This window comes from Kitasatospora sp. NE20-6, from assembly GCF_045862635.1.
On record NZ_BPRL01000068.1, the window covers coordinates 1 to 55,529 of the forward strand.

Annotated in this window: 56 protein-coding genes; 16 read left to right on the forward strand and 40 right to left on the reverse strand. The window is 74.2% G+C overall.

The features are described 5' to 3' along the window. Positions 1-373, reverse strand: a 373-nt coding sequence (locus SNE206_RS33325) for an aldehyde dehydrogenase family protein (protein ID WP_407917282.1), incomplete at its 3' end; no start/stop codon positions are given. Positions 374-780: 407 nt separating this feature from the next. On the opposite strand from SNE206_RS33325, the gene SNE206_RS33330 reads away from it, so the two are divergent. Both SNE206_RS33330 and SNE206_RS33335 read left to right on the forward strand, forming a co-directional pair. Next, complete coding sequence (locus tag SNE206_RS33330; protein WP_407917283.1) at positions 781-1,689, forward strand: RNA polymerase sigma factor; 909 nt, start codon at positions 781-783, stop codon at positions 1,687-1,689. A gap of 113 nt (positions 1,690-1,802) precedes the next feature. Then, positions 1,803-2,699, forward strand: coding sequence for an alpha/beta fold hydrolase (locus SNE206_RS33335; protein ID WP_407917284.1), 897 nt, complete (start codon positions 1,803-1,805; stop codon positions 2,697-2,699). A 143-nt stretch (positions 2,700-2,842) separates the two neighbouring features. On the opposite strand, the gene SNE206_RS33340 is transcribed toward SNE206_RS33335, so the two are convergent. After that, complete coding sequence (locus SNE206_RS33340; protein WP_407917285.1) at positions 2,843-3,316, reverse strand: SsgA family sporulation/cell division regulator; 474 nt, start codon at positions 3,314-3,316, stop codon at positions 2,843-2,845. 360 nt (positions 3,317-3,676) lie between these two features. Between SNE206_RS33340 and SNE206_RS33345 the strand changes: the two genes are divergently transcribed. Further along, positions 3,677-4,165 carry a TetR family transcriptional regulator gene (locus tag SNE206_RS33345; RefSeq protein WP_407917343.1) on the forward strand — a complete coding sequence of 163 codons (489 nt, stop codon included), beginning with the start codon at positions 3,677-3,679 and terminating at the stop codon, positions 4,163-4,165. 162 nt (positions 4,166-4,327) lie between these two features. Here the strand turns inward: SNE206_RS33345 and SNE206_RS33350 are convergent, their stop codons facing one another. Continuing rightward, positions 4,328-5,128: an alpha/beta hydrolase gene (locus tag SNE206_RS33350; RefSeq protein WP_407917286.1), complete on the reverse strand. Its 801-nt coding sequence runs from the start codon at positions 5,126-5,128 to the stop codon at positions 4,328-4,330. A gap of 317 nt (positions 5,129-5,445) precedes the next feature. Between SNE206_RS33350 and SNE206_RS33355 the strand changes: the two genes are divergently transcribed. Then, positions 5,446-5,910 carry an SsgA family sporulation/cell division regulator gene (locus tag SNE206_RS33355; protein WP_407917287.1) on the forward strand — a complete coding sequence of 155 codons (465 nt, stop codon included), beginning with the start codon at positions 5,446-5,448 and terminating at the stop codon, positions 5,908-5,910. A 279-nt stretch (positions 5,911-6,189) separates the two neighbouring features. Next, positions 6,190-6,753, forward strand: coding sequence for a hypothetical protein (locus SNE206_RS33360; protein ID WP_407917288.1), 564 nt, complete (start codon positions 6,190-6,192; stop codon positions 6,751-6,753). Between the two features lie 71 nt (positions 6,754-6,824). Here SNE206_RS33360 and SNE206_RS33365 read toward each other — a convergent pair whose 3' ends face one another. The 4 genes from SNE206_RS33365 to SNE206_RS33380 all read right to left on the reverse strand — a co-directional run bounded on the left by SNE206_RS33365 (position 6,825) and on the right by SNE206_RS33380 (position 11,510). After that, positions 6,825-8,423 carry a LuxR C-terminal-related transcriptional regulator gene (locus SNE206_RS33365; RefSeq protein WP_407917289.1) on the reverse strand — a complete coding sequence of 533 codons (1,599 nt, stop codon included), beginning with the start codon at positions 8,421-8,423 and terminating at the stop codon, positions 6,825-6,827. Then, positions 8,420-9,595, reverse strand: coding sequence for an AAA family ATPase (locus SNE206_RS33370; RefSeq protein ID WP_407917290.1), 1,176 nt, complete (start codon positions 9,593-9,595; stop codon positions 8,420-8,422). Before SNE206_RS33370 ends, SNE206_RS33365 begins: the two co-directional genes overlap by 4 nt. 466 nt (positions 9,596-10,061) lie before the next feature. Further along, positions 10,062-10,490, reverse strand: a complete 429-nt coding sequence (locus tag SNE206_RS33375; RefSeq protein WP_407917291.1) for a hypothetical protein — start codon at positions 10,488-10,490, stop codon at positions 10,062-10,064. Positions 10,491-10,640: 150 nt separating this feature from the next. Beyond that, positions 10,641-11,510 (reverse strand): Bax inhibitor-1/YccA family protein, encoded by an 870-nt coding sequence (locus SNE206_RS33380; RefSeq protein WP_407917292.1) that lies wholly within the window; start codon positions 11,508-11,510, stop codon positions 10,641-10,643. A 778-nt stretch (positions 11,511-12,288) separates the two neighbouring features. Here SNE206_RS33380 and SNE206_RS33385 point away from each other — a divergent pair. Beyond that, entirely contained in the window at positions 12,289-13,137 is an 849-nt protein-coding gene (locus SNE206_RS33385; protein WP_407917293.1) for an alpha/beta fold hydrolase, read from the forward strand. Between the two features lie 254 nt (positions 13,138-13,391). Beyond that, on the forward strand, positions 13,392-14,228 hold the full coding sequence (locus tag SNE206_RS33390) for an alpha/beta fold hydrolase (RefSeq protein WP_407917294.1): 837 nt from the start codon (positions 13,392-13,394) through the stop codon (positions 14,226-14,228). 199 nt (positions 14,229-14,427) lie between these two features. Here SNE206_RS33390 and SNE206_RS33395 read toward each other — a convergent pair whose 3' ends face one another. Then, the gene (locus tag SNE206_RS33395; protein ID WP_407917295.1) at positions 14,428-15,228 is read right to left on the reverse strand and encodes an SDR family NAD(P)-dependent oxidoreductase; all 801 of its coding nucleotides are present in this window, start codon (positions 15,226-15,228) and stop codon (positions 14,428-14,430) included. Between the two features lie 551 nt (positions 15,229-15,779). Further along, positions 15,780-16,394: a TetR/AcrR family transcriptional regulator gene (locus SNE206_RS33400; protein ID WP_407917296.1), complete on the reverse strand. Its 615-nt coding sequence runs from the start codon at positions 16,392-16,394 to the stop codon at positions 15,780-15,782. A gap of 503 nt (positions 16,395-16,897) precedes the next feature. Here SNE206_RS33400 and SNE206_RS33405 point away from each other — a divergent pair. Beyond that, on the forward strand, positions 16,898-17,287 hold the full coding sequence (locus tag SNE206_RS33405; RefSeq protein WP_407917297.1) for an ATP-binding protein: 390 nt from the start codon (positions 16,898-16,900) through the stop codon (positions 17,285-17,287). Between the two features lie 24 nt (positions 17,288-17,311). Continuing rightward, complete coding sequence (locus tag SNE206_RS33410; RefSeq protein ID WP_407917298.1) at positions 17,312-17,653, forward strand: STAS domain-containing protein; 342 nt, start codon at positions 17,312-17,314, stop codon at positions 17,651-17,653. A gap of 109 nt (positions 17,654-17,762) precedes the next feature. On the opposite strand, the gene SNE206_RS33415 is transcribed toward SNE206_RS33410, so the two are convergent. Then, positions 17,763-18,485 carry a flavodoxin family protein gene (locus SNE206_RS33415; RefSeq protein ID WP_407917299.1) on the reverse strand — a complete coding sequence of 241 codons (723 nt, stop codon included), beginning with the start codon at positions 18,483-18,485 and terminating at the stop codon, positions 17,763-17,765. Positions 18,486-18,711: 226 nt separating this feature from the next. Between SNE206_RS33415 and SNE206_RS33420 the strand changes: the two genes are divergently transcribed. Further along, positions 18,712-19,200, forward strand: coding sequence for a glutathione peroxidase (locus tag SNE206_RS33420; protein WP_407917300.1), 489 nt, complete (start codon positions 18,712-18,714; stop codon positions 19,198-19,200). Between the two features lie 72 nt (positions 19,201-19,272). Here the strand turns inward: SNE206_RS33420 and SNE206_RS33425 are convergent, their stop codons facing one another. The 15 genes from SNE206_RS33425 to SNE206_RS33495 all read right to left on the reverse strand — a co-directional run bounded on the left by SNE206_RS33425 (position 19,273) and on the right by SNE206_RS33495 (position 33,895). Next, positions 19,273-20,001, reverse strand: coding sequence for a hypothetical protein (locus SNE206_RS33425; protein WP_407917301.1), 729 nt, complete (start codon positions 19,999-20,001; stop codon positions 19,273-19,275). 25 nt (positions 20,002-20,026) lie between these two features. Beyond that, positions 20,027-20,632 (reverse strand): hypothetical protein, encoded by a 606-nt coding sequence (locus tag SNE206_RS33430; RefSeq protein ID WP_407917302.1) that lies wholly within the window; start codon positions 20,630-20,632, stop codon positions 20,027-20,029. A gap of 21 nt (positions 20,633-20,653) precedes the next feature. Then, on the reverse strand, positions 20,654-21,166 hold the full coding sequence (locus SNE206_RS33435) for a hypothetical protein (protein ID WP_407917303.1): 513 nt from the start codon (positions 21,164-21,166) through the stop codon (positions 20,654-20,656). Then, positions 21,163-21,657 carry a hypothetical protein gene (locus SNE206_RS33440; RefSeq protein ID WP_407917304.1) on the reverse strand — a complete coding sequence of 165 codons (495 nt, stop codon included), beginning with the start codon at positions 21,655-21,657 and terminating at the stop codon, positions 21,163-21,165. The genes SNE206_RS33435 and SNE206_RS33440 overlap by 4 nt, the downstream gene beginning before the upstream one ends. Beyond that, complete coding sequence (locus SNE206_RS33445; protein WP_407917305.1) at positions 21,654-22,814, reverse strand: MCE family protein; 1,161 nt, start codon at positions 22,812-22,814, stop codon at positions 21,654-21,656. Before SNE206_RS33445 ends, SNE206_RS33440 begins: the two co-directional genes overlap by 4 nt. Further along, positions 22,814-24,034: an MCE family protein gene (locus tag SNE206_RS33450; protein WP_407917306.1), complete on the reverse strand. Its 1,221-nt coding sequence runs from the start codon at positions 24,032-24,034 to the stop codon at positions 22,814-22,816. Before SNE206_RS33450 ends, SNE206_RS33445 begins: the two co-directional genes overlap by 1 nt. Further along, positions 24,031-25,062, reverse strand: a complete 1,032-nt coding sequence (locus SNE206_RS33455) for an MCE family protein (RefSeq protein ID WP_407917307.1) — start codon at positions 25,060-25,062, stop codon at positions 24,031-24,033. The genes SNE206_RS33450 and SNE206_RS33455 overlap by 4 nt, the downstream gene beginning before the upstream one ends. Further along, positions 25,059-26,165 carry an MCE family protein gene (locus SNE206_RS33460; RefSeq protein WP_407917308.1) on the reverse strand — a complete coding sequence of 369 codons (1,107 nt, stop codon included), beginning with the start codon at positions 26,163-26,165 and terminating at the stop codon, positions 25,059-25,061. The genes SNE206_RS33455 and SNE206_RS33460 overlap by 4 nt, the downstream gene beginning before the upstream one ends. Next, a complete protein-coding gene (locus SNE206_RS33465) occupies positions 26,162-27,193 on the reverse strand; it encodes an MCE family protein (RefSeq protein WP_407917309.1) in 1,032 nt (343 codons plus the stop codon). Before SNE206_RS33465 ends, SNE206_RS33460 begins: the two co-directional genes overlap by 4 nt. Then, on the reverse strand, positions 27,190-28,467 hold the full coding sequence (locus SNE206_RS33470) for an MCE family protein (RefSeq protein WP_407917310.1): 1,278 nt from the start codon (positions 28,465-28,467) through the stop codon (positions 27,190-27,192). Before SNE206_RS33470 ends, SNE206_RS33465 begins: the two co-directional genes overlap by 4 nt. Next, entirely contained in the window at positions 28,464-29,306 is an 843-nt protein-coding gene (locus tag SNE206_RS33475) for an MlaE family ABC transporter permease (RefSeq protein WP_407917344.1), read from the reverse strand. The genes SNE206_RS33470 and SNE206_RS33475 overlap by 4 nt, the downstream gene beginning before the upstream one ends. Positions 29,307-29,360: 54 nt before the next feature. Further along, positions 29,361-30,134 carry an MlaE family ABC transporter permease gene (locus SNE206_RS33480; protein ID WP_407917311.1) on the reverse strand — a complete coding sequence of 258 codons (774 nt, stop codon included), beginning with the start codon at positions 30,132-30,134 and terminating at the stop codon, positions 29,361-29,363. Beyond that, entirely contained in the window at positions 30,131-31,051 is a 921-nt protein-coding gene (locus tag SNE206_RS33485) for an ABC transporter ATP-binding protein (protein WP_407917312.1), read from the reverse strand. Before SNE206_RS33485 ends, SNE206_RS33480 begins: the two co-directional genes overlap by 4 nt. A gap of 32 nt (positions 31,052-31,083) precedes the next feature. Further along, positions 31,084-32,820, reverse strand: coding sequence for a DUF6801 domain-containing protein (locus SNE206_RS33490; protein WP_407917313.1), 1,737 nt, complete (start codon positions 32,818-32,820; stop codon positions 31,084-31,086). A 445-nt stretch (positions 32,821-33,265) separates the two neighbouring features. Next, complete coding sequence (locus SNE206_RS33495; protein WP_407917314.1) at positions 33,266-33,895, reverse strand: hypothetical protein; 630 nt, start codon at positions 33,893-33,895, stop codon at positions 33,266-33,268. 501 nt (positions 33,896-34,396) lie between these two features. On the opposite strand from SNE206_RS33495, the gene SNE206_RS33500 reads away from it, so the two are divergent. Continuing rightward, a complete protein-coding gene (locus SNE206_RS33500; protein ID WP_407917315.1) occupies positions 34,397-35,716 on the forward strand; it encodes a helix-turn-helix domain-containing protein in 1,320 nt (439 codons plus the stop codon). A gap of 170 nt (positions 35,717-35,886) precedes the next feature. Then, positions 35,887-36,960: an NAD(P)H-dependent flavin oxidoreductase gene (locus SNE206_RS33505; RefSeq protein ID WP_407917316.1), complete on the forward strand. Its 1,074-nt coding sequence runs from the start codon at positions 35,887-35,889 to the stop codon at positions 36,958-36,960. Between the two features lie 109 nt (positions 36,961-37,069). On the opposite strand, the gene SNE206_RS33510 is transcribed toward SNE206_RS33505, so the two are convergent. Continuing rightward, a complete protein-coding gene (locus SNE206_RS33510) occupies positions 37,070-37,300 on the reverse strand; it encodes a hypothetical protein (RefSeq protein WP_407917317.1) in 231 nt (76 codons plus the stop codon). Between the two features lie 154 nt (positions 37,301-37,454). Here SNE206_RS33510 and SNE206_RS33515 point away from each other — a divergent pair, with 154 nt between their 5' ends. Together SNE206_RS33515 and SNE206_RS33520 are read left to right on the forward strand one after the other, a co-directional pair. Then, on the forward strand, positions 37,455-38,024 hold the full coding sequence (locus SNE206_RS33515) for a hypothetical protein (RefSeq protein ID WP_407917318.1): 570 nt from the start codon (positions 37,455-37,457) through the stop codon (positions 38,022-38,024). Between the two features lie 66 nt (positions 38,025-38,090). Continuing rightward, positions 38,091-38,459: a YkvA family protein gene (locus SNE206_RS33520; protein ID WP_407917319.1), complete on the forward strand. Its 369-nt coding sequence runs from the start codon at positions 38,091-38,093 to the stop codon at positions 38,457-38,459. Between the two features lie 52 nt (positions 38,460-38,511). Here SNE206_RS33520 and SNE206_RS33525 read toward each other — a convergent pair whose 3' ends face one another. The 6 genes from SNE206_RS33525 to SNE206_RS33550 form a co-directional block, all read right to left on the reverse strand. Then, positions 38,512-39,039, reverse strand: a complete 528-nt coding sequence (locus SNE206_RS33525; protein WP_407917320.1) for a GNAT family N-acetyltransferase — start codon at positions 39,037-39,039, stop codon at positions 38,512-38,514. A gap of 170 nt (positions 39,040-39,209) precedes the next feature. Further along, positions 39,210-40,103: a Gfo/Idh/MocA family protein gene (locus SNE206_RS33530; RefSeq protein ID WP_407917321.1), complete on the reverse strand. Its 894-nt coding sequence runs from the start codon at positions 40,101-40,103 to the stop codon at positions 39,210-39,212. A gap of 71 nt (positions 40,104-40,174) precedes the next feature. Then, positions 40,175-40,843 carry an O-methyltransferase gene (locus SNE206_RS33535; RefSeq protein ID WP_407917322.1) on the reverse strand — a complete coding sequence of 223 codons (669 nt, stop codon included), beginning with the start codon at positions 40,841-40,843 and terminating at the stop codon, positions 40,175-40,177. A 77-nt stretch (positions 40,844-40,920) separates the two neighbouring features. Then, positions 40,921-41,658: a DedA family protein gene (locus SNE206_RS33540; RefSeq protein ID WP_407917323.1), complete on the reverse strand. Its 738-nt coding sequence runs from the start codon at positions 41,656-41,658 to the stop codon at positions 40,921-40,923. 153 nt (positions 41,659-41,811) lie between these two features. Beyond that, positions 41,812-42,702, reverse strand: a complete 891-nt coding sequence (locus SNE206_RS33545; RefSeq protein ID WP_407917324.1) for a class I SAM-dependent methyltransferase — start codon at positions 42,700-42,702, stop codon at positions 41,812-41,814. A gap of 86 nt (positions 42,703-42,788) precedes the next feature. Further along, on the reverse strand, positions 42,789-43,679 hold the full coding sequence (locus tag SNE206_RS33550; RefSeq protein WP_407917345.1) for a spermidine synthase: 891 nt from the start codon (positions 43,677-43,679) through the stop codon (positions 42,789-42,791). A 232-nt stretch (positions 43,680-43,911) separates the two neighbouring features. On the opposite strand from SNE206_RS33550, the gene SNE206_RS33555 reads away from it, so the two are divergent. Both SNE206_RS33555 and SNE206_RS33560 read left to right on the forward strand, forming a co-directional pair. Then, positions 43,912-44,871: an alpha/beta hydrolase gene (locus SNE206_RS33555; protein ID WP_407917325.1), complete on the forward strand. Its 960-nt coding sequence runs from the start codon at positions 43,912-43,914 to the stop codon at positions 44,869-44,871. A gap of 48 nt (positions 44,872-44,919) precedes the next feature. Further along, the gene (locus SNE206_RS33560) at positions 44,920-45,375 is read left to right on the forward strand and encodes a hypothetical protein (protein ID WP_407917326.1); all 456 of its coding nucleotides are present in this window, start codon (positions 44,920-44,922) and stop codon (positions 45,373-45,375) included. On the opposite strand, the gene SNE206_RS33565 is transcribed toward SNE206_RS33560, so the two are convergent. From SNE206_RS33565 to SNE206_RS33600, 8 genes are all read right to left on the reverse strand, one after another. After that, positions 45,372-46,598, reverse strand: coding sequence for an ATP-grasp domain-containing protein (locus tag SNE206_RS33565; RefSeq protein ID WP_407917327.1), 1,227 nt, complete (start codon positions 46,596-46,598; stop codon positions 45,372-45,374). The genes SNE206_RS33560 and SNE206_RS33565 overlap by 4 nt on opposite strands. Positions 46,599-46,633: 35 nt before the next feature. Further along, positions 46,634-47,887, reverse strand: coding sequence for an MFS transporter (locus SNE206_RS33570; protein WP_407917328.1), 1,254 nt, complete (start codon positions 47,885-47,887; stop codon positions 46,634-46,636). Further along, positions 47,884-49,089 (reverse strand): ATP-grasp domain-containing protein, encoded by a 1,206-nt coding sequence (locus SNE206_RS33575; protein ID WP_407917329.1) that lies wholly within the window; start codon positions 49,087-49,089, stop codon positions 47,884-47,886. Before SNE206_RS33575 ends, SNE206_RS33570 begins: the two co-directional genes overlap by 4 nt. 52 nt (positions 49,090-49,141) lie before the next feature. Then, a complete protein-coding gene (locus tag SNE206_RS33580; protein ID WP_407917330.1) occupies positions 49,142-50,098 on the reverse strand; it encodes a cupin-like domain-containing protein in 957 nt (318 codons plus the stop codon). A 5-nt stretch (positions 50,099-50,103) separates the two neighbouring features. Then, positions 50,104-50,913 carry an alpha/beta hydrolase gene (locus SNE206_RS33585; protein WP_407917331.1) on the reverse strand — a complete coding sequence of 270 codons (810 nt, stop codon included), beginning with the start codon at positions 50,911-50,913 and terminating at the stop codon, positions 50,104-50,106. Positions 50,914-50,956: 43 nt separating this feature from the next. Beyond that, the gene (locus SNE206_RS33590) at positions 50,957-51,628 is read right to left on the reverse strand and encodes a GNAT family N-acetyltransferase (RefSeq protein ID WP_407917332.1); all 672 of its coding nucleotides are present in this window, start codon (positions 51,626-51,628) and stop codon (positions 50,957-50,959) included. Continuing rightward, positions 51,625-53,328, reverse strand: a complete 1,704-nt coding sequence (locus tag SNE206_RS33595) for an AMP-binding protein (RefSeq protein ID WP_407917333.1) — start codon at positions 53,326-53,328, stop codon at positions 51,625-51,627. Before SNE206_RS33595 ends, SNE206_RS33590 begins: the two co-directional genes overlap by 4 nt. 149 nt (positions 53,329-53,477) lie before the next feature. Continuing rightward, a complete protein-coding gene (locus SNE206_RS33600; RefSeq protein WP_407917334.1) occupies positions 53,478-55,247 on the reverse strand; it encodes a hypothetical protein in 1,770 nt (589 codons plus the stop codon). Positions 55,248-55,529: the final 282 nt, after the last annotated feature.

Below are 55,529 nucleotides of genomic sequence, written 5' to 3' on the forward strand. Positions count from 1 at the left end.
CCCACCCGAACTCCTCCGCCGCCTTCAGATAGGCCTCCGCCTGCCGGGTCAGACCCGACTGCCCGGCCCGGGTGAACCAGCCCGCCGAACCGTTCTCCGCCGCGATCAGACCGGCGATCCGCTCCGCCCCCTCCTCCCGCAGGGCATTGAAGCGCCGCAGCACCGCCACCCGCTCCAGCGGCGGCGTCCCACGCCAGACACCCTCCTCGAAAACCGCCCGGGCCGCGGCCACCGCCCGGTCGACATCCGCCGGCAGAGCCTGCGCAGCCCGGCCGATCACCACCCCGTCGTGCGGGGACCGGATCTCCAGCAACCCCGCCCCACTCGGCTCGCTCCAGACACCCGCAATGAAGAGCCGGTCGTACGTGATCATGTCTCGCTCCCACAGCCTCTCGATTACTGTCACATCAATGTAGCACTTAAATCGACAGCTCTGACATTGCTGCCAGTTTTAAGCAGCTTGTCGCCATCGTCGAGGTACATCTGGCGGCGCGACGCAACCCCGCCCGGGAGCCGTCGCGACGGAGCGGCCCGCACCGCCGTTCCCGTGGGCGGTACGCGACGCCGCGCGGAGGCAGATCCGTTCCGGTGCCGCCGGAACCGCCGCCCCGGTCGTCGACACCCTCCCGCCGGGGTCCAGGGCGGCACGGCGCCGGCCCGGCGGCGGCACGGCGGCGGCCCGTCCGGTCACACGTGTCCGGGTCCGGGCGACACACATGTGCCTTTCGGCACGTCTACGCTGAGCGGGTGAAAAGTGTGTCATCTGAGAATCCGTCCGACGTGGAACTCGTGCTGGACACGCGCAACGGCGAGGCCGCCGCACTCGGCGCGCTGCTCGAACGGCACCGGGCCGGGATGCGCGCCGTGGCGATGAGCCTCCTGGGCAACCCGCCCGACGCGGACGACGCCGTCCAGGACGCGTCGCTGATCGCCCTGCGACGTATCGGCGACCTCCGGCAACCCGAGTCCGTCGGCCCGTGGTTGCGGGCTATCGTCCGCAACGTCTGCAGAACGCGGCTGCGTTCGGCCCCTCCCCCGGCGCCGCTGCCCGACCTTCCCGACCTGGCCGGGCTCACGGCGGGAGCCGGCCCCGAGCAGACCATCGACCGGCACGCGATGCAGGACTGGCTGTGGTGTGCGATCGACGAGCTGTCCCCGGTGCTGCGCACGACGGTGCTGCTGCGGCACTTCAGTCCGCGCACCCCCTCCTACGACGAGATGGCCACGCTGTACGGAGTGCCCGTGGGCACGGTCCGCAGCAGGCTCAACGAGGCCAGGAGCAGGCTGGCGGCGGCGATGACGGCGACCGCGGACGCGGTGCACGCCGACGTCCGCGCCCTGTCCCGGGAGAGCGCCGAGGCGGCGGCGGAGACCCTGGCCGCGGCGGAGCAGGGTCGTCTCGCCGAGCTCGCGGCCGAGCGGTGGACGGCGGATGTCGGCTACTACGCGGGCCGGCACAGGGTGGGCGACCGGGACTTCCTGATCCGGGGCATGGCCGCCGACCTGGAGGCGGGAGTGCGACAGCGTTTCGTGAGCGCCGTCGCCGGCCGGGACACCGTCATCTGGGAGATGGACCTGGTGAACCCCCCGGACGACCCTGACCACTGCCCGCCGGCCGTCGCGTGGCTGATGTCCATGAAGGGCGCCCGGATGCACCAGCTGCGGCTCTTCCATGCGCCGCGCCCGTGACGGCGGCAGGTGTGCCCGCAGCGTGACACGTATCACTTCCTCCCGGTCGAACTCCGCCCGAGGCCAAGCGTCTTGCAGGTGTTCGGAGAAGCGCGCACCCCTGGAGGAACCCGATGACGAACCGACCGCCCGGCCCGCTGTCCCCCGGAGCCCACGAGGTCCTGCTGGACGGCCTGACGCAGCGCTACCACGTGTACGGGTCGGGGCCGGTCTGCCTGGCCGTGCCCGGCGGACCGGGAGTGACCTGGGACTACCTCCGGGCACCCGCCCTGGAGGAGTTCCTGACCATGGTGTACGTCGAGCCGCTGGGCACCGGCGGCTCGCAGCGGCTGCCCTCGCACCCGGACGGCTACACCCGCGAGCGCTCCGCACGCAGCCTGATCGGCCTGCTCGACCGGTTGGCGCTGCCGCCGGTGTTCCTGCTGGGGCACTCCCACGGGGGCTTCGTCGCACAGTACTTCGCGCTGCACCACCCCGACCGGCTGCGCGGCCTGGTGCTGTACGAGAGCGCGCCGGTGACGGGCGCGGAGCACATGGCCGAGGCCGGTGCCCGGGTCCAGGAGTTCGCGGCCCGGAACGAGGGCCGGCCCGGACTCCCCGCGGCCCTGGCCGGACTCCGGACGGTCGGAAGCCTCACCGACGACGAGAGGACCACCGATGCGCTGCGGGCGTTGATGCCGGTCTACTTCGCCCGCTACTGGGACCGGGAGGACGAGTTCCGCGACCTTCGCGCCGGGGTGGCCTGCAGCTACATCTCCTCCCTGGACGAGAACGGGGAACCCGACGTCATCGACGACCGGGAGCGGCTCACCACGCTCGGCGTTCCCACCCTGGTCCTGGTCGGCCGGCACGACGTCATCTGCGGACCGCGGTGGGCGGAGGAACTCCACGCGCTGGTCCCGCAGTCCCGGTTGACGGTACTGGAGGACAGCGGGCACTTCGGCCACCTGGAGCAGCCGGACGCGTTCGCGGCCGCGGTGCGGGCGTTCGTCCGGTCGACGTCCGCGTAGGCGGGTGGCCGGTCCGCACACCCGCGGGGCCCGTCGCCACCCGTCGAACGACGTGCGCCCCGCGCGGGACGTGCGGCGAGAGCGCAGGAGGGACGGCGATGCGCAGGTCGGTCACGCCCGCACCGGTCCGTCCACGGCGGTCGTCAGTTCTCCGCCCGCCGACGGGGTTCGTCGAGCAACCCGGAGATGAACCCGTCCCAGTCCAGGGACTCGCCCTCGGTCTGCGCCGGCACGATCTCGTAGGTTCCTTCGAGCCACTCCGCCAGGGCCGGCACGGGCAGCTCCAGCACGGCGCTGGACTGCCGCGACGCCAGCAGGAGAAAGGCGATCCCGCCCTCCTGGCCCGGAGCCGGCCGCACCTGCACGTGGCCTTCGCCGCTCTCCTCGAAGAGCCCCTGGTGGAGCAGCTCCCGGCCGATCCGCCACAGGACGCTCGGCCCGCGGGCCGGTGCGAGGGTCACGGACACGATCATGGGGGCGGCCGGGTCGAAGCGGAACTCCGCCCGGACGGGCCGCCAGGCGCAGCCGTCCAGCACCCGCTTGACGAGCAGGGTCAGCACCGGCACGTCGCGGGGCCCCGTGCGGCGCTCCCGGAGGCCGTACTGTTCGCCGTCCATGGCGGGTTCCCCTTCTGCAGAGCGACTTCGTCAGCCACGACTGTCGCCCACGGGGGCGGCACGCGACATCAGTCACGTGACCGTGAGGCGGAGTAGGTCATGCCGGCGGCGGCTCGTCCGGGCGCGGATCGGCACACCGCGGGGATCGGCGGAACAGGTGAGGCCGACGGCCGACGGCCGGCAGGCGCGGGGCGGCTGTCGCCCGCGGGCCTACTGCCACAGGCCTGACACGTCTGTATCTGCTGGTGCCTCCTCTCCGAGGTGGTTGCGGCCGGAGGCTGCACACCAGCGGGTAGACTTCCCGCTGTGAGAGCTGATGCCGCGCGGAACATCCAGGCTGTGCTGACCACCGGGGCGCGGATGCTGGCCGCCGACCCGGGTGCCAGCATCTCCGCCATCGCCGCGCAGGCGGGGGTGGACCGGCGCACCGTGTACCGGCGGTTCGCCTCGCGCGAGGAACTCCTCGCGGCCGTCTACGCGGCCCGCCTGGAGGCCGTCGAGCACGCCATCGCCGACGCCCGCCTGCGCGAGGCCCCCGTCGCCGTCGCCCTGCACCGCTACGTGGAGAACATCATCGAGGTCAACCGGACCTGGCCGGTGGACCTCACCCGCATGCTCGCCGACCAGGAAAGCCGTGAACGCCGGGACGTCGCCGTCGCCAAGGTCGACGCCTTCCTGCGCCGCGCCACCGACGAAGGCATGCTCCGCGCCTCCCTGCCGGCAGGCTGGGCCGCGGCCCTGCTGCCGGAGCTCATGCACCTGGCGGCCCGGCAGGAACCGGAGCTCGCGGCCGGACCGGCAGCCGACCTGGTCGTCGCCACCCTGCTGCGGGGGGTCGGCGCACCGTGACCCGGGGCCGGGGCACGGCCGGTCCCGGCATCACGACCCGCGCGGCGGCGCTGCGCGACGCGCCGGGCACCGCCGCCGAGGGGAGCGACGGTCAGGGCCTGGGGACGCCGCCGGGGCCCCGGCGGTCCGCACCACCGGGCCGGTCCGCACCACCGGGCCCGGTCAGCGGCGGCCGGGGCCGGGGCCGGTGGGCCGGACGCCTCGTCGGTCGAGCCAGCCGAGCACGTGGTCGGCGACGAACCGCCAGCCGCTGTCCACGACCAGCGAATGGCCCCGGTCGGCGAACTGCTTGAGGTCCGTCAGGGCCGTGGAGTCGCCGTACTCCTTGTACGCGGTCCGGGTCACGGCATCGGGGACCAGCAGGTCCTCCTGGCCCGAGACCAGCAGCAGCGGGCCGCGCCCGGTGTTGCCGGTGTCCACGAGGGCGCTCGGGCTGCGGGGACGGCCGTCGCACCTGAGGTCGTCGAGCAGGCGGCGCGGGACGGGCACCGCGTACCTCTCGTACAGCCGCTCGGACTCGTCGGCGCCGACGGCGTTGGCGAACACGTCGCGGAAGCGTTCGGAGGAGAGCAGGACCGGGGCCCGGGACCGCTCGGCGGCGGCCCCGGGGCGGGTGTGCACCGCGATGTCGTTGATCGGCGCGGGGGCGATGGCGACCGCCGCCTGCCCCAGCCGGGCCCCGATCAGGTGCTGGGCGACCAGTCCGCCGACCGAGTGCCCGACGATCACCGGGGGGACGTCGAAGGAGCGTACGACCTCGGCGAAGTGCTCGGTCAGGTCGTCCAGACCGAGGTCGGGAACGGCGTCCGGACGTTCGCGCGCCTCGCGCGCGGTGGGCGCTTCGCCGGGCCATCCCGGCGCGCAGGTGGCGTAGCCGTGTCCGGCGAAGCACGCCGTCCAGGACTCCCACGACCGTGCGTGCAGCCACGCGCCGTGGATGAACACGACGGGAGTACGGATCACCACTGGTCCTCCGATCCTGATGGCGGCCTGCACCGATGCGGCCGCCACCCCAGCTTGCTGGAGGGTGCTTCGTGGGGGATCAGTCGAATGACTGAAAGCGACCGGGTTCGGACGCGCCCTGCCTGCGGCCCGTCCGGCGGGCGCATCCGGCAGGGCGCACGCGGCGGGCCCGGGCGGCCCCGGAGCCGGACCCCGACGTGTGTCACCGGTGCCGGGCGGTACGGGTGGAACTGACCGTCAACTTACGGATGTGTGCCGCGGCGGGGGCGTCGAGAGTAGGCGTCGCCAGCCACCGTCATTCGAGAGGACCATGCGGCATGAGCGACGACCAGCCCGGAGCGAGCGGGTACCCGGCGGCCCCTCCCGGCCCGCTGTCCCTGGACATCCACCAGCTCGTGGGCTTCTGCGGACAGCGGCGATCGCTGCGGGCGGAGTTCCGGTTCGACCCGGCCGCCGCGCTGGTCGTCACGGTGACCTTCGTGGCGCCGGAGGGCCGCATCCCCTGGGTGCTGGGGCGGGATCTGCTGGACCAGGGCCTGTCCGTGCTCGGCGGCCTGGGGGACGTGCAGATCTGGCCGGTCGGCCCGGAGGGGGCACGGACCGTGCGCCTGCAGCTCAACCACCGCAACGGGATGGCCCTGTTCGAACTCCCCCTCCCCCCGCTGGTCCGGTGGCTGGCGGGCACCTACCGGCAGGTGCCCGCCGGTGCCGAGCTGCGGGACGTGGACTGGGACTCCTGGGCCGCCGCCCTGCACGAGTCGCCCGAGGTCCGCTCCGACTGACGGCCGTCAGGCCGGTGCGGAGCCGGTGGCCGGTCCGCGAGGGGACCGGCCCGGGATCCCGCGCACCGGCACGGGTGGTCGGGAGATGTGCCAGGATGGTCGCCGCCGACGATTCACCGACACACGTCGGGGCATGTTCCCCGGTGGGCGGTGCCCGGGGCGGTACGGTGGCGGACCACGTTTCCCGACGTGCTCACCGCCTCGACACCCGTCCAGGTGTCCTGGACCCCGGCGTGGAGACATGCGCAGCCCATCCAATGTACGGAGGAGTGACCGGTTGTGACCAGCCAGTCAACCGCCACGCTCCGATCGCGGTACGTCGCACAGGCCGCGTCGGATCTGGAGGAGAACCGCCGCCGGCAGCAGGACCTGACCGGGCAGCTCAAGTCGCTGCAGCAGGAGGAGGCGCTCCTGATCGACATCATGACGCTGGCCGAGCACTACCAGGACGGTGCGGAGCCCTCCCCCCTCCCGGAGCAGGCCCAGGACGAGCCGGTGCCCGCCCGGCCGCAGCGGCGCGCGAAGTCCGCACCCGGCGCGGCGGCATCACGTACGGGTGCCGCGCGGGCCGACCGGAAGGGGCAGGCGCAGCGGCCGTTGCTGGGGGACATCCTCCTGGAGCTGCTCGCCGGGTACGGCGAGCCGCGCCTGGCGAAGGACCTGCGCGACGAACTCATGGCGAAGCACCCGGCCCGGGAGCCGACCCCGCAGGTCGTGCGGAACACCCTGGAGTCGCTGGTCGCGAAGGGCCGGGTGCAGCGTCACAAGGAGGAGCGGTCGGTGATGTACACCCTGGACGGCGGTGCCCGCCGGCCCGGGGCTTCCGGCGGTTCGGCCGGATAGCACCTCCGGGGGCCCGGAGCGCGCCGGGCCGCGGAGCGCACCGGGCCGCGGGGGCTCCCCCCGGAACCCGTCTACGATCCCGCTCCGGCGTCGCCCGGGACGGCCGCCAGGGCGTCGCGCAGGGCCGCCCGCGTGGTGATCCCCAGCTTCGGGAACACCCGGTACAGATGGGAACTGACGGTGCGCGGGGACAGGTGTGTCCGTTCCCCGATCTCCTTGTTGGTCAGACCGCGGGCGGCGAGGTCGGCGATCCGGTGCTCCTGCCAGGTCAGCGTCGCCGGGTTGGTGGAACGGTGCTGGGCGGGCGCCCCGCAGGCGCGCAGTTCGGCGTGGGCCCGTTCGGCCCAGGTACGGGCGCCGAGCTGTTCGAAGGCTTCGGCGGCCTGGCCCAGCAGCTGCCGTGCGGCCCTGGGGCCCTGGCTGTGGCGCAGGCGGCCGCCGTGCGCGAGGCGGATGCGTGCCCGTTCGAAGGGGAAGTCGGCGGCGCCGGGATGCGTCTCGGCCCGCTGGAACAGTTCGGCCGCCCGGTCGTCGTCCTCGGCCGTCATCGCGAGCGCCCCGAAGGTGACCAGGGCGAGGCGGGGTGAGACGTCCGGCAGGTGTGCCACCTGCGCCGCCAGGGCGTGTTCGCGGGCCTCCCCGGCCCGGCCGGTGTGCAGGGCGGCTTCGACCAGGTCGAGCAGGGTGCGCGAGGCCTGATGGGCACCGGGCTCGAAGGTGCCGGGCCGGGTGATACCGGTCGCGCAGAGGTAGGCGCTCTCGTAGTCCCCTTCGCTCAGGGCGACCGCTGTTGCCACGGCGTCGGCGATCTGGGTGAGGAAGCCGATCCTGCGGGGGCGGGCCCAGCGGTCGACGGCGGACTGCAGCTCGCGGGCCCGGCCGAGGTCGCCGCGCAGGGCGGCGAGGAGCGCCAGGTAGGCCCGGCTGTGGTGGGCGAACAGCACGTTGCCGTGCGCGGTGGTCAGTTCCAGCACACGCTGTCCCGTCTCCTCGCCCGCTTCCCAGTCGCCCGAGGCGATCTGGTCGAGCATGATCAGGTGCAGCATGGTCATGCCGTTCACCACGGCTCCGGTCAGCAGTTCGCGCTCCACGCTGCGGGCGAGATGCGTGCGGTGGTCGCCCAGGGTGTCGACGTGGTACGCGGCGACGCCGAGCCGGGTGATGTCCCACGGGTCCAGGTGCGGGAAGGCGGCGTACGCCGCGGCGACGCGCTCCTGGACGCCGTGGCCCCGGCGGACCACATCGCTCCAGGCGTCCTGGTAGATCCGCGACGTCGGAGGGACGAGGTCGCCCAGCGAGTCCAGCAGTCGGTGGGTCCGCTGCCAGGCGTCGCGGTCGCCGGCGTACTGGCTGATGGCCAGCAGGAGGTTGACGAGCCTGGTGAGTTCCTCGTCCGGCCCGGCCGTCCCGCTGCCGCACCTGCGTTCGACGGCCGCCGTCAGCTGCCGGTGCGAGGACCGCACGTCGCCGTCCTCGTAGAGCGCCGTGTAGGCGGAGACCAGGACCGAAGCCGCCGATTCGCTCTCGCTCGGCCCGCGGTCGGTGTCGAGGAGCCGCTGGGCCCGGTCGAGCAGTCCGGCGTGCCCGGCCACGAACGCGGCGTTCGCCAGTCGGCGGGACCGGTCCTCGCGGGTCTCGCTCAGCTCCGCCGCGCGGGTCAGCCAGGTCACCGCGGCAGCGGCACCGCCTCGCCGGGTCGCTGACGCGGCCGCCTCCTCCAGGGCTGCGGCCACGCCCTCGTCCGGGTCGACCGTCGCGGCGGCCAGGTGCGTGGCCCGCGTTCGATGTCGTTGCGGTGCACCTGCGCCAGGGTGCCGTGGGCGGCACGGCGGGCGTTCGGGGCGGCCGACCGGACGACCGCCGACCGCACCAGGGGGTGCCGGAACACGAACTCCCCGCTGCCCGGGTCGAGGTCGAGCAGGCCGGCCGCCACCGCCTCGTCGACGTCCCGCATGCGGTACCGCGCGGACCCCGGCAGGCCGGTGACCGCCCCGGCGTCGACACCGTCCAGCGCTCCGAGCAGGAGCTCCGCCCGCAGGGCCGGTCCGAGCGCCGCGATGCGCGCCCCGTACACCTGCTGGAACCGGTCGAGAAGGGGGACGAGCCCGTACCCGGACAGCATGCCGAAGGTGTGCTCGACGGCGTCGGCGCCGAGGTAGGACGGGAGTTCCAGCAGCGCCAGGGGGTTTCCCCGGGCCTCCTCCAGGACCCGGCGGCGGACCTTCGGGTCCAGACCCGGATGACGTGTGTCCAGCAGGCGGGTCGCGGCGGGCTCGGACAGCGGTGGCACCGGGAGGACCGGCAGGGCGGCCGACTCGAAGCCCGAGGACGCCTCGGGGCGCATGGCGACGAGCAGCTTCACGGTGCTGCCGGCGAGACGACGGCCCACGAAGCCGCAGACCGCGGTGCTGGCCGCGTCGAACCACTGGCCGTCGTCGAGGACCAGCAGCAGGCGCGACTGCGCGGCCGCGACCGTGATCAGGTCCAGGACCGCGGTGCCCAGTGTCATGACGGACGGGGCCTCCGCCCGGCTTCGCCCGAACACCACGTCGAAGGCGACCCGGTGGACGCCGTCCAGCTGCTCGGCGTGCGTGAGCAGCGGATGGAGCAGCTGGTGCAGGCCGGCGAAGGGCAGGTTCGACTCCGCCTCGACACCGACCGCCCGGACCACCCGGAACCCCGCTCCCGCCGCCTGCTCGGCGACGTGCTTCAGCAACGCGCTCTTCCCCACGCCCGTCTCGCCCCTGACCACGAGGGCCTGGCCCCCGGGCGAGGTGACGAACGAGGAGAGAACCGATTCCTCCGCTTCCCGGCCCACGATGGGCGACGCGAGCGACTCCACCACCTGCTCCCTTCCCCGGACGGGCCGGGGTGCGCCCCGGGCCTTCGGATACTGCGACCGCCTGCTGCGGGACGCCCGGTCGGGGCGCGTCCCGCACTCCCCGGCTCCCGGCGGGACGGGCCCGCGGGCCGGCTCCGCCCGGCACCGTACGGACGTGTGCAGGGTGTCCGCGTTCCTACCGGCACAACCCTCCTCCACGCCGCCGCACCGGGACCAGGCAGCAGGCAGGCGGTTGGCAGGCAGTTTCCCTTCCTGCCGGACAACCTACCCGGCACACGTGTGAGCTGACCAGCCCGGCGCCCCGGACGGACATGTGCCTGCCCGGCCGCTCGGTCCGGCCATCCGCCGGCTCCCGGGGGCGACAGCACTCCCCGGACCACTCACATGTGCGTCAGGATGTGCTGCACACCGGACGGTCGGCGGATGCCGGCCGGCCACCGCACCGCCGACCGTGCGGCCGGCCCCCTCACCTAGCCTGCAGCGGCCCGGCCAGGGACTTGCGCAGGGCCGCGGGGGCGACGACGGGGAGCAGCGAGGCGAGGATCTTTCCCTTGAGCGCGCGGGGGCGTCGTGTCAGCTCCACGTCGACACGGGTGCCGTCGCCCTCGGGGGTCATCCGGAAGACCCAGCCGCCGCCGGCGCCGAAGAGCTTCGAGTCGAGCGTCGTGACGGTGACGGTGTCGCCGTCGGGGGCCCACTCGTAGCGGGCGCGCTCCCAGGCCGCGGCGGTCCCCTCGGTCACCTCGGCCCAGTGGGCGCCCAGGTCGTGGACCGTGAAGTGTTCGGCGTCGATCGTGGACCAGGCCTGCGGGCGGGAGGGGCCGAAGTCGGTGAGCACCTCCCGTACGGCCGACGGGCTCAGCGCGGAGACGAGGTGGATGCGGACGACTGGCATGGTGGACGTTCCTTCAAGTAAGTAACCGCTTTGACAGGTGACGACTTTTCCATGGACTGCCGTCACCTGTCAAGGCGGTTACTACGCGCGGGCGGTCGCCCTCGTCCGGGACACCGGGGCGCAGCCAGCAGGGCGCCGGTGGCAGACCCGTCAGTCGTCACCCCGCAGCAGCGTCAGCACGCGGAGCGCCTCCAGGTAGATCCACACCAGGGTCAGGGTGAGCCCGAAGGCGGCCAGCCACGCTTCCTCGCGCGGGGCGCCCTCCGCCACGGCGTCCTCCACCTGCCGGAAGTCCAGGGCCAGGAAGCAGGCACCGAGGACGATCCCGACGACGCCGAAGGCGATGCCGGGGCCGCCGCTGTCGAAGCCGAGCCCGTTCCCGCCGCCGAAGGCCGAGAACAGCAGGTCGGCGAAGGTCAGCAGGACGAATCCCGTCGCCGCGGCCAGGACGAAGCCGGAGAACCGGGCGGTGACGCGGATCCAGCGCATCCGGTAGGCGATCAGTACGCCGGCCGAGACCGTCAGGGTGCCGAGCACCGCCTGGACGACGACCCCGGGGGCGATGTACGTCGAGGTGACATCGGACAGGACACCGACGAAGACGCCCTCGAAGGCCGCGTAGCCGAGGATCAGCGCCGGTGACGGCGTGCGCCTGAACGTCTGCAGGAGCGACAGGACGAACGCCACCAGCGCGCAGCCGACGGCGATGGCGTACGAGCGGGCCACGCCGGTCTCGTCCACGGGCAGCAGGGTCCAGGAGAGCACCGCCGCCAGCGCCACCGTGCCCAGGCTCGCGGCGGTACGGACCACCACGTCGTCCAGCGTCATGGGCGTGCCGCCGGCGGAGGCCTCCTCGGCGGGGCCCGGGTCGTCGAACCCTGCGTAGGGGCTCCCGGGCCGGTCGCCGGGCCGCCGTGCGCCCGCGGACAGGCCGACCGTCCGGGGCCGCGCGACCCCCGTCCCCGGGGCGTCGATGCGGCTGAACGCCCGCCTGGACAGGATCGGGTTGCTGGTTCTCACGGCGTTCTCCTTCTGGTGGTCATGCCGTCGCGGGGGCGTTCGTGCCACAGGTCCCTCGGCCGATGACGGCGAACGGGGTGGGACGGGACGGGACAGGCCTCAGGACGGGATGCGGTGGTCCGGCCGGGTCAACGGTGCGTCAGGACGGCGCGACAGCACGGCGGGACCGCTGTGCCGGTGAGCAGGGGCACGCTGTCCGGGGCCGGCGTATTCGTGGCAGCCGCTGTCGTCCGGTGCCCCCGGCGGGAGAGCAGCGCGTGCTCCCCGCGAGCGGGCGACGAGCCCGGCGTCACCTACTCTCGGCCGCCCGCCTCCCCGGCGCATCAGTCAGTTGACGGTCGGGCAGGACCGGGACCACCACGGCGCTCCGAAGCCCTGACGTCCCCGGCCGGCGCCCGGGGCCCTCGCGGCCGTGGGCGCCGAGGCAGGGGAGCTGCAGCAGCGGCGGCGGCCCACAGCCGCACGACCCGTACCCCGCCGGACCCGACAAGCGGCGACCGGACGCCGACGCACCCGCTGGAGTGCCCGCCGATGCGCAGCCCACGGCGCCGCACGGCTCAGGTGGTTCGCGTGACGTCGTGACGTAAGGGAGCCGGCGACGCGGGCCCCGGCAACCGACCGTCATGTGACGGATCCCCGGTCCCCGGCCCGGCGACGAGGGTGGAGCCCGTCAGACCCCCTCGAGCACCGCCCCGCAGCGGAGCGGTGGGCCGTGCGACGCACGGCACGAGGCGGTTTCTCTCCCCACATGTCGATCCGACCCGGAAGGGGTTCTCCCATGGCAGGTAGCAGCAATCGGCACAAGCGGTGGTTTCCGACGGCCGTCGTCCCGGCGGTCGCGGCCGGTGTCGTCCTGGGCTCGGTCGCCATCGGCGGCTCGGCGAACGCCACCACTCCCACGGTGACCGTCGAGCGGGCCAGGCCCACCATCGTCCTGGAGCACGGCGCGTTCGCCGACGGCTCCAGCTGGAGCAGCGTCATCACACGGCTGCGGGCGGACGGATACCCGGTGGTCGCCCCCGCCGACCCGCTGCGCGGGCCGGCCGCCGACGCCGCGGTGCTGCGCAGCGTCCTGGACAGCATCAAGGGGCCCAAGGTCCTCGTGGGGCACTCCTACGGAGGCTCCGTCATCAGCGCCGCCGGCGCGAACGACCCACAGGTCAAGGCCCTGGTCTACGTGGCCGCGTTCCTCCCGGCCCCGGGCGAGACGGCGCTGGAACTCACCGGCAAGTTCCCCGGCTCCACACTCCCGGACGCCCTGAACCCGGTCACCTACACCCCGGCCGGCGGCACCGCCACCACCGACCTGTACATCCGGGCGGACAAGTTCCGCCACCAGTTCGCCGCCGATGTGCCGGCCGCCCAGGCCGCCGTCATGGCCGCCGCCCAACGGCCCATCGCCCAGAACGCCCTGACGGAGGAGGCCACCGTCGCCGCCTGGCAGGAGAAGCCGAGCTGGGACATCGTCACCACCCAGGACCTCAACATCCCCGCGGCCGCGCAGCTGTACATGGCCCGCCGCGCGCACTCCCACGTCACCGAGGTGGCCGCCTCGCACTCCGTCGCGGTCTCCCACCCTGCCCTGGTCGCCCGGGTCATCGAGGAAGCGGCCAAGGCCGGCCGCTGACCCGGGCGGCACGCAGGGCGGCCGCGCGCCGGCCTGCGGCAAGGCCACCCACGACGGCCGGCCTCCTGCCGCCGGCCGTCGTCGAGCCCCCGAGGCGGCGGCCGTTCCCCGGCCGCCGCCTCGGGACCACCGGACGACCTGCGGCGGCCACGCTGTGCCCCGCAGCCGGTCGGCCACCGCATCACCCACCCCGACCGCCCAACCGCCCAACCGCCCGGCACGGTCCGGGATCCGTCCACCGAAGGAACGCACCCATGCCGTACATCACGGTCGGCCGCCAGAACTCCGCCGACATCGACCTGTACTACGAGGACCACGGCGCCGGTAGGCCCGTCGTGCTGATCCACGGCTACCCGCTCAGCGGCCGCTCCTGGGAGAAGCAGGCCGCGGCGCTGCTGGAGGCCGGCCACCGCGTCATCACCTACGACCGCCGGGGCATCGGCCGCTCGTCCCAGCCCACCACCGGCTACGACTACGACACCTTCGCCGCCGACCTGCACACGGTCCTGGAGACGCTGGAACTGGACGACGCGGTGCTGGTCGGCTTCTCCATGGGCACCGGCGAGGTCGCCCGCTACGTGGGCACCTACGGCACCGCCCGCCTCGCCCGGGTGGCCTTCCTCGCCTCGCTGGAGCCCTGGCTCCTGCTGACCGAGGAGAACCCCGGCGGCGCGGCACCCGCCGAGTTCTTCCGGAGTGTCTCGCAGGCGGCGGCCGCCGACCGGTACGCCTACTACACCTCGTTCTTCCGGGACTTCTACAACCTGGACGACCACCTCGGAACCCGGATCAGCGAGGAGGCCCTGCGCGCCAGTTGGGACACCGCCGCGAGCGGCGGCGCGCACGCGGCCGCCGCCGCACCGCTGACCTGGCCGACCGACTTCCGCGCCGACATCGCGAAGATCGACGTGCCGGCCCTCATCCTGCACGGCACAGCCGACCGCATCCTGCCCGTCGAAGCCACCGCCCGGCCGTTCCACAGGGCTCTGCCCGCCGCCACCTACGTCGAGGTCGAGGGCGGCCCGCACGGTCTTCTGTGGACGCACGCCGAGGAGGTCAACCAGGCCCTGCTGGCCTTCCTCGCCACCTGAGCGGGCCACTTGGGTGAGCCGCCGGAGCAGGGCCTCCGGCTCGACGGTCGTCCGGGCCGGCTGCACCGCGTGGACGGTGACGAAGCCCGGTTCGGCCGCGGGCGGCGGACAGGATTCCGTGTCGTCGGCGAAGACGCACTCCCCGGCCGGCAGGTCGAACAGGTCGAGCAGGGGTCCAGGTGGAAGGACGATGCCCGGTTCAGAAGGCGGAGCGGATGAGCCCGCCGTCCACCCGGATCGTTGCTCCACTGATGTACTGGGCGTAGGTGCTGCACAGGTACGCCACCGCGGCCGCGATCTCGTCGGGCTCACCGAACCGTCCCTGGTCGTTGGGGATGAGGGCCTCGACCGCGTTCGGCCGGATCTCCTCCCAGGTCCGGCCCCAGCCGCGGGCGGGCCCGATCTGCGTGACGAGTTCCTTCGTGGCTTCGACGAGGATCGCGCCGGGCGACACGACGTTCGACGTGACGCCCGTGCCCTTGAGGTCGCGGGCCAGCGACACCGCGAGGTTGTGGCGGGCCGCCAGGGTGGCGTTGTACTGGGGGTGGGTGTTCATCGGCTGGGAGGCCAGGCCGCCGCCGATGGTGACGACCCGGCCCCACCCGCGTTCGCGCATCGCGGGAACCAGGTGCTGGATCATCCGCACCCCCGAGACGACGTTGACGTTGTAGGTGTCGTTCCACTCCGCCGGTGTCGCCTCCGCCCACGACACGTGACGGTAGAAGCCGGCGTTGTTCACGAGGATGTCCACAGGGCCGTCCGCAGTCGCCGCCCTGGCGACATCGGCGGCGCCCTCGTCGGTGGCCAGGTCGCCGAGCGCGGTGTCGGCCGTTCCGCCGGCCTCACGGATCGATGCCGCGACCGCTTCCACCCGGTCCTTGTCGCGCCCGTGGATCACCACAGCCGCCCCCTCCGCTGCCAGCAGCCTGGCAGTGGCCTCGCCGAGGCCGGCGCTCGAACCGGTGACCAACGCCCGCTTGCGGAGGAGATCGAGGTTCATCTGATGCTTCCCTTCCACGACCGGCCCCGCACCCTGGTGATCCGGTGGAACGGCCGCTGCACCACCAAGTCTACACCTGTATACATGGATGCCTCCGGCCTGGCCGGGACTGCTCGAACCGGTCGACGGTGCACTGCCCCGCGTCCGCCGGCACCCGGCGGCAGTCGTCCCTGTCGACACCGACCGGCTGCGGCACGTACGCGGGGACGGCCCTGGCGGGTTCGCGGGCGCCCTTGCAGACGAGACGGTCCGGGCCTGCTCACCCGCGATGCCCGACTTCACCGAGGCCGGCTCACCGCCCTGCCCGGTCACCACGGGCATCGCCTTCCCGGCGTCTCCGTGGCCGACCTCCTTGAGGGGGAGAGGCTGCCGCCCCGGCATCCCGCAGCCCGCTCCGCAGCCCGGGGACACCCGCCGGCGACCCTCCTGAGTCCTGAGTGCACATGCTGATGCGGGCCCCGACGAACCGGTCGGCGACCGGGGCCGAGCGGCGGGAGCCCCCCGAACCCGGCAGACGACCCGGACCGGACGGACCACGGCGTCGCGTCCGGCTACCCCGCAGCAGCGCCGGAGCCCGGAGCGGGCCGGGAAACGGCTTCCTCGGTGATGGGCTCCAGCATGGCCGCCAGGAGTTCCGCGAGCCGGTCGTTGTCGACCCCCGCCAGCGCCCGGGTACCGACGACGGAACGCAACAGCCAGGTCCCAGCCGTGAGGGCGAGCCCGAGCTGGGCACGGAGCTCCGCCTCGGAGCCGCCGATCAGCCCCGCAAGGCGAGCACCCACGTGGGCCTCGATACCCTGCCGGACGATGTCCGCCGCTTCGGGGTCGGACGCGGACCGCAGTGCGAGGAGGAACGGGTCGAGGCGTTCGGTGCCGTGCGCCGTGTTCTCGGCAAGTGCCTGCGCCATGGTGCGCGTCAGGCCGTGGCGTTCGGTCCCGACAACGGTCGGCGGCCCGAAGGACCGGTCCACCGCTTCGGCGAACAGGCCCTGCTTGGAACCGAAGTAGCGGTTGATCATCATCGCCGACACGCCCGCCCGCTCGGCGATCTGCCGAACACCGGCCCCGGCGTACCCGTTCTCGGTGAACTCCACGACGGCGGCGGCGAGAATCGCTTCACGCGTCACTGCGGCATCGCGCCGACGAGCTGGTTGTGCGGCACTCATGAGACCGAGCATACGGTCCGGCACCCACGGCCGTGGACGAGCGTCCGGCAGCGGCGCGGAACCCGGAGCCGAAGGCACCCGCGCCTTCTGCGAGAAACGCCCCGCGCACTGGACCGTCCGAGCCCCCGGCCGGGGGCGGGCCGGGCCGGGACCGGGCGACAGCACGGCACAGCCCCGAGGGGGCAGAGCGAGCTCCGGTGCGCTGCCGCCCCCGGAGAGTGCCGCGAACGGGACCGGGCCGCGCAGTTGGGTGCGGAACGCGGCAGAGCGCAGGGATGACATCGGGTAGCGAGCCGAGCCGGTCCGGCGGGCCGGGAGAGGAATACGGGCCGGGAACGGGGTGCGGGCCTGACGGGGCCGTGCCCGGTGCGGGCGGTCCCCTGACGTCACTCGTTCGAATGATGGGCGGGGTGCCGTTCGGAGAATCTTCGTACACCGCCCGTAGGCTCGCCGGGGTTGTCGACGACGTACGGGTGACCGGGAGTCAAGTGGAGCCGCAGCAGGTGGAGTTGCCGTCCGAGGTGGCGAGCGTGGATGTCGCCGAGGCGTGGTCCGGGCAGGTCGGCGAGGCGTGCGGGCTCGGCGAGGACGGCCGGTACCGGCTCGGGCTGGCCGTCCGGGAGGCCACCGCCAACGCCGTCCTGCACGGCAACCGGCGGGACGGGGCCAAGCGCGTGCGGCTCGGCTGGAAGGTGGAAGGCGGCCGGCTGACCGTCACGGTCGGGGACGAGGGCGAGGGCTTCACCCCGCCACCGCCCCCGCGGACGCCCAACCTCACGCCCTCCGGTCGCGGCCTCGCCCTGATCGGCCATTTCACCGACGGCCACAGCATCGTGCGCCGCGACGACCCGCCAGGCACCGACGTGGTCCTGGTGCTCGACATCACCACGTAGCGAACGCGCAGAAGGCAGGCATCCATGGCCCAGTTCACCACCCGTCAGCAGGACGGCGTCAGCATCGTCGACGTCAAGGGCAAGATCGTCATCGGCGTCGGGGACGTCCAGCTCCGCGAGGCGGTCCGCGACCTGCTGTCCGACGGGACGCGGAAGATCGTCCTCAACCTGGCCGACGTCACCGGCATCGACAGCAGCGGTATCGGCGAGCTGGTCTCCGCCTACACCGCCACCAGCCGTGATGGCGGGCAGCTCAAACTGGCCAACCTGCCCCCCAAGGTCAGGGACATCCTGCACATCACCCAGCTGATCACCGTCTTCGAGGTCTTCGACAACGAGGACGAGGCCGTCGCCAGCTTCCGCTGACCGTCCTGCCGGCGGAGGGCGGGCCGTGGCGGCGCCGCCACGGCCCGCCCTCCGCCGGGGCTCGGCCCGTCAGGGCTCCCGATGGACCTGCAGGGGGTGTGCAAGCCTCTCAGCGGTGTTCGGGGTTCTCGAAGTCGAAGCGGCAGCCGGCGTCCCATTCGGAGCGCTGGTTGCCGTGGGCGGGGATGCCGCCGGCGTCCTTGAGCATCCGGGCCAGGTGGAGGAGGTTCCAGGTCATGAAGGTGGTGTTGCGGTTGGTGAAGTCGTTCTCCGGCCCGCCGGAGCCCTCGTCGAGGTACGACGGCCCGGGACCGGCCGGACCGACCCAGCCCGCGTCCGCCTGCGGCGGGATCACGTACCCCAGGTGCTGCAGGCTGTAGATCACGTTCATCGCGCAGTGCTTCGCGCCGTCCTCGTTGCCCGTGATCAGACAGCCGCCGACCCGGCCGTAGTAGGCGTACTGCCCATCGGAGTTGAGGACGGACGAGCAGGCGTACAGCCGCTCGATCGCCGTCTTCATGACCGAGGAGTTGTCCCCCAGCCAGACCGGGCCGGCGAGGACGAGGATGTCGGCGGCCATCACCTGCGAGTAGAGGACCGGCCACTCGTCGGTCTCCCAGCCGTGCTCCGTCATGTCGGGCCAGACTCCGGTGGCGATGTCGTGGTCGACCGCGCGGACGACGTCGACGGCGACGCCCTGGCGCTCCAGGATGCCCCGGCTGATGTCGATCAGGCCCTGGGTGTGGCTGCGCTCGGGCGAGCGCTTGAGGGTGCAGTTGAGGAAGAGGGCGCGCAGGTCGCCGTAGGAGGCGGCGCCGTCGGGGGTGGTCATGGCGGTCAGCAGAGCACACGGGTGCGGCCGCGGCGAGCATCGTGGGCCGTCCGGGTGGCGGCGGCGGGTCGTCGCCGATGGGGCGTCGGGCGGCGGGTCGTCGGGGCCGGGTCCTGCCAGGTCAGCGGGTCCGGAGGAGGCCACGGGAACAGACCGGGGGCGTTTTCCGTTGTCCGGTGCGGCGCTCCGGCGCCGTGACCCGACGTCCCCCGAAGGGAACCCTCCGTTGAGCCTGTACGACATCCCGCTGCACACCCTCGCGGGCGAGCCCGCCTCGCTCGCCGACCACAAGGGCAAGGCCGTGCTGGTGGTGAACGTCGCCTCGAAGTGCGGCCTGACCCCGCAGTACGCCGGTCTGGAGCGCCTGCAGCAGCAGTACGCGGCTCGCGGCTTCACCGTGGTCGGCTTCCCCTGCAACCAGTTCATGGGCCAGGAGCCCGGCAGTGCCGAGGAGATCCAGACCTTCTGTTCGACCACGTACGGCGTGTCCTTCCCGCTGTTCGAGAAGGTCGACGTGAACGGTGACGACCGTCACCCCGTGTACGCGCAGCTGACCGAGGCGGCGGACGCCGAGGGTGCGGCCGGCGACGTGCAGTGGAACTTCGAGAAGTTCCTGCTGTCGCCCGACGGCACGGTCGTGGGCCGCTTCCGCCCGCGGACGGAGCCGGAGGCCCCCGAGGTGATCGCCGCGATCGAGGCGCAGCTGCCGGCCTGAGCACCGGCTCGCTCGCCGGTCCCCGCCCCGGCCGTCCTCCCCTGCGCGGGAAGACGGCCGGGGCGGTGTGCGTCAGCGGCCGAAGGTGTCGATGCCCTCGATCATCCAGCGGCCGTCGCGGTGCACGGCGTCGACCGCGAACATCGCCGCCGCGTAGGTGGCCCCGGTCCCGGCGCCCTGGGCGGTGCTGGTGTTGCGCTGGTCGGCGAAGACGACGACGCGGGCCCGGTCACCGGTGAGCAGCTCGACACCACTGTCGGTGACGGTGGTGGTGAGGACCAGTTTGCGCGCCGCGGCCTGCGCCCTGACCTCGGCGAGCATCGCGGTGTGCTGTTCGACGGCCTTGCCGGTGAGCAGTTCCCCGGCAGCACGTTCGGTGCGGGCGGGGTCGGCGAAGCTGTACGAGAAGAGTGAGCCGACCGCCTCGGAGACGGCGGCGCGCACCTCCCCCGTGCGGACGGGGTCGGTGAGGGCGTGGTTGCGCGTGGCCGATCCGGCGCCGAGGTCGGCGGTGCGGACGGCGGCCAGCGCGGCGAACGCCCCCAGCAGCAGGGCGGGCAGCAGGAGCGCGGCCCAGAGGCGCAGCCGGAGGCGGGAGCGCCGTCCGGCGGTGGCGGGGCCGTTCTCGTCGCGGACGGTCTCGGGCGGCGTGCGGGAGCCGCGGGCGGGTGTCCGGGGCGCGGCCGACAGGGCGGGCGCCGTGGTCGCGGTCGCGGTGCCGGAGGTCGTGGCGGAGCCGGTGGTGGCGCCGACCGCGGCGAGGCGGCGGTGGCGGTTGATCAGGTGACGGGTGGTCGACACGTCGGCCGTCCTCTCGCTGGTCGGTTCAGTGGCCGGGGGTGGCGGAGGCCGGGGGGCCGGAGGTGGTGGCGGTCGGGGCCGGCGTGTCGGCGGTGGTGCCCATCGGGGCCTGTCCGAGGGCGCTGAGTTTCCAGGTTTCGCCGGTGCGGGTGAGTTCGCCGAGCAGGCGGCTGTCCTTGGTGGAGGCGGCAGGGGTGGCGGCCTGCGGCGTGCGGACGGTGATCCGCACGGCGACCATGACGGTGGCGCGGCCGGCCCGGTCGTCGAGCTCGGTGACGGCGCCGGAGAGGACCTGGGCGCTGGTGACGGTCTTCGCCTGCTGCACCTGGGCGGCGAACGCGGCCCGGCCCTGTACGAGTTGGTCGTGCAGGGTGCCGGTGGTGGAGGACTCCCAGAGGGCGAGACCGCGGTCGAGGTCGGCGGCGTCGAGGGTGTTCATGTTCTGCACGGCTTGTTCCCCTGCGGCGAGCACCTGGTCGCGGGTGCGGGCGAACGCGGCGGAGTCGTCGTGCGCGGCGGCGTACCAGCCGTAGCCGGACCAGGCCGCGAGGACGGCGGCGGCCAGGGCGAGGCAGGCGGCGGCCCGGGTGCGGTGCGCGGCGGTGACGGCGGTCGGGCGTCGTCGCGTCATCTGGTCTCTCCCGTGGTGCGGTTACAGGGCGGTGAGGTCGGTGATCCGCCAGCGGCCGTCGCGCAGACGGGCGGTGACGGTGAGCTGGGCCGCGGTGGTGACGGCTTCGGTGCCCGGGCGGGCGGTCCGCTGGTCGAGGAGGACGAGCAGGTCGGCCCGGTCGGCGGTGAGGCGGTCGACGCCGATGCGGGTGACCGTGGCAATGACGGTGAGGTGCTGGCCGGCGGCCAGGTCGCGGAGCCGGGCGACGAGGGCCGTGTACTGCTGCGCGGCGCCGTCGTCGAGGTCGGCGGGGGTGGCGGCCGGGGTGCTGCCGAGGGTGTCGGTGGAGTACGAGAACGCCCGGGTGAGTGCCTGTCCGATCTCGGCGGTGACCTGCGCGGTGGCAGCCCGGTCGGTGAGCGGGCGGGCCGCCGCGGTGCGGCTGTCGACGTGTCGGGCGGCGGCGAGCAGTCCGGCGCCGGTGAGCAGCAGGGCCGCGACCAGGGCGGCGGTGGCGGCCGTGGCGCGGCGGCCCGCCGGGGCTGCGGTCACCGGCCGCCCTCCCCGACGGGGACGGCCGTCAGGCCGGTGACCTTCCAGCCCGCGCCGGTGCGCAGCATGGTGGCTTCGACGCGGCGCCGTTCGGTACCGCCGGGGTTCTGCTCGGGCCGGGTCGGGTCGACGCTGAGCACGGCGATGAGGCGGGCGGTGCCGGCGTGCGCGTCGAGGTCGGTGACGGCGGCGGCGGTGACGGTGGCGGCGGCCGCGGGCTGGCCCTGGAGCGGGGGCAGGCGGGTGAGGCGGGTGTGGAGCTCGCCGGTGGTGGCGTCGAGCCAGGCCGCCGGGACGGCGGAGCCGGTGCCCGGGTCGAGGGAGCCGAGGCGGGCGACGGCACGGCTGCCGTCGGCGAGGGCCTGGTCCCGGGCGGTGGCCTCCTGGCGGACGGGGTCGGAGAGCGCCTGGGCGTACTGCTGCGCTCCGAGGGCGCAGCAGAGGGCCGCGGCGGTCAGGGCGGCGGCCCGGACGCGGCGGGCGCGGGTCACCGTCCGCCGTCCGGGCGCGGGGTGGCGGGGGTGACGGGGGTGGGCACGCCGCCGGTGGGGGCGTTGGCGGAGCCGCGGACGCCGGTGCCGGAGCCGGCGGGGGCCGTGCAGCGGGCGCCGGTGTTGAAGGCGGGTGCGGGGCCGGTGTCGAGGCCGTTGCGGCGCCGGGTGTCCTGGTAGCCGCTGGTGCAGGGCAGGGGGGAGAAGAAGGTGACGGCCATGCCGAGGTGGGCGCCGCGGTCGTCAACGGCGGTGGAGCCTGCGGCGGCCACCGCCGGGAGCCGGACGAGGAGTTCCTCGATGCCGTGCTGCCGGGTGACGCCGAGTTCGGAGGTGGTGAGGAGGTTGGCGAGGACGACGCTGAGGCCGGGGTCGATGTCGTGGACGAGTGCGGTGACCTGGAGGGCGGTCTGCGGGGCGGCGGCGATGACCTGGCGCAGGTCGGAGTCGGACTCGGCGAGCCGGCGGGCGAGTTGGGACGCCCCGGTGGCGAACGTGCGGATGGCGTCGGCCTCCTGGGCCTGGGTGGTGAGGACGGTCCGGCCGTCCACGACGAGGCGGGTGGTGGCGGGCAGGTCGGCGTCGGCGGCCTCGACGAACCGGCCGCTGCTGTCGAGCAGCACCTGCAGGTTGTCGCCCTGTCCGCCGAAGGCGTCGCCGAGTTCGTCGACGACGGTGCGCAGCGACTGCAGGGGTACGGAGGAGACGAGGCCGTCGACCTTGCCGAGCATGTCGGTGACGGGGGCGGGGGTGGTGGTGTCGGCGAGGGCGATCTGCGAGCCGTCGGTGAGGTAGGGCCCGGTGTCGGCGGTCGGGCGGAGGTCGATGTACTGCTCGCCGACGGCGGACAGGTTGGCGACGACGGCCTGCAGCCGGTCGGGGATGCGGGGGGCGGAACCGCGGATGTCGAGTTCGGCGTCGACGCCGTCGGCGGTGAGGCGCAGGGCGCCGACGCGGCCGACGGAGACGCCGCGGTAGGTGACGTCGGCGTGCTCGAACAGTCCGCCGGTCCGGTCGAGGCGGACGTGGACGGTGTAGTGGTCGCGGAGTCCGATGTGGCGGCCGAGGTCGGCCTGGTGGACGGCGATCCAGCCGAGGACGAGGACGGAGAGCAGGAGGAAGGCGATGTTCTTGAGCCGGACGGCGGGGGTGAGCATCACCGGCTCCTCGTGGTCGTGGCGGTCGTGGTGGTGGGCAGCGGCAGGGGCAGGGGGGCGGGGCTCCGGCCGGCGGGTTCCGTGCCCGGGTCGGTGCTCGGGTCGGTGCTCGGGTCGGTGCCCTGGCCGGGCTCGGATCCGGGTTCCGGCTCGGGTTCCGGTGCCGGCTCGTCCGGGGGCGGGTCGGGCGGGAAGGAGCTGTCGGCGGAGGTGAGTTCGGGGATGATCCGGGTGCCGGGGGTGGCGGTGAGGCTGAGGTAGACGTTGAGGTAGTCGCCCTTGACGCCGTTGAGCACCTCGTCGGTGAAGGGGTAGGTGAGCAGCACCTGCAGGGAGTCGGGCAGGGCCTGGCCGGCGTCGGCGAGCCGTTGCAGGGTGGGGGCGATGGCGCGCAGGTCGGCGACCATGTCGTCCTTGCTGCGGTGGACGGTGTCGGTGGCGACGGTCGACAGTGCGTCGAGGGAGCGCAGCATGGTGACGAGGGAGTCCCGCTGGTCGGAGAGGACGTGCAGGCCCGGCGCGAGGTCGGTGAGCACGGTGCCGATCTGCCGGTCGCGGGTGGCGAGGGTGGCGGAGAGCCGGTCGACGGCATCGAGGGCGGCGGTGATGTCCTGCCGGTGGGCGTCGAGTTCGCCGACGAGGGTGTCGAGCCGGGTGAGGACGGAGCGCACCTCGGTCTCGTTGCCGGTGAGGGCGCGGTCGAGTTCGGTGGTGATGGTGCGGAGCTGGTCGATGCCGCCGCCGTTGAGCAGCATCGAGAGGGCGCCGAAGACCTCCTCGACCTCGACGTTGCGGTCGGTGTGCTCGACGGGGATGACCGCTCCCCCGGCGAGGGTGCCGGTGGCGGCCCCTCCGGCGGGCGGGGGCGACAGCTGCACGTACTTCTCGCCGAGCAGGCCGGCCTGTTCGAGGTGGGCGTAGCTGTTGCCGGGCAGTTCGACGTCGCCGTTGACCTGCATGGTGACGACGGCCGACCAGTCGTCCTCGGCGAGGGTGATGCGGGTGACGCGTCCGACGGCGACGTCGTTGACCTTGACGGAGGCCTGCGGGACGAGGCTGAGGACGTCCTGGAAGCGTGCGGTGATCTCGTACGGGTGGCTGCCGAGGTCGGCGCCGCCGGGCAGGGGGACGTCCTGGAGGCTGTGGACGCCGGCCGTGCAGCCGGAGGCGAGGAGGACGCCGAGGAGGGTGGCGGCGGCGGTGGCGGTGCGGCGGTTCATCGGCCGGTCCCCTTCCCGGTGGCGCTGCCGGTGGCGGGCAGGGGCAGCGGGAGGGCCTGCGCCGCGGCGGCGTCGGTGAGTTCGGTGAGGTTGGCGCGGCCGTCGAGGGTGCCGTGGGCGGGGTCGTAGGCGCTCAGGATGTTGCCGGCGGCCAGCGGTGCGGTGTCGAGGAGTTCGGCGAGGGAGGCGCGCTGGTCCACCAGGGTCCGGGTGAGCGGGGCGAGTTGGTCGACGGCGTTCTTGAGGCGGCCCCGGTTGTCCTCGATGAAGGTCTTCACCTGCTGCAGGGCGGTGGCGAGTTGGGCGAGGGCCTCGCCGAGGGCGTCCTTGTCCTGGGCGAGGAAGTCGGTGACGGTGGCGAGTTTGCCGGTGGCGTCGCGCACCTTCGTGTCGTTGTCCTTCAGCATGGTGGTGAAGCTCTGCAACTGGTCGAGGGTGGCGAACAGGTCGCCGCTGTGGCTGTCGAGGGTGCCGGCGGCCTCGCCGAGACGGCGGATGCTGTCGCCGATGGCGCGGCCGTTGCCGTCGAGGTTGCGGGCGCCGGTGTCGAGGAGGGCGGACAGCGCGCCGTCGGTGTTGGCGCCGTCGGGGCCGAGGGCCGCCCCGAGGTCGCCGAGCGACTGGTAGAGCTGGTCGATCTCGACGGGCACGGCGGTGCGGTCGGCCGGGATGACGGCCCGGTCGGCGAGGCGTTCGCCGCCGCTGTAGGCGGGGGTGAGCTGCACGTAGCGGTCGGCGACGACGCTGGGGGCGACGACCACGGCGGACGCCCCGGCGGGCACGGCGATGCCGGGGTCGAGCCGGAGGGTGACCCGCACCTGCCGCCCCTCGGGGTGCACCTCGCCGACCCGGCCGACCCGCACGCCGAGGATGCGCAGGTCGGAGCCGGGGTGCACGCCGACGGCGCGGTCGAACCAGGCGGTGATCCGCAGGCCGTCGTCGTCGAGGGCGGGGACGGCGACGAGGCCGGCGGCCAGGGCGGCGAGCGCGGCGGAGCCCGCGATCAGGGCACGGGTGGTCCTCTTCATCGCTGGCCGCCTCGGGCTCCGGACGGCATGCAGCCGTCGGTGGGTGTGGTGCCCTCGGGCAGGTACTCCTTCGGCACGACGCCGCACAGGTAGCTGTCGAACCAGCGGCCGTTGCCGAGGGTGTTGCCCATCAGCCGGTAGTAGGGGCCGAGCAGGGCGAGGGTGCGGTCGAGGCCGTCCTGGTTGGCGCGCAGCACGGTGGTGACGCGGTCGAGGGCGTCGAGGGTGGGGGCGAGCTGCCGCTGGTTGTCGGCGACGAGGCCGCTGAGCTGGGTGGAGAGGTCGCGGGTGCCGGTGAGGAGGCGGTGGACGGCGTCGCGGCGGCGTTCGATCTCGCCGAGCAGCAGGTCGCCGTCGTCGACGAGGGTCTGGATGCGGCCGTTCTGGTCGCTGAGGGTGCGGGTCAGTCTGCGGCTGCCCTCCAGGAGGCGGGCGAGTTCGGCGTCGCGGCTCGCGATGGTGCGGGAGAGGGCGGAGAGGCCTTCGGCGGCGCCGCGGACGGAGCCGGGGGTGTCGGCGAAGGTCTCGGAGACGGTGCGGAAGCTCTCCGCCAGCTTCTCCGTGTCGATGGCGCCGACGGTCTTCCCGAGCCCGTCGAGGGCCTGGGTGACGTCGTACGGGGAGGTGGTGCGGGCGGTCGGGATGGTGCGGGAGGGGTCCTGGCGGGCGGCGCCGAGCGGGACGAGCGCGAGGTACTTCTCGCCGAGGAAGGTGCGGATGCCGATGGAGACGGTGCTGGCGTCGCCGACCCACGTGTCGTGGACGCGGAAGCCGACCCGGACGCGGTCGCCGTCGAGGGCGACGGAGGTGACCTTGCCGACCTTGGCCCCGGCGACCCGCACCTCGTCGCCGGTCCGCAGCCCGGCCGCCTCGGTGAAGTGCGCGCTGTAGCCGGTGGATCCGCCGGTGAGGGGCAGGTCGTCGGACCGGTACGCGACGACGACCAGGAGGAGGAGCAGCACGAGCCCGACGGCGCCGACGACGACGGGGTTGCGGTCGCGTACGGGCCGCAGCAGCGGGCCGCGGTCGGCGCCGGGGGCGGCCGGGGGGCGGGGGCGGCGGAGCGGGATGCGGAGGCGGAGCGGGATGCGGGGGCGGCTCATGCGCGGCACCTCGCTTCGGTGACGGGGATGCCGGTGGGGGCGGGGCTGCCGTCGGTGGTGGTGACGCCGGTGACGGTGGCCTGGCAGAGGTAGAGGTTGAACCAGGAGCCGTACGAGGCGAGCCGGCCGAGGGTGGCGAGCTTCTCCGGGCTGCGCTGCAGGAACTCCTCCAGCGGGCCGCTGTTGTCGGCGAGGCCGGCGGAGAGGCGGCCGAGCTGGCCGATGGAGTCCTTGAGGGGGGCGCGGCCGTCCTCCAGGAGTCCGGCGGTGCTGGTGGTGAGGTCGGCGAGGGAGTCGACGGCCTGGCCGATCGGGCGGCGGTCCTGCGCGAAGCCGGAGACGAGCTCCTGGAGGGTGGCGACGAGCTCGGTGAAGCCCTCCTCGTGGCTGTTGACGGTGGCGGTGACGGTGGTGAGGTTGGTGACGATCCGTCCGATCACCTCGTCCTTGCCCGCCAGGGTGGTGGTGAGGGAGGCGATGCTGCGCATGAGGCTGTCGACGGTGCCGCCCTCTCCCTGGAGCACGTGGACGATCTCCTCGGCGAGCCGGTTGACCTCCTCCGGCGCGAGGCCCTGGAAGAGCGGCTGGAAGCCGTTGAAGAGCCGGGTGAGGTCGAGGGCGGGGGCGGTGCGCTCCAGCGGGATCGTGCCGCCGGGCGGGAGCTGTTCGCCGACCCGGCCGGGGCCCTGCTGCAGGTCGAGGTAGCGGCGGCCGACCAGGTCGACGTACTTGACGGTGGCGGTCACCGAGCCGGGCAGCTGCCGGTCGCGGCGGACGGAGAACCGCACCCGGGCGACCCGCCGGTCGACGACCTGGACCTCGTCGACCCGGCCGACGCGGACGCCGGCGATGCGGACGCTGTCGCCCGGGGCGAGGCCGGTGACGTCCGTGAAGCGGGCCTGGTAGCCGGTGGTGTCGCCGACGCCGGTGTCGGCGATGCCCAGGGCGAGGGCCCCGGTGGCGAGGGTGGTGGCGAGCACGAACACCAGGGACTTGGTGAGCGGTGCGGCGAGCGAGCGGCGCCTCATTTCAGGGTCACCTCCGCCCCGCGGAGGACGGGTCCGGCGAGCAGGGAGCTCCACTCCGGCAGGGTGGTCGCGGTGCCCCGGCCGGCGGCCAGGAGTTCGTTGACAAGCGCGTTCTCCTGGGGGGAGTTGGGCAGGCCGAGGCCCGGGTCGGCGGGCATCGGGAAGCCGTCGCCGGGACGGGAGGCGGCAGGGACGGCACCCTGGCCGGTGTAGGGCACGGTGTAGCAGCGGGGGCCGCCGCCGGCCCGGTAGACGGGGGTGTCGCGGCCGGGCAGGTAGCGGCCCTTGGACGGCACGGTGGTGACGTCGACGCGCAGGCCCGGCCGGTCGGTGCCCTTGCCGAGGGCCTTGTCCATCACGGGCACGAAGTCGGCCAGGGTGCGCAGCGTGCACGGGAAGGAGGGCGCGTACTCGGCGAGGAGTTCGAGGGTGCCGCGGCTGTCGGCGGAGAGCCGGATGAGGGTCGACTCGTTGCGGCGCAGGAAGTCGGTGAGCCGGTCGGCGGCGGAGGTGGAGGTCGCGTACAGGGTGCTGAGGCTCTGCCGCCGGTCGGCGAGGGTGGCGCTGGTGGTGGTGAGGTCCGTGAGGGCCTGGAGGATGTCGGGTGCGGCGTCGCGGTAGGTGTCGCCGACGACGGCGAGTTTGCGGATGTCGTCGGTGAGGGCCGGGAGTTGCGGGTTGAACTCGCCGAGGTACGCGTCGAGGCGGGTGAGGGTGGAGCCGAGCTGGTCGCCGCGGCCGCGCAGGGCGGTGGCGACGGCGTCGAGCGTGGTGGCGAGTTTCTCCGGCTGGACGGCGGTGAGCAGCGGCAGCAGGTGGTCGAGGACCTCCTGCAGCTCGATGGCGTCGGCGGAGCGGTCCTGCGGGATGACGGTGCCGGCGCGGAGCGTGGCACCGCCCTGCCGGTCGGCGGCGGGCACGGCGGCGGGCACGAGGGCGACGAAGCGTTCGCCGAAGAGCGTGGTGGGCAGCAGCTGGGCGGAGACGCCGGCCGGGATGCGGGGCAGCTGCCCGGGGTCGAGGGCGAGGGTGAGGCGTGCGCCCCGGCCGTCCGCGGCGATCGACCGGACCCGGCCGACGACGACGCCCCGCAGCTTGACGTCCGCGTTGACGTGCATCTCGTGGCCGGCGCTGCCGGTCTCCACGACGACGTCCGCGGAGTCGGTGAACGCCTTGTCGTACACGGCCACCGACAGGCCGGCGAGCATCGCGGGCACCAGGAGGAAGACGACGCCCGCGGTGCGGCGCCGGGCGGTGCGGGGGCTGGCGTTCATCCGGCCACCCGCACCGTCGTGGTGGTGCCCCAGATGGCGAGGGAGAGGAAGAAGTCGGTGACGCTGATGATGACGATGGCGTTGCGGACGGACCGGCCGACCGCGATCCCGACCCCTGCCGGGCCGCCCTTGGCGTGGTAGCCGTAGTAGCAGTGCGAGAGGATCACGATGACGCTGAAGACGAGCACCTTGAACCCGGAGAGCAGCACGTCCGCGGGCGAGAGGAAGAGGTTGAAGTAGTGGTCGTACGTGCCCGGCGCCTGCCCGTTCACGAAGACGGTGACGGCCCGTGAGGCGGCGTACGAGCTGAGCAGCCCGACCCCGTAGAGCGGCACGATGGCGGCGACGCCGGCGATGATGCGGGTCGTGACGAGGTAGGGCAGGCTGCGGATGCCCATGCCTTCGAGGGCGTCGACCTCCTCGTTGATGCGCATCGCGCCGAGCTGCGCGGTGAAGCCCGCCCCGACGGTGGCGGAGAGGGCGAGGCCGGCGACGAGGGGCGCGATCTCCCGGGTGTTGAAGTACGCGGAGACGAAGCCGGTGAACGCGGCGGCGCCGAGCTGGTTCATCGCGGCGTAGCCCTGCAGGCCGACGACGGTGCCGGTGGCGACCGTCATGCCGACCATGACGCCCACGGTGCCGCCGATGATGCCGAGGCCGCCGCTGCCGAAGACCACCTCGGCGAGCAGGCGTTGCACCTCGCGGAGGTAGCGGCGCAGGGCGCGCGGCACCCAGAGCACGGCGGCGACGTGGAAGAGCAGGTGGTCGCCGGCCCCGTCGAGCCAGGCGAAGGCACGGCTCGGCCGGGCGGCCCGCCGTCCCGCGGACGGGTCGGACAGGTCGGACGGCGGTACGGGCTGCGGGGCGGGCGGTTCGTCGAGCAGGGACACGGCTCAGGCTCCCTTCTGCGGGACGATCCGCAGGTACACCGCGGTGAGGACGACGTTGACGGCGAAGAGCAGCAGGAACGTGACGACGACGGACTGGTTGACCGCGTCGCCCACGCCCTTCGGTCCGCCGCGCGGGTTCAGGCCGCGGTGGGCGGCGACCACACCGGCGATGAACCCGAAGACCAGCGCCTTCAACTCGCTGATGTAGAGGTCGGGGAGCTGCGCCAGCGCCGAGAAGCTCGACAGGTAGGCGCCCGGGGTGCCGTGCTGCAGGATGACGTTGAAGAAGTAGCCGCCGAGCGTGCCGACCACCGAGACGAGGCCGTTGAGCAGGACGGCGACCAGCATGGTGGCGAGCACCCGCGGCACGACGAGCCGCTGGACCGGCGAGACGCCCATGACCTCCAGCGCGTCGAGCTCCTCGCGGATCTTGCGCGAGCCGAGGTCGGCGCAGATCGCCGAGCCGGCGGCGCCGGCGATGAGCAGTGCCACGATCAGCGGGCTGGCCTGCTGGATGACGGCCAGCACGCTGGCCCCGCCGGTGAACGACTGGGCGCCCAACTGCTGGGCCAGCGAGCCGACCTGGAGCGCGATGACGGCCCCGAACGGGATCGACACGAGGGCGGCGGGCAGGATCGTGATACTGGCGATGAACCAGAACTGCTCGATCAGCTCGCGCGTCTGGAACGGTCGGCGGAACGTGTCGCGGACGGTGGTCGCGGCGAGGGCGAAGAGGTCACCGGTCGCGGCCAGTGCGGCAACGGCGGGATTCCTCATACCGGTTCTCCCTGGACGCGTCCCAGCAGGCGGGCCCGGCGGCGCTCGGCCGCGCTGCGGGCGGGCAGCCCCGGCGAGGGCTGGAGCTGGGCGGGCAGCGGGCCGGGGGGCCGGGCCGGGATCAGCCCGGCCTCCAGGGCGAGCGTGGCCTCGTCCTTCTCCTCCGCCATGCCGATCGGCCCGGCGCGGTCGCCGCTGAGGAACTGCCGCACCACCGGCTCGTCGCTGCTCAGCAGTGCCTCCCGCGGCCCGAACGCGACGAGCCTGCGGCGGAACAGCATGCCGATGTTGTCGGGCACGGTCGCGGCGATGTCGAGGTTGTGGGTGACGATGAGCATGGTGGCGTCGATCTGCGCGTTGAGATCGATGAGCAGCTGCGAGAGGTAGGAGGTGCGCACCGGGTCGAGGCCGGAGTCCGGTTCGTCGCACAGCACGATCTGCGGGTCGAGCACGAGCGCCCGGGCGAGGCCCGCACGTTTGCGCATGCCGCCGGAGATCTCGCCGGGCAGTTTGGCCTCGGAGCCGACGAGCCCGACCATGTCCATCCGCTCCATGACGATGCGGCGGATCTCGGACTCCTTCTTCCGCGTGTGCTCGCGCAGCGGGAAGGCGATGTTGTCGTAGAGGTCGAGGGAGCCGAAGAGGGCGCCGTCCTGGAACATCAGGCCGAACAGCCGGCGGGCCCGGTAGATGTCCCGCTCACGGCCGTTGACCATGTCGACGCCGTCCACCATCACCCGGCCCCGCTCGGGCTTCAGCAGGCCGATGACCGACTTCAGGAAGACCGTCTTGCCGGTGCCGGACGGGCCGAGCATCACGGTCACCTCGCCGGGCGGCAGGGTGAGGGTGACGTCCTGCCAGACGTTCTGGCCGTCGAAGGATTTGGTCAGACCTTCGACGGTGACTTCGATTCCCATGACACCTCCCTGGGTGGTGTGGTGGACGGAGCTCAGCGGTGGGGCAGTTCGGGCAGGGCGATCTCCGGCTCGCAGCCGTTCGGCTGCTCGCTGGTGGGGGTGCAGATCGGGCCCTGCACGAGGTTGAGCGAGTTGCCGGTGCCGGAGACGGCGGCCGTGAACAGCGGGCTGAGGTCCTCGCCGCCGGTGCCGCATCCGGTGAACGGCGGTACGGTCAGGCCGTCCTGGGAGAGAGGGCCGCCGGTCTGCAGGCTGTAGTCGGGGCGGCCGTCGCCGCGGTCGCCGAGGTGGCTGTCCTGGGTGCCGCGGAGCTTCAGGTCGACCGGGCGCACCGTGCGGCAGTTCGGGCCGACGTCCAGCGGGGTGCCGTTGACCCTGACGTCGTAGAGCCGCAGCGACTGGTAGCCGCCGATGGTGAACTCGATGGGCTGGTCCCAGTCGGAGTTGCCCGTGGCCACGATGGTGAGCAGCCCCTGCGGCACGAGCTGCATCTTCGCCGTGGTCGGGATGAAGCCGTACGTGAGGAACGTCGTGTCGGAGGGCGGGAGCCGGAGGTACCCGAGCGAGTCGGCCTCCAGGTACGGCTGCTGGCCGGGCTCCGGATCCCACAGGGTGACGAACCGCCGGGTCATGTTGATGGCCGCGAGGGCGGGCGTACCGTGCGGGTCGTTGACGGCGGCGGCCTGGCCGAGCTTGTGCACGTTGGCGAGACCGACGGCGAACGCGCAGGCGGGCACGTCCGGGAAGGGATCCATGTCGGGGAACGGGATCACCATCGCACCGGCGGGTACGGCCGGCAGCCGGGCCGGGTCGAGATCCCCGGTGGGCGCCGGCGGGCAGGTGTTCACCCCGGACGGGACGGTGGCCAGCGTGCGGATCGTCCCGGCCGGTCCCTGACCCGTCGTCAGTTTGCGCAGGACGGCGGGGGGTAGGGCCGCGAGCGCACTCGCCGCCGGTCCGCCTCCGGCGACCGGCGCCTGCGGGGCGCCCGGGGCCGGGGAGGCGGGAGCGGCGGGAGCGGGAGCGGGAACGTCAACGCTGCCGAGCCGGGTGGGCGCGCCGGCGTCGGGGGTGCACCGTACGGTGGCACGCTTCGCGGCGGTCCCGCCGGAAGCGGAGACGGCGCCCGGGACGGACACGGCGGCGGAGGCGGCGGCAGCGACGGCGCCCGGGGTGTCGGGGTCCGCCGCGCCCGCGGCCGGGGCGGCGGCGGAGGGTGTCGCGGACGGCTGTGCCGGTGAGGGCCCGGCCGCTCCGGCGGGGGCGGGGTGGAGGCCCAGCTCCAGGACGCCCGCGTCGAACCGCACCGCTCCGGGCGCCGTCACCGTCACGGCGGTGGCGGGGCCGCGCGCGGTGAGTTCGGCACCGCCGTCGGCCGCCAAGGGCACCGTCCCGACCGTCACGGGCCAGACCACGTCGTCGGCCGAACTCCCCTGGGAGATCCGGACACCGAGCCCGACCGTACCGGTGACGGCGGTCGACCCGGCGGGCAGCAGCGCGGCGGCCGCGGCCGGGGGGAGCGTGAGGGTGACGGCGATCTCGCCGGGCCTGATCGGCGCTCCCACCGCGGCGGCCTGCGGGTACCGCTGCCGGACGACCGCCTGCACGGCGAAGCTCCCGGCGCCGGTGCCGCAGGTGTACGGGATCGGCGCCGGCGCCGCGGGCTCCTCGGCCCGGGAGTCACCGCCCGGCACCAGCCCGGCCAGCAGGACGGCCGACCCGGCGGCGGCGATCCGGGCCGAGCGGCGGCGGCGCGCGGCAGCGCTCATGGCGGAACTCCTCGGATGGCTGGAAAGGAACGGATCAGGGGTGTCCGGGGCGATGGAATGCGCTCGAACCGCTCGGGACGCAGGACACTACGGGCGGGTAACAAGGCCGACAAGTGATCGCACGGCGGAATTCACCACGCCGCCACCCGGGCTCTTTTTCTTGTCACCGGACGACAAGAAACGCCCGGCGCCTTGTCACCGGCCGAGCGCCCCGGCGGTCGGCGCACCCCGGGCGTTGTCATCCGGCGAGGGTTCCGGCCGCGCACCGCACCACCGCGCCGGGCCGGCACGCGACACCGGTGCACGACACCGGCACGCGACACCGGCGCGGGCACGACGGCCGCTGCGCAACGGCGTGCGGTCCGCCGCGGGGGCACGGACCGCACGGTCGCGGACGGGTGTCGGCCCGGCCCGGGGGTTCGCCCCGGGCCGGGCCGACGGTGGGTCACGGCGAGGTGATCGCCTGCGGCGAGGCGAGCACGTACGCCGCGTTGTAGGTGGCGGCGTCGCCGTTGTTGAGCAGGCCGAGGCAGCTGCCCGACACGTTGTAGGCGTGCAGGTCGCCACCGCTGAGGGTGAGGGTGTTGGTGGCGTTGGAGTAGGTGCCGGTGAGGGTGGCGGCGGTGGTGCTGGTGGGGCCGGCGAAGTCGGCGGTGCAGCCGGCCCCGCTGATGTGCGCCTTGACGCCGGTGAGGGTGCCGGTGGTGACGCCGGCCGCGTAGGTGGAGCCGTTGATCGACCACGGCAGGTTCTGCGCGGTCACGGAGAAGGTGATGCCGAGCGGGCCGGAGCAGCTCGTCCAGCCGACCGAGGTGATGGTGGAGAGCGGGTTGCTGAGCCCGGAGCCGCTCTTCAGCACGCCGGCGGCGCTGGAGGAGGAGCAGGTGAGCTTCGTCCCGGTCTTCGTGTCGGTCAGCTTGGGCGAGGTGGCCTTGGCCGTCCACGCGCCGCCGGGGCTGACGGTCCAGGTGGCGAGCGTGGAGCTGGTGCCTGCGGTGGCGGGGGCGGCGATCGCGCCGGTGGCCGCGGTGAGCACGGCGGCGGCGAAGAGAGCGCCCTTGGCGAGGGTACGCATGGCTGGTCCTTCCGTGGGGGTGGGTGGCGCCCAGGCGTGCCGGAGTACCCTTCGGGGAGGGGTTTTCGACAGGTCCGGGGCTGTGGTGCGGCTACCGTCCGGAGCGGGCCGCCCTCACTGCGGTGGGACGTTACGCACCGGTAATCAGGCGGCGCAACAGCATGGCGGCACCGAGCCGGTAATTCCCTACTCGCGAGTAGATTCTTGTTCCCCGAGCACGAGAATGCGCCGCCGTGTTGTCGCCGGATGAGTACGGGCCCGAAAAAGCGGAGAGCGGTTGCCGTAAACCCCGCCCCGGTTACCCGCGGTACTGCGCAACACACCACGCGTGGTCTATCTTTCAACCCACCACCAGAGTTGTCCGCACGCGTCCGGCCCCCTCCCACCGACCGGGCCCGGACGATCAGCAGCGAGTCGCCGCGCCCCGCCCCGGCAGACCGCCCCGAGCCGCACCGGGGCGCGGCCGACGCGCGGGCCGGCCGACCGTGAGGGGGAACCCGCATGACCTCACCCCGGCGGGCACCATCCGCCTTCGCCGCACGGTCGGGCGAGTTACCCCGCGAGCTCGCCACCGTCATGCGGCCGGAACTCCCCAGCCTGCTCAAGGAGATGGCCGGCGAGATCGTGGCCGCCATCCCCGAGTACCGCGAGCTGCTGGAAGGCCCGATGGCCCGGGTCATCCGGGTCGGGATCGAACAGAACATCGCCACCTTCGTCGACCACGTCGCCGCCCCGACCGCCACGACCGCCCTGCGCGACGAGATGTGCCGCCGCTTCGGCCGCTTCGAGGCCTACGAGGGCCGCAGCCTGGACATGCTCCAGGACGCGTACCGGATCGGCTGTCAGGTCGCGCTGCGCAGGGCCCGCGCCGTCGGGCGCCGCTACAACCTGTCGGCCACCGTGCTGATGGCCTTCGCCGACGCGCTCTTCGCCTACATGGGCGAGCTCGCCGAACTCTCCCGCGAGGGCTACCTCCAGGCGATGGCCGAACTCGGCGAGGAGCCCGACAACCGGCGCCGCCGACTGCTCCGCCGCATCCTCACCGGCACCTCGGCCGCCAACGGCACCCTCACCGAGCTCGCCGAACACGCCTCCTGGCCGCTGCCGCGCGAGGTCACCCTCGTCGCGCTGCGCCCGGGCGACCGGCCGCGGCGCACCGCGCTGGAGCGGGACGTCCTGGTCGACCTCGCGGCGCCCGAGCCCCATCTCCTGGTGCCGGGACGCCTCGACGACGACCGCCGTGCCGCGCTGCACGACGCCCTGGAGGGCTGCCGGGCCGCGATCGGGCTGACCACCCCGCTCGCCGAGGCCGCCCACTCGCTGCGGTGGGCGCGCCACCTGCTCGCCCTCGCCGAGTCCGGCGTGGTGCCCGACCGTCCGGTGGCGTCCTGCGACGAACACCTCGTGCAGCTCTGGCTGCTGGGCGACCTCACGCTCGTCCGGCAGATGGCGGGACGGTACCTCGGTCCGCTCGCCGGCATGACGCCCGCCCAGCAGCACCGGCTGATCGACACCCTGCGGATCTGGCTCACCACCCGCGGCACGGCCGCCGAGGTGGCTGCCCAACTCGGCGTGCACCCGCAGACGGTGCGCTACCGCATGCGGCTGCTCGACCGGGCGTTCGGCGACCAGCTGGCCGACCCCGAGCAGCGGTTCGCCACCGAGGTCGCGCTGCGCGCCCTGCACCTGACCACGGGCGGCACCGGCATCCCCACGGACGGCGCGGAGCACCGGCCCTCCCCCACGCGGGGTTCCGCGGCCGCGCGCACCGGGCGGCGGGCCGCACGGCCGGCCGGCCCGAAGGACGCGCCGGGGCCCTGACGGGGGACGACACCTGCGCGGCCGGGCCGGTTCCCGTCCGCACACGCCGCTCCGGGAGGCCGACTCGGTCCTGCCCGGCCCGGGCGCGGAGAGTCCGTATGGTTGACCGGTCGTACGGAGTGGCCTCACGGTCGACGGACGGACGGCCGACGGACAGAGGGAGCACAGTCATGGGCGTGGACACCGCAGGACGGCTCGGCGGGCTGCTGGGCCTGGAACATCCGGTGGTCCAGGGACCGTTCGGCGGCGGCATGTCGTCGGTCGCGCTGGCCGCGGCGGTCTCCGAGGCGGGCGGGCTGGGGTCGTTCGGCGCGCACCATCTGCAGCCCGACGCGATCACGTCCCTGGTGAAGGAGCTCCGCGCGGCCACCGGGCGCCCCTTCGCGGTCAACCTCTGGGTGCCGCAGCCCGGCGAGGAGGAGGCCGTCGCCACCGCCGCCGACATCGCCCGGGTGCACCCGTACTACGCCGAACTCGGCCTGCCCGACCCCGCCACCGGGCGCCGCACACCGGACTTCGCCGCGCAGCTCGACGCCCTGATCGCCGCCGGACCGCCCGTGATCAGCCTGGTCATGGGCGTGCCGCCGCGCCACGCGGTCGACGAGGCCCGGCGGCGCGGCATCGTGCTGATCGGCACCGCCACGACCGTCGCCGAGGCCGTGGCGCTGGAGGAGGCGGGCGTGGACGCCGTGGTCGCCTCCGGCAGCGACGCCGGCGGGCACCGGGGCGCGTTCCTCGCACCCGTCCGGGAGTCGCTGGTCGGCACCTTCGCGCTGGTGCCGCAGGTCGCGGACGCCGTGGCGGTACCCGTGATCGCGGCGGGCGGCATCACCGACGGCCGCGGCCTGGCCGCGGCGCTCGTCCTCGGCGCCGACGCGGTGCAGATCGGCACCGGCTTCCTGGCCTGCGCGGAGTCCGCCGCGAGCGAGGTGCACCGCCGGGCGCTGCACTCCCCCGAGGCCGCGACGACGGTGCTGACCAGGCTGTTCTCGGGGCGTACCGCGCGCGGCATCGCCAACCGCTTCGTCCGGGAGCTCGCGGCGCACGAGGACGCGGTGCCGCCGTACCCGGCGCAGAACGCGCTGATGCTGCCGCTGCGCGCCGAGGCGGCCGCCCGCGGCCGGTCGGATCTGGTGAACCTCTGGGCGGGGCAGGCGGCCGCGCTCGCGGCCGGCGGGCCCGCCGCCGACTACCTGGCGGCGGTGCTCGCCGACGCGGAACGGCTGCTGGGGCGCCCGCTCTGAGACCGCCCGCCCGGGCGGACGGCCGGGGCGGACGGCCCCGCTCCGGACGGCGGGTCAGGCCCGGCCGGTGCCCCGGACCAGGTCCGACGGGCCGGGGCCGGCCGGTGCGTCAGGCTTCGCCGGGATGCCAGGAGGGCCACTCCCAGGGGCGGTCCGCCCAGTGCACCACGGTGGGGTCGTGCGGGTCGACGCCGGGGAACGCGTGCGCGACCTCCGGCTCGAACTCCTCGGGGGCGAGCGGCTTCCACCCGGTCCCCTTGAAATGCACCAGGCGGTAGCGGCTGTCGGTGCGGAACTCCGCAACCTCGATCATGGGTTCGGCTGTGCTGTTGCTGTTCATGCCCACAGCATCGTCCGGGCCGCGGGGGCGCGCACCCGGGCCGCACCACGGTGTCCGCCGACCGGCGCCGTTCCGCCCGGGCCGTCCGGATCGTTGTGCACGGCGGCCGCCGCGAGGTGCGTGCGGCCCCTCGTGACGGACCGGGAGGCCGGGCATGGACGGGCAGTGGAAGCCGCCGTGGACCTACGGATGGGAGAGCGCCGAACCGGTGCCGCCGCCCGCACCTCCCCCACCGCAGGTCCGGCGCCTCCCCGCGGCGGTGGTCACCGCGGCGGTCGTCGGCGGTGTGGTGCTGCTCGGCGGGCTGCTCGCCACCTGCGGCGGTCCCGGCAGCGGCGAGCTCACCGGCGTCCTGGCGACCGCGGCACCCTCCTCCCCCGCGGCCCCGCAGCCGACCGCGTCACGCCGGCCCCCGGAGCCGGCGGCCGCGGCCCCCGCCCCGGACACCACGGCGGGCACGGACGCCTCTCAGGATCCGGGTGCCCCGCCGGATCCGGCCGGCACGGCGGACACCGACGGACGGGCCGGTGCCGGACCGGCGCGCACCCCGCGGCCGGCCCCCGCACGCACCACCCGCCGACCGGGGCACGGCACCCGGCCGCCCGCCCCGGCCGGGGCGGCGAAGGTCCCGGCGATCAAGGTGTGCGCGGAGGCCGAGAAGCAGGGCCAGTGGCCGCCCGGTTCCGAACAGGCACGGATCTGCCGCAGCCTCTACGGCGGGTGACCCCGGTCGCGTACCGTAGCTGCAGGCCGGTGCCGCAGGTGCCCGGCCGGGCGCGAGGAGGATGCCGTGGCGAAGCCCGTCCCGAAGCGGTTGCGGGGGATCGACCAGGCGGCGGTGACACGGTCGGCATGGAGTCTGTACCGGGAGGCCACCCGGCCCGGCGCGCCCGGGATCGGTGCGCGGCTCGTCGCGATGCCGCGGCTCGCGGTGGACGTGCTGCGCGGCCGCTACCCGGGCGTGGGGCCCGGCAAGCTGGCCGCGCTCGCCGCCCTGACCGCCCTGTACCTGCTGAGCCCGGTGGACCTCCTGCCGGACTTCATCCCGATCCTCGGCTGGACGGACGACACCGCCGTGGTGGTGTGGTTCCTCACCGGGCTGACCCGCGAGTCGGGCCGTTACCTGGAGTGGTCGCAGCAGCGGACGGAGACCGGCTGACCGCCGCCGCCCCGGCCGACCCGCGGCCCGACCCGGTCTGCCCCGGCCCGGCCTACAGCGCCTTGACCAGCCGCTCGAAGCGCAGGTCGGGGCGGAGCGGCACGCCGAAACGCTCGTCGCCGTACGGGAACGGCTCGAACTCGCCGCTGCGCCGGTAGCCGCGGCGCTCGTACCAGGCGATCAGGTCGGCGCGCTGCTCGATGACGGTCATCTCCATGGCCGTGAGGCCCCACTGCTCGCGGGCGTGGGTCTCGGCGCGGGTGAGCAGGGTGCGGCCGAGGCCGGCGCCCTGCAGGCCGGGCCGCACCGAGAACATGCCGAAGTACCCGGCCCCGGGGCGGCGCTCCACGTGGCAGCAGCCGAGCAGCACGCCGTCGGCCTCGGCCAGCAGCACGACCGAGTCCGGGCGGGCGACGACCTCCGCGACGGCGGCCTCGTCGGTCCGCCGCCCGGCGAGCAGGTCGGCCTCGGTGGTCCAGCCGGCCCGGCTGGCGTCCCCGCGGTAGGCCGACTCGACCAGGGCGACGACGGCGGGCACGTCGGCCGGTCCGGCGGTGCGGAAGACGGGTTCGGTCTGCACGGGTGACCCTCCGGGATCATGAACGGGCTCGGGCTGCCATGGTGCCACGCGCGGGATCGGCAGCGGCGTGCCCGGGTGGCTCCCGGGGCAGCCCCGACGGCGCTCGCGGCCGGTCCCGCGAACGGCGGCCGACCGTCGGCGGTCGGCCGTCGACGGGAAGCCCGGGCGGCTCAGAGCCGGACGGTCCGGCCGTCCGTGAGGGCCTGCTCGGCGGCGGCGAGGATCTCCACCACGCGCAGGCCGAAGGCGGTGTCGCACGGGTGGGGGGCGTCGCCGCCCGCACCCGCGAGCAGGGCGTCCACCGCGCGGGCGAAGGCCTCGGTGGCGGGCTCGCCGCGCTCCGGCAGCCGCTGGACGCCGGACTCGCCGCGCAGCTCCAGCTCGACGCCGCCCGCGGCGGGCGGCGCCGTCAGGCTGAGCGTGAGGGTGCTGGAGGCCCCGTCCGCGTGGCCGACGACGAGGTGCACGGTGTCGGCCGGTCCCGCGGCGGCGGTCACCGCGACGGCGTCGCCGAGGACGGGGAGGAGCAGCGACAGGGCGTGCGGGCCGACGTCCCACAGGGCGCCCTTCTCGCGCCGCCAGGGCGAGGCCGCGTACGGGCTGTCGGTGGTGAACACCGAGCCCAGCCACGTGCAGCGGGCGGTGAACCAGCCGGCCCGGGCGGCCTGCTCGGCCACCCAGGCCGCCGGCTCGCGGCTGAAGCGGGTGGTGAAGAAGACCACCGAGGCGACCTTGTGCGCCGCCACCGCGTCGGCCACCCGGCGGGCGTCGGGCACGGTCAGGGCGACCGGCTTGTCGAGCAGCAGGTGGCGGCCGGCCTCGGCGGCGCGGACCGCCACCTCGGCCTGGGCCTGCGGGGCGAGCGCCACGGCGACGGCGTCCACGTCGGCCAGCAGGGCGTCGAGGTCGGCGTACGCGCGCACGCCGTGGTCGGCGGCGACCTCGGCGGCGGCCTCCGGGCGGCGCCCCCAGACACCGGCGAACTCGACGCCGGGGTGTCCGGCCAGGGCGGGTGCGTGCACCGTGCGGGCCCAGGGGCCGGTGCCGAGCAGACCGATTCTCATGACGGGTGGTACCTCGTGCTCAGGACGGGGACGCGGATCGGGGCGTCCGTTCGGGGCGGGCGCGTGTCCGCTCAGGAACGGACACGGATCAGGGTGAAGCCGTCGTAGCCCTTGGCGCCGACGGTCTGCACGGTGGTCGCCGACACCCGCGGCTCGGCCGCGACGGCCTCGTGCAGGCGCCGGACGCCGACGACGGAGGGGTCGGCCGAGCCGGCGTCCGCGACCGCGCCGTCGCGCACCGTGTTGTCGACGACGATCAGCGAGCCCGGGCGGGTCAGCCGGAGCGCCCACGCGAAGTAGAGCGGGTTGCTCGCCTTGTCCGCGTCGACGAAGACGAGGTCGAAGGGCTCCGCGCCGTCGTCGGCGAGCTGCCGGAGGGAGTCGGCGGCCGGGCCGAGGCGCACCTCCGCGATCGCCGCGAACCCGGCGTGGTGCAGGTTGCCGCGGGCGACCTCGGCGTGCCTCGGGTCGATCTCCAGGGTGACGAGGCGGCCGTCCGCGGGCAGCGCGCGGGCCATCCAGATCGCGCTGTACCCGCCGAGGGTGCCGACCTCCAGGATGCGGCGGGCGCCGAGCGTCTCGGCGAGGATCTGGAGCTGCCGGCCCTGCGGCGCCGACACGGCGATCTGCGGCAGTCCGGCGGCGTCGGCCGCGGCCTGGGCGGCGTCGAGCACCGGGTCGGCACCGATGAGGATGCCGGTGATGTAGTCGTCGACCGCCGTCCACTGCTGCTGGCTCACGCCGCCTCCGAGTCGCTGGGGGTCTCTGGGAAGTCGCTGGGGTACGCCCGCCCGAGCCTATACCGCGGGTCTGACGCTCAGTCGGCGACCGGGGCGGCGAGCGGCTCCGCGACCGGGACGGCGGGCGGTTCCGCGGCAGGGGCGGCGGCGGGCCCGGGAGCCCCCGGCGCGACGGCGTCCGCGGCCCGGCCGCCGGACTGCTCGGGGTGCGCCGCGCGGGATTTCGCGGCACGCCGCTTCATGATCCACGCGGAGCCGGCGCCGGCCAGTGCGGCGAGCACCAGACCCACCCACGAGAAGCTCTTCAGCCACTGCTCGGCGACCTTGCCCACCTGGTAGACCAGCAGGGTGGTGCCGCCCGCCCAGACGATGCCGCCGAACACGTTGGCGATCAGGAACTTCCAGTACGGCATGCGCAGCGCGCCGGCCAGCGGGCCCGCGAAGATGCGCAGGAGGGCGATGAAGCGGCCGAAGAAGACCGCCCACATGCCCCACTTCTGGAAGGACCGCTCCGCCGTCGCGAGGTGGTCGGGTCCGAAGTGCTTGGGGAAGCGCCGGCCGAGCCGGTCGAAGAGCGGCTTGCCGCCGCGGCGCCCGATGGAGTACCCGATCGAGTCGCCGATGACCGCGCCCGCGATGGCGCAGCCCGCGACCCACCAGGGGCTGACCACGCCGCGGGCCGACAGCAGCGACGCCGTGACGAGGGCGATCTCACCGGGCAGCGGGATGCCCAGACTCTCCAGGCCGATGATCAGCCCGACGAGGGCGTACACGGAGGTCGGTGGGACACTCTCGATCCACTGGTCGATGTGCAAGGCCGGGGTACCTCCGTGGGCAGGCCGGGACGGCGTCTCGGCTGGCGTGCTGGGCCGGGGCGCGCTGGCCGGGCCCCGGCTGGGCAGCCTAACCGGTTGACCCGTTCTTTACCTCATACGAAGGGCGGCGGGCAGGTGTTCCCGGGGCGGCCGTCAGGCGGACACCGGGCCCGCGGGCCGCCCGGCCCTGGCGGAGAACCGCAGCGCCACGACCGACGGCCGGGCCGCCGAGACCAGCGGGATCCGGGCCGCGTACGGCAGCAGTGCGCCGACGACGCCGCGTCCCCCGGCGGGGAGCACGTCGCGGATCTCGGTGACGGCGGGGTGCGCGGAGGCGAGTTTGGGCTGCTCGTCGGCGTCCATGCCCCAGGGCATCGGCGGGGCGGTCCAGCCGCGGCTGCGCAGGCGCCCCCGCGAGGCGAGGCGGGCGAACCAGCGGGGCACCGCGTCGAGGACGAAGGTGCCGTCGGGGAAGCGCTCCGCGCAGCGCGCGACGAGGTCGCGGACCTCGGTGGGGCGCAGGTACATCAGCAGCCCCTGCGCGGTGATCAGGACGCCGCGGGAGTCGTCGACCTCGTCGAGCCAGGCCGGGTCGGTGGCGGAGCAGGCGAGGAGGCGCTGGCGGGGGGCCGCGGGCAGGAGCTGTTCGCGCAGGGCGACGGCCTCGGGGAGGTCGACGGAGAGCCACCGGGCCCGCCCGTTGTCGACCCGCCAGTACTGGGTTTCGAGGCCGTCGCCGAGGCAGACGACGGTGCCGCCGGGACAGCGGGCGAGGAAGTCGGCGACCTCGCGGTCGAAGCAGCCGACCCGCAGCGCCTGGATCTGGCCGGCGAGGCCGCCGTCGGGGCCGAAGCGCTCCGTGAAGGGGTAGTCGATCCGGTCGACCAGCTCGACGGCCTTCGGGTCGGGCAGCACGGTGTCGGGGCGGCGTGCCTCGACCGCGCGGTGGTGGAGCGTCCAGAGCGCGGTCTCGGGGACCTCGCCGAGGACGGCGCGGATCCGCTGCTGCGGCGCGTGGTCGTGCTCCGGCTCCTGGGCCGTCATCACCGTGCTCCTTTCCAGGGGCCGTGGACCGCCGGACCGCCGGGGCGGCCGCCGGGCCCGGCTCGCATTCTGCCCGGGCCGGGCGCTCAGCCGACGCTGAACGCGCCGTCCGGCGGCGGCGGCGAGTCGACGGCGTCCTCGTCGCGGACGGGCCGGGCCCGGCCGACCAGGGCGTCGAGGGCGGCCCCTTCGGAGAGCCGGGCCGGGAACGGGTCGGCGGCGAGGCGGCGGGCGAGCGCGTCGGCGGGCAGCGGCGAGAACGATCCGACCAGCAGGATGTTGCCGTAGCGGCGGCCGCGGAGCACGGACGGCTCGGCGACCAGGCAGGTGTGCGGGAACACCGCGCGCACGGTCGCCGCCTGCGCGGCGGCGAAGGCGAGCGGCGGGCCGTCCGCGAGGTTGACGGCGTAGCAGCCGGTGGGGCGCAGGGCCGCGGCGGCGAGCCGGACGAACTCCAGCGAGGTGAGGTGGGCGGGGGTGCGGGAGCCGTGGAAGACGTCGGAGACGACGAGGTCGGCGGCGGCGGGCGGGGCGGCGGCGAGCGCGGTGCGGGCGTCGCCGACGGTGACCTCGATGCCGGACGGCCAGGGCAGGTGCTCGGCGACGAAACCGACGAGCGGCCCGTCCGTCTCGACGACGTGCTGCGGGGAGCCGGGCCGGGTGGCGGCCAGGTAGCGGGGCAGCGTGAGCGCGCCGCCGCCGAGGTGCAGGGCGTCGAGCGGCTGCCCGGCGGGGGCGAGCGCGTCGACGAGGTGGCCGATCCGGCGGGTGTACTCGAACTCGAGGTGGGTGGGCTCGGCGAGGTCGACGTACGACTGCGGGGTGCCGTCGAGGGTGAGCAGCCACGCCTGCGGGCGGTCGAGGTCGGGGAGCAGCCGGGCGGTGCCGAGCGCGACCGGGCGCTGGACGGGGCGGGCCTCGTCGGCCGGGTCGCCGGCCGTCCCCTCGGCAGGATCGTCGGTCACGGCGTCGGCCACCGGGTCGGTCACGGGGTGCGCCTCGGGCCGGGTCACGGGGCGGGTCACCGGGCCGGGCGTGCGGACGGCAGCGGCTGCGCGGACGCGGCGGTGCGGAGGGCGAGGCTTCTGGGCATGTCGGAAAGCCTATGCCCCCGCCCGGGGAGGCCGGTACGGAGCGTTCGGCTACCGGCCGGTATCGTCAGGGGTTCCTGGCAGCGGCGGGGCGGATCAGAGATTGGGTGCGGCAGACGTGGAGTTCCGAGAAGACATCCTGGGTGCCCCGTACGAGGCGGCCGAGCTGCCGCTCACCGCGGACGAGGAGGGCGAGGTCAGCGCGACGCTGGTCCGCCGCGTCGTCCCCGGTTCCCGGCAGGCCGTCCTCTACCTGCACGGCTACACGGACTACTTCTTCCAGACCAACCTCGCCGACCACTTCGTCGCGGCGGGCTTCTCCTTCTACGCGCTCGACCTGCGCAAGTACGGCCGGTCGCTGCGCGCCCACCACTCGCCGAACTTCGTCCGCGACCTCGCCGCCTACGACGAGGAGATCGACGCGGCGGTGCGGATCGTCCGCGAGGAGGACGGCCACGACCGGCTGCTGGTCAACGGCCACTCGACCGGCGGACTGGTCGCCGCGCTGTGGGCGTCCCGGCGGGCGGGCCGCGGCGTGGTGGACGGGCTCTTCCTCAACAGCCCGTTCCTGTCGATGCCCGCCGGGGCCGCCGTGCGCACGCTGGGCGCCCCGGCCCTCGACGTGCTCGGCCGCGTGGCGGCCACCCGCAAGCTGCCGGCCCCGCTCAACCCGCACTACGTGCACAGCCTCCACCGCGACCACCGGGGCAGCTGGGACTTCGACCTCGCCCTCAAGCCCGCGGAGGGCTTCCCGCTGTACGCGGGCTGGCTCGCGGCGATCCAGCGCGGGCAGCGGCAGGTGCGCCGCGGGCTCGGCGTCGACTGCCCGGTGCTGCTGATGGCGTCCACGGCCTCCACCGTCACCAACCGGTGGGATCCCGCCCTGCTGCGCACCGACGCGGTGCTGCGCGCCGACGACATCGCCGCCCTCGCGCCCCGGGTCGGGCGCCACGTCACGACCGTCCGGATCGACGGCGGCATGCACGATCTCGTGCTGTCGGGCGAGGCCGCGCGCGCCCAGGTGTTCACCGAGCTGGACCGCTGGATCGGCGCGTACTTCCCGGCACCGCGCGCCTGAACCGGCGAGCGGCACCGTCCGCACCTGGCGGTGTGGGACCATCCGGAGATGATCAACTCTCAGGATCTGGTCGGCAGGCGTCTGCTGAAGGTGACGACGTCCTGGCACCACTACCCGGGGATCGAGCCCTGCCTCCTCCACCTGTGGCTGCACCTGGACGGGCTCGGCCCGGTGCGCTTCCGGACGGAGGGGGTCGGCCTGGCACTGGACGCCGACCGGCCGCACGGCCCGTTCGACATGGGTGAGCACGGCCGCACCGCCGTGGAGGACGACCTCCCGGACTTCCCGCTCGCCCCGCTCGTCGGCGGCCGGGTGGAGTCCGTCCGGGAGGTCAGGTACCGGGACGGGCCGCTGGAGTTCCCCATCGGTGTGGCCGTCCGGTTCGGCGCCGGAGCGGTGCGCATCCTCAGCCTCGGGGACGAGATCGTCGTCGCCCGCGACGAGCACCTGGGCGCGGTCGAGGCGCACCTGCACGTCGCGGCCGCGCCGGGGGTCGCCCCCTAACTCCCGTGCGGGGCGGCGGTGTGGACGAACCGGAGCGAGGCGACGGCGTCCCTGGCCCGCTGCAGGGCCTCCGCGGGGGTGCCGCCGGTGGTCAGGACGAGCGCGGAGCGGTCCGAGCTCCGCAGTACGGCGGACTGCCGCGCGCCGGGCTGCTTGAGCAGCTCGACGCGGTGCACGTACGGCAGGGCGCGGACGCCGTCCACCCCGCGCACCTCGACCAGGGTGCTGGTCGGCGGACCGGACGGGTCGGCGTACCAGACCGCCGCCGCGCGGTGCGCCGTGACCCGGTCGGGGAGCAGCGCGGACACGTCCTCGCCGATGCTCTGCCGGGCCACCAGGTCGTGGACGTCCACGCCGGTGGCGAGTTCCACCAGGTCCATGATCGAGTCGCCGCCGATGCGGTTGTGGGTCTCGATGATGCGCGGGCCGTCGGCGGTCAGCACGAGCTCCGTGTGGGAGGGGCAGTCGTGGAACCCGAGGGCGTCCAGCACGCTCTGCACGTAGCGGGCGACCGACTCCCGGTCGTCCGCCGACAGCGGGGCGGGCACCACGTGGCCGCGTTCGACGAACGTCCGCCCGTCGCTGTGCTTCCCGGTGATCGCGAGGACGTGGTGGCGGGTGCCGACCGAGAGCGCCTCCACGCTGTACTCGGGGCCGGTCAGGAACTCCTCGACCAGGACGCCGCGGTCGATCTGCTCCTCGCCCAGCCGCAGCAGCGCCTCCTCGACGTCGCCGGGGCCGGCGATCCGGGCGACGCCCTCGCTCGCCTCGCCGTCGACCGGCTTGACGATGCACGGCAGGCCCACCGCCCGGACGGCTGCCGCGACCGACTCGCGGCCGCGCGCGAGCCGGTGGCGGCAGCCCGGCACGCCGTGCTTGTCGAGGACCTCCCGGGTGCGGGCCTTGTCCAGCACCCGGTCGAAGAGGTCGGTGTCCACCACGGTGGGCACGCCGAGCCGGTCGGCGACGGCCCGGACGATGCGGTAGGTGTGCTCGTTGAAGGCCGCGACCGCGCCGAACGGCGCGGCGGCGTGCAGCACGGCCGCCACGTCCGCCCACAGCTCGGGCCCGGCGTCGTCGTCGAGGATCACCACGTGCCGGTACGGGCCCGCCGGGTCTCCCGGGCGGGCCCGTCCGCGGGGCACCATCAGCACCAGCTCGTGCCCCTGGGCGTGCAGCCGGTCGTGGCACATCCGGTTGGTGCCTGCCACCAGTACGCGCATGTCGCGCCTCTCCTCTCGACGGCCCCGCGGGCCGGTCAGTCGACGGCCACCCGGCGGTCCTCCGCGGGGGCCAGGGCCCGCAGGCCCGCGCTGGTCACGCGGAGGCGCTGGGTGAGCACGGCGGACAGCAGGGCGACCGCCGCGGCGATCAGCCAGAAGGACGGGCCGTGCCCGTCGGCGTCGAGCCACCGGTAGAGCGCCACGCCCGCGCCGGCACCCACCGCCTCCCCCACGGCGTTGCCGATCGAGAACAGGCCGTAGCCCAGGGCGCGGCTCGCCGTGCCGAGCAGGCCCAGCAGCAGCACGTCCATGGTGGGCACGAACAGCATCTCGGCCAGCGTGAACAGCACCACGCCGACCACCGCGCCCGGGTAGCCGGGCAGCAGGTAGACGGTGGCGAAGGCGAGCGCGAACAGCGTGTACGAGGCGACCGCGGTGACGGTCTGCCGGCCTCCGGAGAGCCGTTCGCCGAGCCGGGTGACGCCGAGCTGGGCGACGACCACGAGCAGGGCGTTCAGCGTGTAGAGCGGGCCGAGGCCGCCCGCGGCGGCGGGGCCCGACGACACGTGCAGGGCCAGGGCGTTGAACAACTGCCCGTAGCAGCACCAGCCGAGGAGGTTGATCAGCATGAAGGCCCGCATGCCGGGCAGCCGCAGGATCGTGAGGTAGCCCTGCAGCGACGAGCCGACGGCCCGCTCCGGACGGTCGGGGACGAGCCGGCGGTAGTTCAGGAACGTGACGGTGCCGGCCAGGCAGTAGACCGCGGCGACCCCGGTCAGCACGGCGCCGTGCCGGTGGTGGGCGACGAGGAACAGCGCGGCCGGCGCGGCGGCCGCGGAGGCGACGTTGACCGCGATGTTGACCAGGGAGAAGAGCCGGGCGCGGTCGCCCGAGCGGTCGCCGGCGTCCGCGGCCAGCTGCTTGGCGGCGAGGGCGTTGACTGAGACGCCGAGCCCGGCGAGGGCGAGCGTCGCCGCGGTGGCCGCCAGGCCGTCGGCGACCCGCAGGCCGACGAACCCGACGGCGGCGGTCAGGCAGCCGGCCAGCACCGAGGAGGGCGCCGGGATGCGGTCCAGCCAGCGTGCCAGCGGCACCTTGGCGACCTTGTTGGCGATGGTGAAGACGAGGATCAGGAAGCCGGTCTGCGCGCCGCCGAACCCGGCCGCCGTCAGGGAGACGGCGAGCGTGGAGAGCAGGCCGAAGAGGCCCGTGTTGGTCATGAAGTAGTGCAGGGTGACGGCGCGGGTGGTGCTGCGGGCGGCCGGGCCGTGCGGCTGGTCCGGCGTCATCCGCGACGGGGCGGCGCGGGGTCGATCCGCACCCGGTCGCGGGCGGCCTCGGCCCGGGCCAGCGCCTCCGCGGTGTCCTCGCCCTCGCAGAGCACGTAGCCCTGCCGGGAGTCCGAGGAGGTGACCGGCCCGAGGACGCGTCCGGGCGCCAGCGTGCACACCAGCCGGCGGACACCGGGTGCCTGCCGGGCCTCGGCCAGCCCGTGCACCGTCCCGACCGTGGTGTGCTCGAAGGCGAGGAAGCGGATCGCCGCGGCACGCGCCCCCGGGGACCGGGCCGGGGCCGGAAGGCCGAGCAGCCCGGCGAGCGTCTCGCTGATGAGGTCGGCGCCGGTCACCAGCTCGGTCATCTCCCAGATCTGGTCGCCGCCGATCCGGGTCTGCGCCTCGATCAGCCGGGGCCCGTCACGGGTGATGCGCAGCTCCGTGTGGACGGGCCCGGTGCGCTGCCCGACGAGGTCGAGAAAGCGCAGCACCAGGTGGTCGACGGCCTCCCGGTCGGCGGGGGTGAGCCGGGCGGGCATCTGGTGGCCCAGCTCGACGAACCCGGGTGCGCCGGTGGTGAGTTTCTCGGTCACCATGACGATCTCGTGCTTGCCGTCCTGCGAGACGGACTCGACGCTGTACTCGGGTCCGTCGAGGTACTCCTCGGCGAGGACCGGCCCGGCCGCCACCAGGCTCGTCCAGCCCCAGCGTTCGGCGAGCCCGGACGCGTCGGCGACCAGGTAGACGCCCTCGCTGAGGCCGCCGGCGGGCGGCTTCAGCACGATCGGCCGGCCGCCGAGCGCGGCCATGAACTCCCGTGCTTCGGAAGGTGTTCCGCACAGCCGGTGCCGCACCGGGCTGAGGCCGTGCCGGTCGAGCAGCGCCCGGGTGCGGGTCTTGTCGCGGGTCAGCAGCACGGCGGCGAGGTTGTCGCCGGGCACACCGAGCGCGGCCGCGCACCGCGACGCCGGCTCCAGGCCGTACTCGGTGAACGACAACACGGCGTCGAACGGGTCGGCCGCGTGCCAGGCCCGGGCCACCGGCAGGACGTCGTCGAACACCCGGTAGTCGCGCACGGCGTAGCGCTCGGCGGCTGCCGCGTGCTGCACGTCGTCCCGTTCGGGGCTCTGGATCATCGAGTAGCGCAGGCCCAGCCGGCGCACCTTGGGGAGTTCGTGCCCGCGCCCGCCGACCAGCAGGATGTGGTGTGCCCTCACAGGAGCCGCCTTCCGTCCGTTTCGTACCCGCCTGTCCGAGGCCGGCCCGGGCTCACTGCCGCAGCCGGGAGAGGTCGATGTCCATCTGGTGGGCCAGGGCGCGGCCGCGGGCCATGACGACGTCGAACAGCTCGGAGTGCGTGCGGCGGAGCTCGTCCGGGTTGAGGGCGAGGGCGAGGAGTTCGCCGACCCGCTGGCGCACGTGCAGCTGGAGGTTGGCCTCGTCGAGGGCCTTGCGGCCGAGACCGATCGAGTCGCTGAGCAGTTCGATCCGGTGGAACCACCAGGCGGGGAGGTAGAGCACGTCGCCGGGCCTCAGCGCGAAGCGGGTCAACTGCGCGGCCGGCGAGGCGCACAGGGCCTCGACGTCGAGCTCGCCGTCCGGGCCGGGCAGCAGTTCGGCGTCGGGGCCCATGATCGACCAGAGCTTCTCGCCGACGATCTGGGCGTGCAGCACGTCGACCGAGTAGGAGTCCTGGTGCAGCCGGGTGATGCCGCCCTGCTGGCCGAGCCAGAGCTGGTGGTTGGTGGAGCCCGCGTCGCCGTACAGCTTGCGGCGGAAGTCGTAGCGGGCGATGTCGAGTTCGGGCATGTCGGCGGCCAGTTCGGGCGCGCTGGTCTTGTAGTACCACTCCTGGAGGTAGATCGGCGCGGCGCCGGTGCCCGCGCTCGCCTTCAGCAGCTCCACGAACTCGCCGAAGGTCGTGGAGCGGGCGGCCGCGCTGCTGTAGCTGTCCACGACGACGGGCAGCGAGCCGCAGCGCTCGGCCAGGTGCTCGAACGACCAGGTCCGTACGGACGGCCAGTCGGCGGCGTGGCCCTCCAGGACCACCGGCCGGCCCTTCGCCCGGTACTCCGCGTCGAACTCCTCACGGCCGATGCCGCTGCGTCGTTCGATGTCCGGGGCGGAGGCGTACGCCTCGGCGAGCGGCCCCTGGTGGAAGGCCGCCTCCACCGCCTTGAGGCTCGCCAGGTCGCGCCGCTTCAGGTAGTTCGGTTCGACCGCCATGGTCGTCAGCTCCTCTGCAGGGTGGGTGCTTCGGCGGACAGCAGGCGCAGCATCGCCTGCACGACCTCGTCGCGGAGCTCCGGCTGCCCGGGCAGCCAGCGGTGCACGAAGTGGTCGCAGTCGTCGAGCCGCACGACCTCGGCCGAGCGGGCGTTCCGGGCGCTCTCCAGGTATCCGTCGACGACCGCGGGCGCGACCACCTGGTCCCGTCCGGCGGTGACGACGAGCAGGTCGCCGTCGAACTCGCGCAGGCCCGCGTAGGCCGGCGAGTCGGGGTAGTTGCCGGGCTTCACGAGGCTGCCGTCGAAGGGCAGCCCCTCGGCGTCCGCCGGGTAGGCCGCCGGGCAGAAGAGCACGAGCCCGCGGGGCCGCAGCCGCGGCACCGACGCGGCGGCCAGATGGGCGCCCATGCTGGTGCCGACGAGCACCGGCGCGGTGGCGGGGTCGAGGTGGGCCGCGGCGGCGAGGGTCTCCGCCCGGCGGCCGCGCAGGGTCGACCCGGTGAGCACACCGGTACTCTCGCCGTTGCCCCCGAAGTCGAAGGTGAGCCAGCCGTGGCCGTGCGCCGCGACGGCGTCCAGCAGGTAGCGGATCCGGTGCCGGGTCGCGGTGGTGCCGAGCCCGTGCAGGGCCAGGACGCTTGGCCGCGATCCGTCGGCCCGGACCGTCCGGGTGGCGGCGAGGCGCTGCCCGCCGCCCTCGAAGACGAAGTCCTCGGTCTCCGCCGCCACCGGGCTGCCGCCCGCGTCGCCGGCCGCGTTGCCGCCCGCGCTGCCGTCCCGTACGCCGTCGCTCGCCACGGTGCTGTTCCCCACGGTGCCGCTCCCCCTCGGTGGACCTGCGGATGTCCGGACCGGTTCAGCCGGTGCCGGTGTCGGTGCCGGTGTCGGTGCTGGTGTCGGTGTCGGTGGTGCCGGTGTCGAAGCTCTCCCCTCCCCCGAGGACCCGGCCGAAGCGCTCGCGGCGCACGGTGGGCCAGTCCTCGCGGAGGATGCTGTAGTAGACGACGTCACGGCGCCGGCCGCCGGGCATGACGTTGAAGCTGCGCAGCACGCCCTCCTCGGTCGCCCCGATGCCCTCCAGCCCCCGACGCGCTCCGGTGTTCAGTACGTCGGTCTTGAACTCGACCCGTTCGCAGCCGAGTTCGGTGAAGGCGTGGTCGAGCAGCGCGAGCTTCGCGGCCCGGTTCACACCGGTCCGCCGGGCGGCGCCGCAGACCCACGACCATCCGATCTCCAGCCGCCGGTCGGCCTCGGCCAGGTTGCCGTAGGCGCTGCTGCCGACGACGCGGCCGTCCGCGTTGTCGACGATCGCGAAGACGATGCGGCTGCCGTTCAGGGTGTCGCGAACGGCCGCCTCCACGAAGGTGTCCAGATCGGCGGGCGAGTCGATGCGTGTGACGAAGTACCGCCAGGTGTCCGGCTCGTAGACGATCCGTGCGAGGTCCCCGACGTCGCCGATGCGGACCCGGCGCAGGGTGACCCGACCGTTGGAGAGCACCGCGTCCGCCAGTTTGTCCCAGCCCATCATTCCTCCGACTGTCGGCTGCGCGGCCGTCCGGCCGCCGCGGTCACCAGGACGGACGCGCCCTCCGTGGTGCCGTCGTTGTACACGGAGTGCTTGCGGTAGACGAGTTCGAGGTCGTCGGCGAACACCCGGCCGATCTCCGCGCGCACCAGCTTGAACTGCGCGTTCAGCAGGCCGTTGTCGACGGAGAACTGCTCCCCGGCGACCACCGCCGCGTAGATCCGCTGCTCGTAGCGGAGTTCGGTGTTCAGGCGGTCGATCGCCTGCGCCAGCACCTCCGGGTCGGCGTCGGCGCCGGTCGGCGACACGACGGCCGCGAGGTACGGCCGGCCGTCGCCGAAGACCGCGCAGTCGTGGACCCCGGGCAGCTCCCGCAGGCGCTCCTCGACCAGCGGCACCAGGATGTTGAGTGCTCCGCTGAGCGTGACGATGTCGTCGACCCGGCCGTCGATGTAGAGGAATCCGTCCTCGTCGACATGGCCGAGGTCGAACGTCCGCACCTCGCCGGTCGGCAGGAAGGTCCGCTCGCTCGCGCCCGGCGCGGACCACGTGTAGCGGGTGTTGACGGGGTCGGCACCGCCGACGATGAGGACGCCGTCCCGGTCGAAGCGGATCCGCTTGTGCGGCAGAACGCGGCCCACGCTGCCCAGGCGGAAGGCCCCGGGGTGGTTCTTCGCCACGATGCAGGTCTCGTTGAGGCCGTAGCCCTCGTAGAGCGGGACGCCGCAGTCGTTGAAGAACTCCAGCACGGCCCGCCCCGCGGGGGCCGAGCCCGTCCACAGGTAGCGGACGGCGCCGCCGAGTTCGGCCTGGACGGCAGCACGGCGGGCTTCGGGACCGGCCGGTGCGCCGGCCGCCTCGACCCGCGCCTTGACCTGTTCGTAGAAGCCCGGCACGCCCATGACGACGGTCGGCGCGGTGGCGCGGGCCGTCTCGCACGCGGTGTGCCGGTCGGCGAGGGTGACGTCGTGTCCGTTCACCAGCGCCGAGTAGATCCAGTAGCGCTGCTGGAGGAACCGTACGGGCAGGAAGACGAGCAGGTTGTCGCCGTCGCGGTGGCCGAACATCTCCTGGACGGCGGCCATCGAGCGGTTCACGCTGGCGACCGTCGCCTCGATGCCCTTCGGGGTGCCGGTGCTTCCGGAGGTCTGCTTGACGGCGAAGACGTCCGCCGGGTCGTACGCCGCCCTGGACGGCGGCGGGGCGAGGTCGGCCTCCGCGTCCTCCGCCCATCCGCCGACCTCGGCGAGGTCGCGCACGGCCGGCTCGTGGGCGGCCGGATCGTGGACGGCCGGATCGTGGACGGCCCGGGGACCGTCCTCGCGGGCGGGCGGTCCCTCCGCGAAGAGCAGGACGAGACCGAGGTCGGCGATCACCTGCTGCGGTGGGTAGCGGCCCGGTTCGACCCCGGCGACCACCGCGCCGAGCTTGACGCACGCGAGGTCGAGCAGCACCCACTCGATGCGGTTGCGGGACATGATGCCGACCCGGTCGCCCGCACGGACACCGGTCCCGTACAGCCTGGCGGCCACCCGCGCGGCGCCGCGGTCGAGTTCGGCCAGCGTCAGCGACCGGACTCCGCCGTCGTCACGGAACCTGATCCGGTGCACGGTGTCCTGGCACTGCGTCAGGGCGACGGTGTTGACGGCGTCGGCCGCCGGGGCGGCGGCGTCGAGGGGCGGGCCCGCGCTGTGCTCGGCCACGGTGGGGATCCTCCTCGCGGGGTCGGACGGGACGGCGGCTGCCGCCGGGCCTTCGGGGTTCGGGGATTCAGGGATTCGGGAGAACAGAACTGCTGCGAAGGGACGGAGAGTTCAGGGGTCGACCGGAGTGGCGCCGGTCGTGGACGGCCTCACCCGGGGACGGCCGGGACGGCGGCTGCCGCCGGCCCGCCGCCCGCGAGGACGTACGGGCGGAGGCGCTCCCAGCCGCGCGACTCGTACCAGGCGCGGTCGAAGCCGCCCACCGGCCGTACGGGCAGGGTGCCGTCCTGCAGGCCCTCCGCGAGGGTGCGCCACATCTCGTCGACGAGCGAGCAGTGCCGCACCGCCTTGGTGAGGTCGGCGACGGTGTACGGCGGGCCCTCCATCCGGACGAGCCGGATGTCGTAGCAGCCGCGGTAGCCGTGGCCGAAGACCGTGAACGGCGGGTGCCACACCTGGGCGCCGGGGGCGCGGATCGAGAACCGCACCCGCGAGGCGACGTGGCCGCCGTGGTGGTGCTCGGCGTGCTCCGCGATGTCGGGCACCTGCGGGGGGAAGAAGTAGTGCCGCTTCTCCGGGATCTCCGCCCGGTCGAACTCTCCGGGCGCGAAGTGCCAGCGGTTGTACATCATCCGCTGGGCGGCGCGCCACAGAATGGGCGTGGTCTCGTCACCCACGGCATCCATGCGCGTGGTGTGCGGCAGGCAGCAGCAGAAGAAGTCGTTCTTCTTCAGCGCGAGCACGCCGTCCGGCCCGCCGGGTTCGGCGCCGCGCAGCCCGGCGAGGTCACGCACGGAGCTGCTCATGCCGTAGTCGGACTCGGTGGCGACGATCGCCGACAGCACGATCGCACCGAGCAGTTCGCCGACGGCGCCGGGCCCGGCGGGGGCGGCGGCGTCCGCGTCGAGGGCGGCGGCGGCCAGGGTCATGGCCCGGAGGTCCTCCCGGACACCGCCGGAGGGCGCGACGCCGAGGCTCAGCAGACCGTGCTGCGCGACGAGCTCCGGCATCGTCCGCGGGTCGCGGGGCAACGGGAAGTCGAGCAGCCGCTCGTTCTTGACGAAGGTGAGGCCGTTGATCCGCCGGTAGCGCATCGACGGCGAGCGGTCGACCTCGGCCATCAGGGAGCGGACGAGCTCCGCGAGCTCCAGCAGCGGAAGGCCGCGCGGATTGCCCGGATCCCGCCGCAGCGCGCCGCTGTACTGGGCGTGGCGGTCCAGGAGAAAATCACGGAGGCCGGTCGCGGAGAGCTGCCGCGCGTTGAATTCCTCGAATCGCACCGATCTGCCGCTGACGAAAAGGCAGTAGGCCAGGACGACGAAAAGCCGGTCGGCCGGCCGCCAGGTGTCGACGGGTAATTTCCTGAGATTCTCCAGAAGACCCTCGCGGGTCAGGGTGTTCGTCCCTGCGTCGGATTTCGAGAACACCTCGCGGCCGATCAGGATGTAGACCGTCTCGACCCGCTCGACCCAGTCGGCGAGCTGTACGATCCGGGCGTCGAGTTCGCCGCTCTCCTCCCAGGTGCGCAACAGTGCGTCGGCCTCGTGCCGGTCGGCGACCTCCCGCGCCTCGCCGACCCGGGACTCCTCGGCCACCGCGTCGAGGACCTCGGGCGGCACCCGCAGGCTGCCCAGCGGCTCCGCACCGGGTTCCGGCAGCTCGCCGGGCCTCCAGAAGGCGAGTCCGGCGGGCGCGGAACGGGTCACGGGCACGAGGTCGGGAGCGGGCGGCACCGCCGGGCCGAGGAGTTCGACGTCGGGCCGGCCGAGCACGTGCTGGACGAGCAGCGACTCCCAGCCGGTCAGCCGGGAACACGCGAGGCGGAGGGATATCCTGCCGTTCCCGGTGAGTTCGCCGAGCAGTCGGCCGGTCGTTTCCGGAGCGCCGGCGACGGCCGTGCCGGAACCCGAATGAATCATGAAATCCCCCAGTGCGCGCAGTCCGACGACGTATCCGCACCGGAACCGTTCGTCCCGCGACCGGCCCCGGCGACGAGATTACACGAACAGCACGGAACGGCAAGGGTTCGGACACGGTCACGACAATGCATCCGCAGGCCTCTCGGAATATGATCATTCCCGCGCCCGGGCGGCATTCCCGAGCGTTTTGTTCGGAGATTGGACGATGCATGCCGATTTCCGCGGTCCGGGCACCGTGACGGCCGTGACAGCCGTGACGGAAGGGACGGTCGGTGCCCACGC

Bases quoted from the DNA above. Each gene is read 5' to 3' on its own strand.
- SNE206_RS33335 (WP_407917284.1), top strand. From the start codon at position 1,803: ATGACGAACCGACCGCCCGGCCCGCTGTCCCCCGGAGCCCACGAGGTC.
- SNE206_RS33340 (WP_407917285.1), bottom strand. From the start codon at position 3,316: ATGGACGGCGAACAGTACGGCCTCCGGGAGCGCCGCACGGGGCCCCGC.
- SNE206_RS33345 (WP_407917343.1), top strand. From the start codon at position 3,677: ATGCTGGCCGCCGACCCGGGTGCCAGCATCTCCGCCATCGCCGCGCAG.
- SNE206_RS33355 (WP_407917287.1), top strand. From the start codon at position 5,446: ATGAGCGACGACCAGCCCGGAGCGAGCGGGTACCCGGCGGCCCCTCCC.
- SNE206_RS33375 (WP_407917291.1), bottom strand. From the start codon at position 10,490: ATGCCAGTCGTCCGCATCCACCTCGTCTCCGCGCTGAGCCCGTCGGCC.
- SNE206_RS33385 (WP_407917293.1), top strand. From the start codon at position 12,289: ATGGCAGGTAGCAGCAATCGGCACAAGCGGTGGTTTCCGACGGCCGTC.
- SNE206_RS33390 (WP_407917294.1), top strand. From the start codon at position 13,392: ATGCCGTACATCACGGTCGGCCGCCAGAACTCCGCCGACATCGACCTG.
- SNE206_RS33395 (WP_407917295.1), bottom strand. From the start codon at position 15,228: ATGAACCTCGATCTCCTCCGCAAGCGGGCGTTGGTCACCGGTTCGAGC.
- SNE206_RS33400 (WP_407917296.1), bottom strand. From the start codon at position 16,394: ATGAGTGCCGCACAACCAGCTCGTCGGCGCGATGCCGCAGTGACGCGT.
- SNE206_RS33410 (WP_407917298.1), top strand. From the start codon at position 17,312: ATGGCCCAGTTCACCACCCGTCAGCAGGACGGCGTCAGCATCGTCGAC.
- SNE206_RS33415 (WP_407917299.1), bottom strand. From the start codon at position 18,485: ATGACCACCCCCGACGGCGCCGCCTCCTACGGCGACCTGCGCGCCCTC.
- SNE206_RS33430 (WP_407917302.1), bottom strand. From the start codon at position 20,632: ATGACGCGACGACGCCCGACCGCCGTCACCGCCGCGCACCGCACCCGG.
- SNE206_RS33445 (WP_407917305.1), bottom strand. From the start codon at position 22,814: ATGCTCACCCCCGCCGTCCGGCTCAAGAACATCGCCTTCCTCCTGCTC.
- SNE206_RS33450 (WP_407917306.1), bottom strand. From the start codon at position 24,034: ATGAACCGCCGCACCGCCACCGCCGCCGCCACCCTCCTCGGCGTCCTC.
- SNE206_RS33455 (WP_407917307.1), bottom strand. From the start codon at position 25,062: ATGAAGAGGACCACCCGTGCCCTGATCGCGGGCTCCGCCGCGCTCGCC.
- SNE206_RS33460 (WP_407917308.1), bottom strand. From the start codon at position 26,165: ATGAGCCGCCCCCGCATCCCGCTCCGCCTCCGCATCCCGCTCCGCCGC.
- SNE206_RS33465 (WP_407917309.1), bottom strand. From the start codon at position 27,193: ATGAGGCGCCGCTCGCTCGCCGCACCGCTCACCAAGTCCCTGGTGTTC.
- SNE206_RS33470 (WP_407917310.1), bottom strand. From the start codon at position 28,467: ATGAACGCCAGCCCCCGCACCGCCCGGCGCCGCACCGCGGGCGTCGTC.
- SNE206_RS33480 (WP_407917311.1), bottom strand. From the start codon at position 30,134: ATGAGGAATCCCGCCGTTGCCGCACTGGCCGCGACCGGTGACCTCTTC.
- SNE206_RS33485 (WP_407917312.1), bottom strand. From the start codon at position 31,051: ATGGGAATCGAAGTCACCGTCGAAGGTCTGACCAAATCCTTCGACGGC.
- SNE206_RS33490 (WP_407917313.1), bottom strand. From the start codon at position 32,820: ATGAGCGCTGCCGCGCGCCGCCGCCGCTCGGCCCGGATCGCCGCCGCC.
- SNE206_RS33495 (WP_407917314.1), bottom strand. From the start codon at position 33,895: ATGCGTACCCTCGCCAAGGGCGCTCTCTTCGCCGCCGCCGTGCTCACC.
- SNE206_RS33500 (WP_407917315.1), top strand. From the start codon at position 34,397: ATGACCTCACCCCGGCGGGCACCATCCGCCTTCGCCGCACGGTCGGGC.
- SNE206_RS33505 (WP_407917316.1), top strand. From the start codon at position 35,887: ATGGGCGTGGACACCGCAGGACGGCTCGGCGGGCTGCTGGGCCTGGAA.
- SNE206_RS33510 (WP_407917317.1), bottom strand. From the start codon at position 37,300: ATGAACAGCAACAGCACAGCCGAACCCATGATCGAGGTTGCGGAGTTC.
- SNE206_RS33515 (WP_407917318.1), top strand. From the start codon at position 37,455: ATGGACGGGCAGTGGAAGCCGCCGTGGACCTACGGATGGGAGAGCGCC.
- SNE206_RS33530 (WP_407917321.1), bottom strand. From the start codon at position 40,103: ATGAGAATCGGTCTGCTCGGCACCGGCCCCTGGGCCCGCACGGTGCAC.
- SNE206_RS33545 (WP_407917324.1), bottom strand. From the start codon at position 42,702: ATGACGGCCCAGGAGCCGGAGCACGACCACGCGCCGCAGCAGCGGATC.
- SNE206_RS33560 (WP_407917326.1), top strand. From the start codon at position 44,920: ATGATCAACTCTCAGGATCTGGTCGGCAGGCGTCTGCTGAAGGTGACG.
- SNE206_RS33565 (WP_407917327.1), bottom strand. From the start codon at position 46,598: ATGCGCGTACTGGTGGCAGGCACCAACCGGATGTGCCACGACCGGCTG.
- SNE206_RS33570 (WP_407917328.1), bottom strand. From the start codon at position 47,887: ATGACGCCGGACCAGCCGCACGGCCCGGCCGCCCGCAGCACCACCCGC.
- SNE206_RS33580 (WP_407917330.1), bottom strand. From the start codon at position 50,098: ATGGCGGTCGAACCGAACTACCTGAAGCGGCGCGACCTGGCGAGCCTC.
- SNE206_RS33590 (WP_407917332.1), bottom strand. From the start codon at position 51,628: ATGATGGGCTGGGACAAACTGGCGGACGCGGTGCTCTCCAACGGTCGG.
- SNE206_RS33600 (WP_407917334.1), bottom strand. From the start codon at position 55,247: ATGATTCATTCGGGTTCCGGCACGGCCGTCGCCGGCGCTCCGGAAACG.